Annotated in this window: 35 protein-coding genes and 2 pseudogenes; 3 read left to right on the top strand and 34 right to left on the bottom strand. The window is 44.3% G+C overall.

All coding sequences use genetic code 11. The features are described 5' to 3' along the window. Nucleotides 1-118 precede the first annotated feature (118 nt). From NDI45_RS24450 to hepC, 34 genes and pseudogenes are all read right to left on the bottom strand, one after another. Nucleotides 119-592, bottom strand: a pseudogene (locus NDI45_RS24450) (ABC transporter permease subunit); the annotation flags it as partial. A 333-nt stretch (nucleotides 593-925) separates the two neighbouring features. Continuing rightward, nucleotides 926-2,092, bottom strand: coding sequence for a hypothetical protein (locus NDI45_RS24445; RefSeq protein WP_348249232.1), 1,167 nt, complete (start codon nucleotides 2,090-2,092; stop codon nucleotides 926-928). 103 nt (nucleotides 2,093-2,195) lie between these two features. Continuing rightward, complete coding sequence (locus NDI45_RS24440; protein ID WP_348249231.1) at nucleotides 2,196-3,350, bottom strand: glycosyltransferase; 1,155 nt, start codon at nucleotides 3,348-3,350, stop codon at nucleotides 2,196-2,198. Between the two features lie 148 nt (nucleotides 3,351-3,498). Next, complete coding sequence (locus NDI45_RS24435) at nucleotides 3,499-4,635, bottom strand: radical SAM protein (RefSeq protein WP_348249230.1); 1,137 nt, start codon at nucleotides 4,633-4,635, stop codon at nucleotides 3,499-3,501. A gap of 186 nt (nucleotides 4,636-4,821) precedes the next feature. Then, entirely contained in the window at nucleotides 4,822-5,982 is a 1,161-nt protein-coding gene (locus NDI45_RS24430; RefSeq protein ID WP_348249229.1) for a glycosyltransferase family 4 protein, read from the bottom strand. Between the two features lie 94 nt (nucleotides 5,983-6,076). Further along, a complete protein-coding gene (locus NDI45_RS24425) occupies nucleotides 6,077-7,177 on the bottom strand; it encodes a glycosyltransferase (protein WP_348249228.1) in 1,101 nt (366 codons plus the stop codon). A gap of 24 nt (nucleotides 7,178-7,201) precedes the next feature. Further along, the gene (locus tag NDI45_RS24420; RefSeq protein ID WP_348249227.1) at nucleotides 7,202-8,458 is read right to left on the bottom strand and encodes a glycosyltransferase family 4 protein; all 1,257 of its coding nucleotides are present in this window, start codon (nucleotides 8,456-8,458) and stop codon (nucleotides 7,202-7,204) included. Between the two features lie 137 nt (nucleotides 8,459-8,595). Further along, the gene (locus tag NDI45_RS24415) at nucleotides 8,596-9,672 is read right to left on the bottom strand and encodes a glycosyltransferase family 1 protein (protein WP_348249226.1); all 1,077 of its coding nucleotides are present in this window, start codon (nucleotides 9,670-9,672) and stop codon (nucleotides 8,596-8,598) included. Between the two features lie 64 nt (nucleotides 9,673-9,736). Then, complete coding sequence (locus NDI45_RS24410; RefSeq protein ID WP_348249225.1) at nucleotides 9,737-10,852, bottom strand: glycosyltransferase family 4 protein; 1,116 nt, start codon at nucleotides 10,850-10,852, stop codon at nucleotides 9,737-9,739. 53 nt (nucleotides 10,853-10,905) lie between these two features. Further along, nucleotides 10,906-12,315 carry an O-antigen ligase family protein gene (locus NDI45_RS24405; protein ID WP_348249224.1) on the bottom strand — a complete coding sequence of 470 codons (1,410 nt, stop codon included), beginning with the start codon at nucleotides 12,313-12,315 and terminating at the stop codon, nucleotides 10,906-10,908. Then, nucleotides 12,312-13,298 carry a glycosyltransferase family 2 protein gene (locus NDI45_RS24400; protein ID WP_348249223.1) on the bottom strand — a complete coding sequence of 329 codons (987 nt, stop codon included), beginning with the start codon at nucleotides 13,296-13,298 and terminating at the stop codon, nucleotides 12,312-12,314. Before NDI45_RS24400 ends, NDI45_RS24405 begins: the two co-directional genes overlap by 4 nt. Next, nucleotides 13,295-14,419 (bottom strand): glycosyltransferase family 4 protein, encoded by a 1,125-nt coding sequence (locus tag NDI45_RS24395; RefSeq protein ID WP_190789588.1) that lies wholly within the window; start codon nucleotides 14,417-14,419, stop codon nucleotides 13,295-13,297. The genes NDI45_RS24400 and NDI45_RS24395 overlap by 4 nt, the downstream gene beginning before the upstream one ends. A 33-nt stretch (nucleotides 14,420-14,452) precedes the next feature. Next, on the bottom strand, nucleotides 14,453-15,418 hold the full coding sequence (locus NDI45_RS24390) for a beta-1,6-N-acetylglucosaminyltransferase (RefSeq protein WP_348249222.1): 966 nt from the start codon (nucleotides 15,416-15,418) through the stop codon (nucleotides 14,453-14,455). A gap of 30 nt (nucleotides 15,419-15,448) precedes the next feature. Then, entirely contained in the window at nucleotides 15,449-16,345 is an 897-nt protein-coding gene (locus NDI45_RS24385; protein ID WP_348249221.1) for a glycosyltransferase family 2 protein, read from the bottom strand. A 46-nt stretch (nucleotides 16,346-16,391) separates the two neighbouring features. Continuing rightward, nucleotides 16,392-17,615: a glycosyltransferase family 4 protein gene (locus tag NDI45_RS24380; protein WP_348249220.1), complete on the bottom strand. Its 1,224-nt coding sequence runs from the start codon at nucleotides 17,613-17,615 to the stop codon at nucleotides 16,392-16,394. A gap of 18 nt (nucleotides 17,616-17,633) precedes the next feature. Further along, complete coding sequence (locus NDI45_RS24375) at nucleotides 17,634-18,590, bottom strand: glycosyltransferase (RefSeq protein ID WP_348249219.1); 957 nt, start codon at nucleotides 18,588-18,590, stop codon at nucleotides 17,634-17,636. 11 nt (nucleotides 18,591-18,601) lie between these two features. Beyond that, nucleotides 18,602-20,446 carry a heterocyst formation ABC transporter subunit HepA gene (gene hepA, locus NDI45_RS24370; RefSeq protein WP_348249218.1) on the bottom strand — a complete coding sequence of 615 codons (1,845 nt, stop codon included), beginning with the start codon at nucleotides 20,444-20,446 and terminating at the stop codon, nucleotides 18,602-18,604. A 14-nt stretch (nucleotides 20,447-20,460) separates the two neighbouring features. Further along, nucleotides 20,461-21,402: an NAD-dependent epimerase/dehydratase family protein gene (locus tag NDI45_RS24365; RefSeq protein ID WP_348249217.1), complete on the bottom strand. Its 942-nt coding sequence runs from the start codon at nucleotides 21,400-21,402 to the stop codon at nucleotides 20,461-20,463. A gap of 79 nt (nucleotides 21,403-21,481) precedes the next feature. Then, complete coding sequence (locus tag NDI45_RS24360) at nucleotides 21,482-22,552, bottom strand: glycosyltransferase family 2 protein (RefSeq protein ID WP_348249216.1); 1,071 nt, start codon at nucleotides 22,550-22,552, stop codon at nucleotides 21,482-21,484. Next, entirely contained in the window at nucleotides 22,545-23,582 is a 1,038-nt protein-coding gene (locus NDI45_RS24355; protein ID WP_348249215.1) for a polysaccharide deacetylase family protein, read from the bottom strand. Before NDI45_RS24355 ends, NDI45_RS24360 begins: the two co-directional genes overlap by 8 nt. After that, nucleotides 23,579-24,340 (bottom strand): methyltransferase domain-containing protein, encoded by a 762-nt coding sequence (locus NDI45_RS24350; RefSeq protein WP_190794934.1) that lies wholly within the window; start codon nucleotides 24,338-24,340, stop codon nucleotides 23,579-23,581. The genes NDI45_RS24355 and NDI45_RS24350 overlap by 4 nt, the downstream gene beginning before the upstream one ends. Before the next feature lie 9 nt (nucleotides 24,341-24,349). Further along, nucleotides 24,350-25,294, bottom strand: a complete 945-nt coding sequence (locus tag NDI45_RS24345) for a glycosyltransferase family 2 protein (RefSeq protein ID WP_348249214.1) — start codon at nucleotides 25,292-25,294, stop codon at nucleotides 24,350-24,352. An 86-nt stretch (nucleotides 25,295-25,380) separates the two neighbouring features. Further along, entirely contained in the window at nucleotides 25,381-26,415 is a 1,035-nt protein-coding gene (locus NDI45_RS24340) for a glycosyltransferase (RefSeq protein ID WP_348249213.1), read from the bottom strand. A gap of 33 nt (nucleotides 26,416-26,448) precedes the next feature. Further along, nucleotides 26,449-27,972: a glycosyltransferase family 39 protein gene (locus NDI45_RS24335; RefSeq protein WP_348249212.1), complete on the bottom strand. Its 1,524-nt coding sequence runs from the start codon at nucleotides 27,970-27,972 to the stop codon at nucleotides 26,449-26,451. Between the two features lie 58 nt (nucleotides 27,973-28,030). After that, the gene (locus NDI45_RS24330; protein ID WP_348249211.1) at nucleotides 28,031-29,440 is read right to left on the bottom strand and encodes a glycosyltransferase family 4 protein; all 1,410 of its coding nucleotides are present in this window, start codon (nucleotides 29,438-29,440) and stop codon (nucleotides 28,031-28,033) included. Continuing rightward, a complete protein-coding gene (locus NDI45_RS24325) occupies nucleotides 29,430-30,479 on the bottom strand; it encodes a glycosyltransferase family A protein (protein ID WP_348249210.1) in 1,050 nt (349 codons plus the stop codon). The genes NDI45_RS24330 and NDI45_RS24325 overlap by 11 nt, the downstream gene beginning before the upstream one ends. A gap of 6 nt (nucleotides 30,480-30,485) precedes the next feature. Beyond that, on the bottom strand, nucleotides 30,486-32,204 hold the full coding sequence (locus tag NDI45_RS24320) for a glycosyltransferase family 39 protein (protein WP_190794928.1): 1,719 nt from the start codon (nucleotides 32,202-32,204) through the stop codon (nucleotides 30,486-30,488). 105 nt (nucleotides 32,205-32,309) lie between these two features. Next, entirely contained in the window at nucleotides 32,310-33,920 is a 1,611-nt protein-coding gene (locus tag NDI45_RS24315; protein WP_190794927.1) for a hypothetical protein, read from the bottom strand. A 40-nt stretch (nucleotides 33,921-33,960) separates the two neighbouring features. Beyond that, complete coding sequence (locus NDI45_RS24310) at nucleotides 33,961-35,478, bottom strand: glycosyltransferase (protein ID WP_348249209.1); 1,518 nt, start codon at nucleotides 35,476-35,478, stop codon at nucleotides 33,961-33,963. 65 nt (nucleotides 35,479-35,543) lie between these two features. Continuing rightward, nucleotides 35,544-37,199 (bottom strand): hypothetical protein, encoded by a 1,656-nt coding sequence (locus NDI45_RS24305; RefSeq protein WP_348249208.1) that lies wholly within the window; start codon nucleotides 37,197-37,199, stop codon nucleotides 35,544-35,546. 524 nt (nucleotides 37,200-37,723) lie between these two features. Next, nucleotides 37,724-38,812, bottom strand: a complete 1,089-nt coding sequence (locus tag NDI45_RS24300; RefSeq protein ID WP_348249207.1) for an NAD-dependent epimerase/dehydratase family protein — start codon at nucleotides 38,810-38,812, stop codon at nucleotides 37,724-37,726. Continuing rightward, nucleotides 38,809-40,113 carry an ABC transporter ATP-binding protein gene (locus tag NDI45_RS24295; protein ID WP_348249206.1) on the bottom strand — a complete coding sequence of 435 codons (1,305 nt, stop codon included), beginning with the start codon at nucleotides 40,111-40,113 and terminating at the stop codon, nucleotides 38,809-38,811. Before NDI45_RS24295 ends, NDI45_RS24300 begins: the two co-directional genes overlap by 4 nt. A gap of 56 nt (nucleotides 40,114-40,169) precedes the next feature. After that, nucleotides 40,170-41,036 carry an ABC transporter permease gene (locus NDI45_RS24290; protein ID WP_348249205.1) on the bottom strand — a complete coding sequence of 289 codons (867 nt, stop codon included), beginning with the start codon at nucleotides 41,034-41,036 and terminating at the stop codon, nucleotides 40,170-40,172. Nucleotides 41,037-41,282: 246 nt separating this feature from the next. Next, nucleotides 41,283-42,221, bottom strand: a complete 939-nt coding sequence (hepC, locus tag NDI45_RS24285; RefSeq protein WP_190794958.1) for a heterocyst development glycosyltransferase HepC — start codon at nucleotides 42,219-42,221, stop codon at nucleotides 41,283-41,285. Between the two features lie 753 nt (nucleotides 42,222-42,974). Here hepC and NDI45_RS24280 point away from each other — a divergent pair. The 3 genes and pseudogenes from NDI45_RS24280 to NDI45_RS24270 all read left to right on the top strand — a co-directional run. Next, entirely contained in the window at nucleotides 42,975-44,060 is a 1,086-nt protein-coding gene (locus tag NDI45_RS24280; protein WP_348249204.1) for a glycosyltransferase, read from the top strand. A 59-nt stretch (nucleotides 44,061-44,119) separates the two neighbouring features. Continuing rightward, nucleotides 44,120-46,246, top strand: coding sequence for a Wzz/FepE/Etk N-terminal domain-containing protein (locus tag NDI45_RS24275; protein WP_348249203.1), 2,127 nt, complete (start codon nucleotides 44,120-44,122; stop codon nucleotides 46,244-46,246). Nucleotides 46,247-46,365: 119 nt separating this feature from the next. Further along, nucleotides 46,366-46,680, top strand: a pseudogene (locus tag NDI45_RS24270) (hypothetical protein); the annotation flags it as partial.

The raw sequence follows: 46,680 nt of genomic DNA, 5'->3' as shown, positions 1-46,680 counted from the left end.
CGTTTGACTGCCTCGATTGCTTTAGTGCGGAGGTCGTAGCTGTAGGGGGCGGACATGAGCATTTCCCAACTCTCTTCTAGCCTCTATGTTACTGTCCTATCTCTGTTGCGTAGAGCTATACCAGATAAGGAAAACCCCCCGGTAGGATCAGCGTTTTCCACCGCTGCACTCGTGACAGTCGATAAACTTTAGCTGCTTCAAATAGCTCTGAAGGAATCGCCTGTGCCCCAGCAATGACATTAAACAGGATGACCACATCGTACCCAACAGCATCAGGACGATCGCACCAATCTGTAACCCGCCGCCCCAATGAACTAGGTAGAGCAGGAGAACGGGAAACAGGGCAGTTGCGGGCACCGAAGCGGCAATTTGAGTCACGGGCTGCAAAAGTTGAGCGAAACGGGGATTGCGACCAATCGCAACACCTACCGGAACTGTCCATAATAACGATATGAATCAGCGCAGTGATCACCCGTAATAGCGTTAGAAGCGCACCCAGCATTACCTGCGTCCATTCAGAGAGGCTCAGCACGCGCAGTAGTAAAACAGCTTCCCAGGTGCCTCAGAGGACAATAAAAGCGAAGCCACTGACAATTCGATGCTTGGGTTTAAAGCGATTAGGAGTGCGAAACGATTTTGTCAAGCGTTTGATGAAGTACAGCAATTTTTGCGGCCTAGAACAAGAATGGCAGAGTTCGCGTCTTTACCTAAGAGGCAGAGAACGTTTTATTGAACAAATTAGCGAATTACAAGAGATATTCTAAGCTATTTAATTGAAGACAGGAAAGAGAAAATCTGCAATGATAAAAATTGATGAAAAAGCGGTGATTTGAGTAGTTAAATCTGACAGCTTCCTGGAATGTTACAAATTATCTCACACTCTTTAAAGCACAATCTTTTTGCACCACAGTCATCTAAATTTCAGTCAATAATTCAAACGCTGTGCATCACAAACAAACATGCAAGATTGCATTAAAGTAAGAGAATATTGTGATTCTAAAGCCCCAATCGGTTTTATTAATATTGCAATAATACTATGTAAGCACTGCATTAAATGAAGCGACAAGAGTAAATGAATCAGGGATTTTTTTGAGAGACAGAATAGAAAACCTGGTGCAACAATAGAATACCAAAACTGCCCCCATCTCAACGACTTGGTAATAAGCCAAAACGAAGCAAAAGGGACCATAGAGATGCTCGTTCTAAATCTTCGTTTTTTCCAGGCAATTACACCCACAATAGTGGCTACGATAAGAGGAGCATAACTAAATAACGCATTCCATAAAATTAGCCATTGGGACATCCAAAGAAACAGTGTGGGATCAAATAGATTCCAGGCAAAAGGATTGTAGATTTTAGTTGAACCGCTAGTGATTGGTAGAAATAAAAGCCAAGGTGCATGAATATAAAAAATTAAAAATGGAATAAATCCTAGTACTAATCCTTGAGAGAATTTATGCAGAATTTTAGCCAATGATTGACTCTGTTCATTCTTGTTTTTCCAAATTTCAAATAGCATCCAAGGCAAAATTAATACTCCAAACTGTTTGACCTGAATCGACATTGCAAAATAAAAACCCGCAAGACGCCACTGCTGTTTTTTGATAGAAATTACATTTAGAATAATAAACAGAGTTTGTAGAATCTCAAATTGACCTTCATGAGAGGTATACCAGAGTGAGGCAGGTGCACAAAAAAATAGGAGTGCAGCGAACTTGGAGATGTGTTTATAAAAAAGATAAGTACAGCCGAAATCAATCAAAGTAAGAACTGCCTTGACCCAAAAGATACCTAGATGAAAGGCTGAAAATAAGTAAAAAAATATTAGGGTAACGGGTGGATAGATATAGGGCTGATCGCTCCAGTATCGAGTCCAAAGCTCAGGGATAAAATCTTCTGCTTTTGTAGTATAGAGAGCAAAATAATTGTCTAAAGCGTGGCTAGAATAACCTAGATGTCGTAGTACATCAGAAGTGACGACCGGAACTTGAAAACAGGCATAAACTTTGTAGACCAGAGCGATCGCAAAAAGAAGCCAAGCTACTTGTTCGGCTCTAGATAGTTTCTTCCTTACAGCGTTCGTTGCAGCCATATTTAACAAAGGATAATGGGTTTTGAGCTACGCAATTGAACCAAAACTTATCGCAGGTTTACTCGAAGTACAAGTCATTTCATGCTTCTGTCTGTTAGCTACACTAAACAACAGTTTTTAGCAATTGGGCAATGTGTTGATTCGTTTGTTCCCCATTGAATGCCTGCCTCGCCTGCAATTGCGCTGCCTTAGTGATTGCCTGCGTAGCATTTGGTTGATTTTGAGCAGTCCTGATGATTCCTGCTAGCTGGGTTACATCTCCTGGGGAGGAGAGCCATCCTGTTCTACCATCCTCAATCAATTCGACTGCTCCCCCTGCTGCTGCTGCTACCACAGGTTTTCCACACAACATTGCCTCCACGATTACACGTCCAAAGGGTTCTGGTGCAGTTGACGTGTGAGCAATTAAATCACAGGCTGACATCAAAGGCACAACATCGGTTCTAAACCCTAAAAAGCGTACTCGTTTCTCTAAGCCTAATGCTTCAGTTTGCTGGTAGAGGGATTTAGCATATTCCTGCTCACCGAATAAGGCATCACCTACAAATAAGGCTGCTACATTCTCAGGGCAATGTGCTAAAGCGTTCAATAACACATGCTGTCCTTTCCAAGGAGAGAGACGACTAAAGTGTCCCACAATAAAGCGATCGTTCCAGTTCAAATTTTGTTTGATTTGATTAATATCAAGCAAAATATCAGGAGATGAAAACCTGGAATAGTGTTTGAGATCAAAGCCGTTATAAACAATATGAACAATGTCACGGCGTCCGCCTGCTTCAACAAATGCAGCTTGGGTCGCTTTTGAGTTTGCAATTACTAACCTAGCGAACCAATTCGCAAGTGTCACGGCGATCCTACGATTTGTATAGCTAAAGTGATCGGTGGAGAGAATATCGTGCAGATGATAGACCAGTGGCCGATTGGAGTAAAGACTAGCTAGAGCACCGATGACCAAGGCTTTCTGCGTATTTGCATAAATCAGATCATACCCGCGCGCAAGATTCGCGACTTTAGTTACTAAAGGAATGAGAGAACGAATACTGCTAACTCCTTGAATCAAGGTGCTATCTTTGCGAATCGGAATGGATGTTTCTGTAAGAACCTGAACGGGAATGCAGTGGTGTTCCAACAATTTTCGGAAAGCACCATCGGAAAACAAAGCAACCAGGCAATCTCCTGAGTAGAGCTTTGCAATGTCTGCTAAGCACAGTTCAGCACCACCCAAATTACCGCTTTGATCTAAAAATAGAATTTTCATAGCTGCATCATCGCGTTGGGCTGTGCTCGTTGATCTTATTGTTCTCTAACGATTGTAACTTTACTAGCTTGTGGATAAATGTCCCTCTTTAGGAAACCCAGTAAATATCCTGCCTACAGGAGACTGACTGCCAATTAAATTGATATGCCTAACTCAATGAATCACTATTAGGTACTGTATTAGGTAATGTAGACAAGGAACTGAGGCTTTGAAGCTTATCTAGATTGGGACCTCCATGTTCTCGAGCAAAAAAAGAACAGTTATTGCAGGGAGATGGAAAATCACCATCTGGTACATTTCTTTTTTGAAAGAGCTGTCTTGCTCGTTGAACACTGGAATGATTGTAAAGAGAAAGGGCGGACTGGGTGTGAGGGCTACCGTATTCAGAAACATTCTGGTAGATTAGACAGCGAGCTATGTTTCCATTGGAATTGAGCACAAGCGATCGCCACAGGAAGTAACAGGGCCAGTTGTAGCAGGTTTCCCCAGGAGCTTTTCGACCTTCTTGCCATGCTGAAGTATTCGGCAACCAGTAGGCTTGAAGCTGAGTATCGTATTCCATCCCGCGTAATGGAGCAAACCGAATGGTGACACCAAGTTGTTCTGCTAATGAGCGAGCTTGCTCAATTTCAGCAACATTAAAGGCATTGACTAGAAATTGCCACTCAATAAACAGTGAGCTATTTTGACGCAGCCGTTCTTCGACGATGAGCCGCAGTCCTGCCAGTGCATCTTCTACTTTCCCTCCCATCCGGTATTTGCTGTAGCTATCTTGGGTAATGCCGTCGATTGCACAAACTAGGTGATCGAGACCCGAAGATACGATATCGCGGGCAATTTCAGGAGTCATTAGGGTACAGTTTGTGCTCAGGAGCGTGAAAATTCGGCGGTGGTGCGTTCGCTGCACAATTTCTTTGGTTAACTCCCAATCGAGCAAAGGCTCACCCTGTCCAAAAATCTGGCATTGAAATAGATAATCACTGATCTCATCCAAAATTTGATCGTACAGGTCAAGGGAGAGATAGCCTGCATCGCGTTTACGAGCTTCAGAAAAGATTTGACGATCGCAAAGTGGACAGTGAAGGTTGCAATAATATAGCGGTTCAAGAAAAAGAATATAGGGCGCAGAAGGAACGTAAGCCAAACGCCGCCGGTAAGCGTATTCGGTCCGAAGCGCATTCAGAATTTTTTTGGGGGTGCTGTAACGAAGGAGAGACTGAACGTATACTGATTGAAGACGACCAGAGTCTTTGTAATTCAACAGGGAATTAATCAGCTTTTTCATTTCATCCCGCTCCTATTCTCGCTTTCATTGTTTTCATCTCGTTCTGCTCCTACTCTCTCCTTAATCGATTAGTATAACGGTTAATTATTGAACAAATGAGCAATTCTAAATTAGCTCTTCAAAGCCCCTAAAAAATTTGCAAGATCTACACATCTAGAAGTATTCATCGTGTAACTGGGGAAATAGCTAATCTGCTTTTGGAGCTAGAAGAACTTGCTGTACTTGCTGGGAGATTTTAGACCAGTTAAACGAGGTGGACGCATACTCATAGCAGGTGTCGCGAGACGGGAGGGGAAGGTTTCCACTGAGGAGCGATCGCAAGCGAGCTTCAATTGCATGGGCATCTGCGGTATCCGTAATCAGATCAGGAGAAAAGCTGGTTAAAATTTCTGGCATTCCTCCCACTGGCGTGCAAAGTACAGGCGTACCGCAAGCTAAAGATTCTAGTAAAACTAAGCCAAACCCCTCTAGCGATTGACTTGGAATCACGGTTAAATCAGCTGCTTGATAAGCGATTGGTAAATGCTCATCCGGCAAATACCCCAGAAACTTAACGTAATTCTCTAATCCCAATTCTGATATCTTCTGCTCCAACATGTTCCTCTGAGGTCCTTTCCCAGCAACTGCTAACCAGATATCAGAATGCCGTGACTTTAATCCGGCTAAAGCATTAAACAGTACATCGAGTCCCATTCTTTGGACTAAACGACGGGGTGTGAACAAAATAAAGCGATCGCGTTCCCAGCCTAACTGCTGTCGTGCTTGCTGACGGGATAATGTGATTTGAAATCGCGCTGTATCGACTCCACCTGGAATGATATAGATCTTGCTCCAGGGAACGCTGTAATGATGATGCAGAATCGTGCCAAATGCTTTGCTAAGCACAATAAAGCGATCGCAGCGACGATAAACGTGCTTCTCAATCCAATACTTCAAGAAAACGTTGAGACTGCTCGCTCCTTCCCACTGGCTTTCTAAAGACCAGGGACCATGAAAGGTGAAGGTAATGGGCACATCTTCAGGCAGACTGTGCAGCAGCGGAAAACTATAGAGGGCAAAGTGTAAATTGATCGCGTCAGGTTGACAGGTATGTTTCAAGAAGTTAGAACGGAGCGATCGACACCGATGTAAGAATGGCTGGCTCGGCTCGGCTAAATTGGTTAGCTTTACAGGAGAATCAAGCGGTGTTTCCGGTAACCCAATGCCACATAGCTCGACTTGATGCCCTGCTGCTGCTAAATAATGGGTAAGTTCGTAGACATAGCGATCGAGCCCGCCAGGAGTTTTTGGGAACCAACCCGTGCCGATGCAAAGAACGGTAGAGCTACATTGGCTAGCAGTGAGCATTGTTGCCTTTAATCCATCGAGTGAAGGGGCAATTTGGATACTAATGATATCTTTTCAAACATTCTTCTGAAGCAATTTAAGGATGTGAGCTGGATTAGGCAGACACCAAATCCAAACAAATTTTCTCAATCCTTGTTGCTAGCATTGCGTAATCAAAATGCTCCTTAGCGACCTGTTTAGCCTTCTCAGAAATTTCTAAAAGGTAGGGTGCTGCAATAACTTTTTGCAATTGAGCAGCGAGCCGGGCAGGATGTTCATCATCTCGTACACCTGTATAGGGCAGTAAGCAGCCTACCTCCGGTAGAACACGGCTCGCTTCCCCGACATCGGTTGCAATCACGTACTTACCATAAGCTAGATAGAGAGGCAGCTTACCTGTAGTCCGTACTATCCCAACTCGATCGTTAGACTGGGTGGAAACACAAACGTCCATTGCTGCAAGGTAATGAGGTAATTCTTCATAAGGGACTTGCCCACTGAAAACTACCTGATCCCTGACCTCAAATCGCTCGGCAAGATGTTCTAGAATTGGACGACCGCTGCCATCGCCGACCAACAGAGCTTTCACCGGAAGCCCCTTCAGAAATTTGAGTGCTTCAATAATATCCCAGCCGTAGCACATTCGATGCCGCTCAGACCACTGCATACTTCCGATCAAGCCAACCACCAGATGATTCCCTAAACCCAACTTTGCTTTTGCGGTGATCGGGTCAATGTCTGAAATCGCCTGGGTATTAACTCCATCAGGGACGAATTCAACATTCTGAACGCCCTGCTCTCTTAAGAGCTGCTTGTGATAGCTGCCCCGTACAATCAGGCAATCCGAATTGGCGATCGCCATCTGCTCAATCCAGCGAATTAGAACAAGCTGACTTTTTGAATAGGTGCCAGTTGATTTAGCGAGTTCATAGGCAACATCGCCTGTGTCAGTAATTAATTTGCAGCCGATCAACTGCTGACTCAGGCACCCTGCTAGCACTCCTGTGTAAGCCGTATCCATCACATAAATAATATCAGGCTTGAAGTGTAAGGCAGATTGAATGAATGGAATAATACCTTGCCATTTTCGCCTCGGTCTATAGTTAAACTGCATGTCCCATTGAGGTGAGAGTTGCTGTGCAAACATTCGTGCACGAACACCCGCAGCACTGGTTTCAGTACCGTTAATAAAAAACATCAGCTTTGGGTTAGGCATAGGCTTGGTCAGGTGGGGTATTTGTTAGAGGGCTAGAGCTGCCTGAAGAATATCCTCAAGAGAGTCTACAACCCTAGGAATGCTGAAATTTTTCTCAGCAGTCTGCCTAGCTTCGACAGCCAGTTTTTCTCGATCCGCCTCGATCGCTTGAATTGCCTTTAGCATGGTCTGTTTCAGTGATTCGGGCTCATAGGAATCAAAGATGAAGGAAGAAGGGCTAATATAGTCTTTAGTTCCGTTTGTAGAACCCACAATCACTGGAAGACCATAACAAAGTGCTTCGGCAACGGAAGAGCCAAAATTTTCGCCCTCACTGGGCTGGATGAGAATATCGCACTGCGACATTAATTCCGGAACCTTCAAGCGATCGACGGAAGGCTGATATTCCAGATGACCAGGAAACTCAAATTGCTCGATGAGCTTTTTATATCCTTCCGCCCAGCCGAATCCACCGATAATTTTTAGGTGAACATCCTGCCGCTCCTTGAGAAGCAGCGCATAGGCTTCTAGCAACAGATCGAGTCTTTTTCTAGGCTCAGAGCGACCTAACCACAAAAGCACTTTAGTATCATCTACTCTTTGGACGGAAGAGGAATTCGTTCGTTGAAAATAATCTGTATCTATTGGATAAGGCAAAGCAAAGACAGCATGAGCTGGTACACCAAATGATACAAGCTGTTCTTTCGACCATTGACTACCAGCAATCAGAAACTCGCTGTTTCTAACTTCTGCCCTTGCCCGTAAATCCCTAATAAGATAGAAAACCATCAATTTAAGGTACAGGATGGGTCCACAAAGCGAAACTAGTTTTTCTTTTGACTTTTTAATGTAGAACCAGTTGGTCTTTGGAGGACCCTGAATCCAACTAATAACGGGTATATTCTCGAGTTTGAAGGGTGCATAGAGACCCAGGCAAAGAAATAAATCGTACTCCGTACTTTGATTTCTGGTTAAAATTTCGTGGTATAAAACTCGGTTATCCGCATGATAGACAAATAGCAGGTGAGCTAGGGGATAAATTGCTCTAAATAAAATTTTGCTTAAAGTATTAGGTAGAAGATTGAAAAATGCTCTTAGTTGGGACCTGTCTGGAATGGCAATATAGCGGTAGTTGCTATATTTATCGAGTTCTTCCGGTTCAACAAAGTCTTTCCATCCATAGAAATCAATTTGAAATCCTCTTTTCAATAACTCCTTAAGAATAAGAAAGTTTGCGGAAGCGACGCTCCCAGACTGCTTCCCAACCCAACCATGACAGGCAATTCTAAGCGGTTGATCCATAAAACCTATCCTTATGTAGTACGCAAATTTAGTACACAAGCGTTTCTGGTATTACAGCAGTTTTAATAGAAATAGGGTACGAGGATGTGAAGCATTCTTTGTGCAGCAGAACAGCCTCTGTCCTCTAGTTCTCCATATTATTTAGAGATATATGCTAATGAGTTTAACTGTTTAGCTATGTAGCTCCCAACAACAGCTTCAGAACATCTTGTTTCCCACCATTTCAAAGATTCTTGATGTTTTTCTTGCATGAGGTGTTTATTCTCTAACAATCTCGTCAATATTTCTTCTAGTTCGTCCCAGTCATTTATTTGAATGGCAGGAGATCCATCATAGAACCACCGGGTAGGTAAAGCCTCTGTTATGACAATACAGCCATATCGCATTGCCTCAAAAAATCGAAACGTCTCAAACGATGTACCTCTAGGGACAAGGCATATTTTGGTATTTATCATTCTTTGAGAATAACTCTCCTTATCAAGCACGTCCTTACTTGAGCCAAAAGAAGGCGTTACGGTGAGTTCAATCTTAAGCTCTGGATGTTTTGCATCAAATGTTTTGATACTCGACATCATTTTTCTCCGAGAGAAACTTTTGGGAGTATCAAATAAATGTTTTAATGACCACACTGAGTAAGTTCCATGCTCTATACTCCCAGCAAAAGAAACATCATATTCACGCTCTTCCAGATCCTTGACAGGCAACTCTAGCTGCCGATTGTAACCCAATGGTATGTCGTAAATAAGGCATATCTCACTAGATTTTCGTTGAAGGTATTTCAACTGAAGAAGAGCATGACTGAGCAAGCCAGGTAAGCGATAAAAACCAATTCTTAGAAACTGAATTAGAGCCAAAATGTTCAGATAGGAAGGGTGCAAAAAAGGATTACAGCCTAGTATTGGTTTTGTACCATAGCATTTGAATACTGCTAATACTTTGTCGCAATAGGTCGGTATACGACACCATTCATCTCCTGCCACAATCACAACCACATTTTTTCCATAGGACGGAAGTTCTTTGAGACTATTCCAGGTAAAGTAAAATATAAGACCGCCAACCTCAAGCTTTTCCTCCATTGCCTTGAATACATTGCCAAAGTAAGTATAGTCAACCCAATCCAGGGGATGGGGATCGGGTGGGTTCCAGGCAACAGGTTTTTGCCCTTGATGTAAGTAAAGATAATACTGATTTGCTGCTTTATTCATCATTTTCATAGCTGATAAACAGAAAATTAGATGCTCAGGGCTTTAAACGAACTGAATTTGTTAGACCGATTGCTTAGCTAACTAAACTCCGATAAACATCCACCGTCGCCTTAACCATTTTGTCTACACTAAACTGTTCAGCGGTAGCTCTCCCTCGATCGCTTAAGTTTTTAGCGAGATCTGGGCTCTTTAAAAGACTGATAATCGCTTCAGCAAGACTGTCACTGTCTGCTGTAGGCACAATCAATCCTGTTTCGCCATCTACAATCAATTCACACGGACCATCGGCTGCTGCTGCAATTACTGGTGTTTCCAAGCTCATCGCTTCCAGTAATACCAAACCAAAACCTTCCGTTATAGCAGGATGAATCAGGGCTGTTGCCTCATGGTGGAGAGAGACGAGATCTGGTTCGCTGACATATCCTAAAAATTTAACCTGCTGCTCAATTCCAAGACTGTTAGCTTGGGATAGGAGAGTTTGCATATAACGTTCTTGCTCGCTATCGCTGGGTTTACCAACAATTGCAAAGGTGACATTTGGATCAGATTGAACAACTTTGTGAATCGCATCGAGCAGATACCGATGCCCTTTGTGCTCCTGAATACGAGTAACTGTTAGGAAGAGGGAATTATGAGCTAAATTATATTTAATTCTGATATTATCTTGCGGAGTAAGACCACGTAAGTAAGCAGGATCAATACAGATCGGAGGAATAATCGAGTGAGGACGCTTTAGAAGATGAGGATATCCACTCCAAACTTTATGAGTTGTAAAAATAACATAGTCTGTCGGCAACCTGATTGACACTTGATCGACCCAATCCCAATGGTATGGGTAGTCATGTAAGTGCCAAATCTCCGGGACACTAGTAAATCGGGTTGCTAAACTGCTGTAGATATGGCTGGCATGATTAGCATGAACTAACTGGGCTTCAGTTTCTTGTATGATTTGAGCTAGCCACTGGATTCCCTGCCAAACAAGCGATAACTCACGATACCGATGGGCTTTGAAGGCATAAGCTTTGATCCCTGATTGCCTGGCTGCCTCTACTAAGGAACCCGGTCGCATACAAGCTAAAATAGGTTCTACTTGAAATTCTGGCAATCGTTCAATTAGGGAAAGGAATACTTTCTCCCCTCCCCCAATTTCTCCCACTGGCGAGACTAGAAGTACAGGTAAATTCTTCAAGAGCAGTCTCCTCCTCAGATTCGAATTTCATAATTTGAGGTTCATTGTTTCCTTCAGGGTTGATTAAGTTGGTGCTGATAGTATCTGTGGGATGCCATAACCATACCTGCAAAAAACCAAATCATAAAGGCAGGTAATGCAGAAAAGAAATTGCCGCTTGGTGAAATAATTAGGGGAACAGCAATTGCACGTGCCACAAACATAAACAAATCATTTTCCCTAGAAGCCTGGAACATTTGCCATACAAGCAAGATTAATGCGCCTAAGAAAGGCGTAGCTCCCAGCCAACCCATTTCAGCTATCACATTAATAATTCCGCTATCCGGATGGTTTACACTGGACAGACCGCGACCAATAGGATTAAGCAGACCATCTTCAAGGAATTCTGTATATTGCGCGCTTCTCCCCTGAAAGCTGCTGTCGTGCAAAACGTTAGATAGGGTTCCCAGGCGAGAGCTAATCATTCCAGAGAAAGGTTGTATGTTTGCTAGTGGAAGAACCAAAAGTCCTACTACTAAAGCAAAAAGAATTATTTTGATCTGAAGTTGCGATCGCAAATTTCCTATTACGATGAACAATGCGATCAACACTAAGATCCACGCGGTGCGTGAGTTAGTCAATAAAGATGCCAGACAGCCAATTACTGCCGCGAGAATAGACAGGGAACTTTGCCTAGTCAATAGCAGCAATATACCAGGCATCAGTAGCAAAGCCAAGGTTCCGTTCGTATTTGTTGTACCCCAGATAGCAGTGCCCGATTCACCGCCAATTGCGTTGACGTAACCCACTTCTTCAACTACTTTTTGCTGCCAGTAGGAGTCCCAAGGAGGCATTGCGATAAACTGCACTAAGCCGTAGGCTCCCATTACCAAAGTACCCCATAGGAAAATTCTCTGTGTATTTTTCCTGTATGTAGGATAATTCTGCCATTTAGAAGATACGAAAAACCCAAAGGCAACTGGACTAACCCATTCTGCAAAGGTACGTATTAATCTAAAACTAAACTCTAAGCTAACTAATCCAATAAGGAAGCTATAGCATATTGCCACAAAAGCTAGGACGAAAGGTAGGTTCGTCTGGCGATAAGGGTACGACTTGAGAATGTATCGGATGAAACCAGGTAGCGTGATTGCTGTCACTAAAAAGGGAGCTGCTAAGATTATCGCTTCAGTTTGAAAGCCTGCTCTATAGTCTATAAGTCGGCGCACCAGAGGGGTTAGAAAGTAAAGCCACCAAGTAAATCCTGTATAAAGTACGGGGTATCTCTGATACAGAAATATCCCAACTGAAAAAGATAATGCTAGAAAACCGATGCGGGAAAAACCAGCACCTGCCAAAATTCCTAGTATTGTAAAAATTACTAGTCCTAGTATCGCTGCCCATGCAGGTGTTTGTTGCAAACTCCAACGAGAATCAGTTCTGATAGTGTCTTGGGAACGATTAGTATCGAACGGTAAAGTCATCTTTGTTTGACCTCTCGATCAATCCAGCTCTGATTAGCAGGGGGTTGAGAACTCAGGGCTAGCGATTTCTGCCAAGTGTGCCAACCCAACCATCGCCCCCGTAACGATGCTGCCAATCTTCTGACTACAATTTTTCCTTCATCAGGAAGCAGGCGAAGTGCCTGTAAAAAACCTGGAGCTGGTCGAGTTCCAATCACAATTGCCCAAATTAGGAAAAAGTAGCGCTGTACGAAGGATAAATATTCTAGTAGGACCAGAGTTTCGTTATGAACCAGGTTGATTGTCGCGATATCGCTGTACTGGTTCCGTCCATCCTCATCAAATCGCTCTGCTGCCTTATGATCGACTTCAACTTTGGGATCGTAGATGAGTTTCCATCCCGCTCGCTTAACCGCCACACTAAATGCCATATCGTTATAAACCTGTGCGCCCGTTCCGCGTAGCCGCTCATCAAAGCGAAGATTGGCGATCGCCGCTCGTCGATAACTCATATTCGCACCCTTGAGCAGGTCTACTTCTCGAGGTTCCCCTGCCCCCAAATGATGATTGCCGACTACTCTACCGAACCACTGGATGCAACCAACTAAATCTTTTATACCGTCTTCGAGCCTTTCCCCAGCATAGACCCAGTCTCGCCCCCCCACGCCGCCAACTTGGGCATCTTCTGCAAAATGCGCCTCAATCTGCTCTAACCAATGGGGGCGCGGGACAGCATCATCATCTGTAATTGCAATAATGTCTCCGCCTACCTTTGCCAGCCCCGCATTAAGAGCTGCAACCTGTCCTGACAAAGTAATGTTCAAAAGTTGAAGGGATAATGGCGCAGCATCAAACTTTTCAAAAAATGACCATGTCTCCAGATCGATATCACGAATAACAACAACGATCTCATCGGCAGGCCGTGTCTGGTGTTTCAAGGCTTTCAAACAGCGTCCTAGCTCCTGAGGACGACGATAGGTTGGTACAAGAACACTGATTTTCATGACCCTGCTAGCGCCTCAAATAGGTCAACATAATCTCGTGCTTTGCTCACCCAGCTATGCTGTTCTGCGATCGCTCTTGCTGCCTGCCCCATTTGAGTTCTACGAGCAGAATCGTTGACTAATTCATTCAGCGATCGGATGAGAGTATGAACATCCTCTGAGTCGGACAAAACCACACCGCATTCTGGCGTGACAATTTCCGCGCCGCCTGCTGTTGCCGCTGTAATCACAGGGAGTCCACTAGCCATCGCCTCTAGAAGAACCAGAGTACAGGCTTCATAGCGTGAAGGAAACACAAACAAATCGACCGCTTTCATAATGGCTGCTACATCACGTCGGAAGTCTAGAAAATGAACCCGCTGATCCACAGCAAGCTTGGCAGCAAGATCTGGGTATGGACTTCCTTCAACCGCACCCACAACCACCAGATGCAAATTTGGCACCTCGCCCAGGGCACGTAAAACCGTATCTAAATTTTTACGATTTGTGCGAATGTCACCCACAAATAGAGCTAAAGGAACCCCTTCAGGTAAACCGAGAGATGAGCGTTCGGTAGAACCAGGGGTGAATTCCTCTAAATCCACGCCATTAAGGATAATTTGAATCTTATCGGGCAGTACACCAACATCAATCAAGTCCTGCTTAATCTTTTCAGAAACGGCTACAACGACCTTTGCCTGACGCAATGCTTTTCTTTCCCAGGAGGCATTGAGTGCAGTGTAGAGCCACTGATAAATCCCGTAACTGTCTCGGCGGGTGTGCGAGATATGCATTGGTGACTTAAACCAGGCAGTATGAACGAATTGGATAGTATTGATATCTGCTTCCACATCGGTAACCGCCCCGTAGACTTGTATGATGTCAAAATCATGGCGGTGTTTTTTCAACCACGCCTCACTACGCTGCGAAAACACGAGGCTACTCAAAAGCTGCGTAGGATATCCCTTCACTGGGATATGGATCCAAGTCACCTTACTATTTCGCTGTAGGTCTGGAGCAACATTTGTCGCTATCAAAGTGATTTCATAGCCACGTCGGATGGCTTCCCACACAACTTCATAGTTAGCCCGACCCTGGCCATCCCCTTTAATAACACTGCGAGTCACAATACAAATTTTCATAAGCCATCCTTAATAAAATTACAACAGATTAACTTAACTCAATAAGATTTCTCGATCGAGCAGATCTAGGATTTTCCTATCTTTTTCTACATCAAATTTACGACCAAAGTGTTTGTTAGAGGTAATCAATTGCTTAAAATGCTGACTTGTCAAAATAGCTGGGCTATTAGGATGAGAAACCTGCCAGGAAATGTAACGCTGGTTATTATTCAAAATTTTAAAATTGTTTTGATTCATAAGAATAGTATGAAAGAAAGATTCTTCAGGAATAATCGTTTTTTGATAATATCTAATAAAATCAGGATACTGATGGGCGTAATCATAGACGTAATGGATACACGAAAATGATAGGGTAAACCAATTAGATCCAACATAACAGCGAAATCTATTATCAAAGGGTGACGACAAAGCGCGAACCCCCCACAAAAGTCTGTCCTGAACGATAGCAGCCCTTACAAAAGGCTGCCATTGAGTAAGCCTATCTAGATGAAATGATATGCTCTTTAAAGCCCGAGGTGATTTTTTCAGATGATAATATTGATAGAAAAATCGTACTATGCCTGTATTTTTGTTCCACTGTAGCCCGCATTGGGACGGATTTTCTTGTATAGCCTCTGCTAAAAAATGCTCTATGAAACCATCATACTGAGTGTCCTCTAAAAATTTTTCAGTTTTTTGAATTGGCTGAATGGGATAGTCCTGTCCTGACAGCAAGACCAACCAATCAAACTTTAAATAATTCTCTATTGCCCAACTTATTCCACAAAGCACTGCCTGAACCCAGGAAATGTGCCCCCACTGCACTGGAACATAGTTTTTCAAAACATAGACTTCCTGAAATTGCTCAAAGAGCGAAGCAGATAAATAGTATTTAGAATTCGTATAATCATGATGGATCACAACTTGGGATTCAGGGCTCCCAGATTTAATTGCCTTTACTAACCTTAGAACCTGTTCTGGATTAGTGTATGTAATAATCAAGTAAAGAATTTTAGCCATATTCCTCTAGCACATTAGTTTTCCTTCAGACTATTTCTGAGAATTTTTAAAGTATCGGAAAATATAAGAATAAGCGGTTGAAATTGATTGACAAGCTCCCCACATATTTTTTAGATTTCCTGTCTTAGCCGCACTGCCAATAAGCTGAAATGGAGCTAACACAACATAAGCGAGTGCTTTAAAGATCGATCGGTCGTACTGCCAGTAGGATTTTGTTGTTGCATATAGTCGAGAAGCATGGACAAAACGCTGATATTGCTCTCGATTAATTGGCGAGGGATAGTGATTAACGTAGAGATTGTCTTGATAAACAATTTGATATCCCAATGCAGTAGCATGATGAGCCATGTCTATCTCTTCCGAACCGTAGCGCAAAAGCTCATCAAACAGTGCTTTTTCGAATACATCACGGGGAAAAATGGTTGAGTTGATGACAACTGCACGGCATCCATAACTAATAGGCAATCGTTGAAGCCCCCAAAAGTCAGCGTTGTGAGGCCTAACCTTATGAACCTTACCCTGCACATGCTTCATCTCATAACCGGTAATGATCCTTTTAGCGTCAGGCCCAGCACTACCCTGTCGCGCTAGTGTAAAAAAATCGGGCGGTACACATACATCATCGTCAATGAAGATTATATGAGTCCCTGTTGCTCTACGAATACAAGCGTTGCGATTAGGGCCCAAGCCACGATGAGGACCTTCCTGATAAATGACAGTAGAATACTCGCTTGTAACAGTTTGAGTTGGTTTACCATTCAGACTATCGTCACTCACGATAATTTCATCGGGCAGCTCTGTGCTTTCAAAGACACTTCTGAGGCAGTTGCTCAACTCATCAGGTCGATTCATTGTGCAAATGCACAAGCTGATTTTTATTGCGCTAATTTCTCTATCTGAAGTTTCGGGCTGGTTAAGTTCTAGCATCTGTCCTCCTTGGATAGTTATTCCACATCAGGCTGATTCAACATATCTAATTAGGGGCTTCAAAAATAGATTTCTGGTATGAAGGTAGAGATTCTTTACAGCGATAAAAAAGTTCTGTATAAGAAGGAATTAATACTTCCCAGCTAAAATTTTTGTATGCCGTTTGATGGCGGTTAAAGCGCTTAGATAAATGGTCAGGCTCCACTAAAACTTGAGCAATCAAACGGGTTAAACTACCTGATTGGGTAAAGTCCCCAAGATAACCTTCTTGACCCAGAACAAAAGAGGCAACTTCATAGTTATGAGCGATGCAGGGTAGCCCATGAGACAGTGCTTCTACAAAAACTAGCCCGAATCCCTCAATTAGGGAAGCCAGGACGAAAACATTGCTGACTTTGTAGTATCCACTAACTTCACTGTGGGGAACCGTTCTAAATTGAAAATTTTCTTCTCCCAATAGCTTTTTAGCAAGGGAAATAATTTCCGGTGTTTCCTCGGTCTGCTGCCCTAAGCAAAGAAAATAAGGACGAGGTTCCGGTAGAGCAGCAAGTTCTCGAATGATGTAATCAATTCGCTTACGTGATTGATCGATCGCGGCGACTGAAAGAACTATAGGACGCTTCTCAGGCAAATTGAGCTTACATCGTAAAGCATCTCGTTCGTGCGCTTCTAACGTTGTTAAACGAGACGGCAAATCAAAACCTGGAGGCAGTAAAGTTTGTCTATCTGGAGACAATCCAATATTTAGAGCAGACTGGAAGTGAACCGGAGCGATCTGCTGCACGTAGTCCCAGCGCACAATATTGTGCCAGTTCGATGTAGGTCCACCGTTCTTAAAAAGAAGCTTGTAGTTCGTTTTAGTTAATTTCCGCCAATGCCATAGCAAATCGCCAATACTCTCATCGCTGAAATAGATTACATCTGGTTTTTCCCAATAGATGTAAGGCAGTAAACTGATACAAAAAGATAGTTGCTCTGTAAAGTAAGAACTTGGATCTTTTTTTGTTAACCAGGCGATTACTTTGCTAATTTGCTTGTTAAGTGGCTTCTGGCGCGGCAAATTCCATAGCGGAATTTCATGTTTGGCAGATTTTCCTGCTCCTTTAAAGAGCCAGAGATCAATCGAATCAATTTGCTGAAAAGTATCAAAGCAGGCTCTAGCTTCCGTCTCATAGCCACGCCTGATATTGCCCAACCCTGAACAGGCAAGGAAAACCTTGATAGGCTTTTGATTTAAATCAGGCTTAACGATATTGGTCTTAATCTGCATTTGAAGTCCTGCCTCTCCTTATCGTGTCAGAGCTTCTCCAGACCGTATTTGCCTGGACAGCAGCATAGAATGATTCATCCAAAGCATTGCGATCGCTTTTAGTCTGGAGTGCAATCGTGGCTCCCACGGATTCTGAAGCATTAACTGACTCAATAACACTAAATCCTGCCTTTTTCCTAGTCTGTAGCTAATTTCCTGGTAAGGTAAATGGTGCTCAAGGCAAACGGTCGCATTAATTCCTTTATGCAGTAAAACTGAATTGAGTATCTTAGTTCTAACTTCCAGCTCTGTTAAATTTCGCTCATCGCGCCTCGCTGAATTACTCCAGTTATTTGCCCCGTGTAAGCGAAAATATGACAGGACTTGGTTCAACCCGACAATATTTCCAAAAAAGGGAGCCAGGTCAGCGGGATAAGCGTCCGCAAAAAAACGATATTCCTGCTCTGGAATATCCAGAACCTGCGTCAAAAATGTTCGAGTAAAGCTCAGCGCAGTTGAAGGGGGCCACGGCCACCATCCTCCGGTTTGAGCAACCTTATGGGAAATATCGCCTCTAATCACCGGATGGGGGGGCCAGGGCAGACCCATCAGACTGCCTTCTTTATCAATATTTTGAATCTTGTGATACACGACTGCCGCATTTGAAGCACTAACGATCGCTTTGACGACTTCTTCTACTTTTGTCGGTAACCAAACGTCATCTGCATCAAGAAAACAAATGATTTCTCCTTTAGACGTCGCAAAACCTGCATTGACTGCCGCTGCCTGTCCATGGTTCTCCTGCAATACAGGAATGATTCTGTCTTGATAGCTAGCAATTATTTCTCTTGAACGATCAGTCGAGCCGTCATCAACAACAATGACTTCCAGATTGGGATAAGTTTGGTTTAAAGCACTATCTATTGCTTCTCCTAAGTAAGAAGCATAGTTATAGTTTGTGATAAGAACGCTGACTAGGGGTTGAGTAGTGTTCATAGATTTTGGAATTATAGCTGCATAGAATGTTGAACCTGGTGATAGTGCCACAGCCTGCCTCGTCGATCGAGGAGCTCTTCATAGCTGCCCTCTTCAACAATTCGCCCTGCCTCCAAGACAACCACTTTGTCAGCTCGCATAATTGTCGATAAACGGTGAGCGATCGCAATTACCGTTCGACCCGTTGCTAGCTCTTCTAAAGACTCTTGAATTAACCGCTCGGACACAGAATCTAGGGCACTAGTTGCTTCATCCAAAATCAGGATTTCGGGATTACGCAGCAGAGCACGGGCGATCGCAATCCGCTGACGTTGACCTCCTGATAATCGAACACCCCGATCGCCCAAAGCAGTTTCAAATCCTTCAGGCATCTCTTTGATAAACTCTAAAGCATTTGCTAACTGTGCTGCCTTGATGACTTCTGACTCACTTACCCCATCTAATCCATAGGCGATATTATTGTAGACCGATGTATTGAAGATGAAGGTATCCTGACTAACGATCGCCATTCTGCGCCGGACTGAGCCAATTTCAAACTCAGATAAATCTACGCCATCGATTAAAATCATACCTTGAGCTGGATCGAAGAAACGGGGAATTAAGTCTACCAGCGTTGTCTTACCTGCACCTGAACTACCAACTAGCGCAGTCATTTTGTTTTGCTCGACAGTAAGGTTAATATCGCGTAGAACGAGGCGAGCAGGATCGTAGCCAAAATCGACAGAGACGAATTTTATAGCATTTTCTAAGCCTGAAAAGACTCGATCCCCATTGTGAAAGTAAGGCTTATCATCCGACTTTAAAAACGCCTTGACGTTTTCTACAGATCCAGCCAAGCTGCTAAGTTGTGCCCTCACATTATTGATTGATTGCAATAGAGGCACAAGACGGAACAGAACGAAAAAGAACGTAAGCAGCGAAGCAACTTCGATCAGGTTTCGGTTCACGAATACAGCAAACGCTAATACAAGCAGTCCAACTAAAACTGTAGTTGCCAATCCATCTGCTAAGGGTTTGACCAGACCCCAAAACAGAATTGTCTTTTTATAGGATTTAACGATATTAGAGCTGGCTTGATAAAAACGACGTCGCTCAAAATCTTGCGTTGCAAACGCTTGAACTGTACGAATGCCATTTAAAAATTCAAGGGCTATTGAAGTAAACTGTCCGCTGGCCCTGGTCGTATCAAAACTGGATTCTCGCACTTTTTTATTCAGCGTTGCTAAACCTACTGTTAACAGCGTAAATAGCATTACAGCTAGCAGTGTGAGTTGCCAGGACAGCAAAAATAGGGAAGTCGCATAAACTAAAATTGTGAGCGATGTCGCGAGCAGAAACGAAAACGCACTGAATGCCTGCTTTAGCCGTTCAATCTCAGTTGTAATGGTATTAATGAGTTCTCCTGAACGATTTTTAGAAAAGTAACTCAGGCTAAATGCTTGAAGCTGCTCAAAAACTCGCTTGCGAAGGCGATCGAGAAGCTGCTGCTGGGTGAGTTCTGTAAACACATAGGCTAGATAGTTGCAGCTAACCCGCAGCCAGGTTGTTAATAAAATTAGAGCTGCAATACGGTTAAACCGCTCAAGCGGTGGACGGTTGACTCCCAAAAAATGAAGGTCAAACCATTGAACTCCGGTGCGAATTGGTTCAGCATTCGGATCAGTTAAATTTTGCAGGAACGTCACCAGAAAACCGATGCCAAATCCATCAAATAGGGCACCAAACAAAGTGAAGGCGATCGCTAAAATTGCAGTTCTCTTGAAGTGCTTAAACTCTCTCAAGATCAGATAGTTGTCAGTCCAAAATCTTGCAGCTTTTAACTGCTTAAGAATCATGAGTAGAAGATGAGATCGCATTGGTATCCCTGCAATTAGTAAGAGACAATGTGAGCAATAGATTCAGCTAAAATGCGAAGACCTGATTGAACCGACCAGCGGGGGGTAAACTCTAGAAGCGCCATAATTCTGGAGATGTTTGCTTGAGAATGCTGAATGTCTCCAGGGCGGACATCAGCAAAGTGAATATTTGGCTTCCAGTTAGGAAAATAGTCTTTAAGAATATGAATCAACTCGATGAGAGAAGTCTTTTGACCAGTTCCTACGTTACAGCTCAAGGTTGATCCAGCCGGCAAAGGAACGGTTAAAGCCTGAACAAAGGCACGAGCAACATCTTTAACATAAATAAAATCACGGGTTTGCTGTCCATCTCCATAGATTGTAATCGGTGTGCCTTGCCGCATTGCCTCTGTAAAAATGGAAATTACGCCAGAGTAAGGAGAATCAGGAACCTGACGCGGACCAAATACATTAAACAAGCGCAGCGAAATACAGGATAGATTGAACTGCTTGGCAAAAAGGTTAATGTAATATTCACTGACTAATTTTTGTAGGCCATAAGGCGAAATAGGATTGGCTTCCTGCTCCTCGGAGATTGGCAGTTGAATATTGGTTCCATATACAGCCGCTGAACTAGCAAACACGAGTCGGGAAATCTTTAAAGCCTCACAGAGTTGAATGAGTGCAACAGTCGTAGACAGATTATTGCGATGAACGTCCAACGGGTTTAACCAGGATTGTGTGACTGATGGGGTGGCAGCAAGATGTACAATACCGTCGATCGGCTTGATAAAGTCATGGGGTTGACAGGCAAAGAGATCCCGCTGCAGAAATCGGAGTTGGGGATGACAAGGAAGATTGTATAGATTGCCCGTAAGCAGATTATCCACCACTGTAACGGCATGCCCTTCTGTCAGAAGCTGTTCTGTAACGTGAGAACCAATAAAACCTGCTCCACCCATAATGACAAAGTGCATCAGAGGTCACTTCCATTTAACGAAAGGGCTATTAAATCGATCGCTGTATCACCCGTTGCCTCTCAAAGCGCCTCCACGGTTATTCCTTTGTCGGCTGAAAGTTTGCCAGGCTGGAAACCTGTCTTGCTTTAGCAAGAGGAACTAACCTTTTTTCGACCTTCTTCAATAGATTCTTTGTTGTCTGTACAGGATGCCGGATCCGCTCTAGCTGCCGATGGAGTGTAGGATGCTGATGTGCCCATAGTTCCTTCTTGAGCGCCCTCCAAACTTTCGGATATTGAATATCCTGTTCATGCAGATATGATTTTAGCCAGAGTAGATAATTTAACCGGGCAATGTGATGGATTTTCTCGCCTTCTTTCTGCTTCACAGCAGTTCGCCAGTAACTTTCTGGATGGTACCGATACCGATCCCAGCATTGGCTGGACACATAAACGGGTCTCTTTAGAAAAACTTTCGAGTGAAATACAATGTCTTCGAGCGCATTGCGAAAATTTTCTTCAAAACCGCTAAACTCATCAAAGGTGGTGCGACGAATTAAAATACTACATGTACAGGGATAAATATGACGGTTTTCCAGAAACAGGACGATCTGTTCTGGGGGTTCAACGAGCGTGTCAAATTGTTTACTCGTCAAGGTTAAAAAATCACCGAGCTCCTCGTCCGGGTTGAGCTGCCAGATACAGGGATTGTTTTCCATCCAGCTAAACCAGTACTGCGTTCTGCCATAGAGCATTGCAGCCTCAGGATGAGCTTCCAGAAGTGGAACTTGCTCTTCTAGCTTGTGGGGCAACCAGACATCATCCGAATCCAGAAACGCAATGTATTCTCCCCTGGAATGGCGAATCCCCAGGTTTCGCGTTGCACTCATGCCGCGGTTTTTATGTCCATTATGTTCAACATAGAAAATTTTGTCTGGATATTGCTGGGCATAGTGCTGAGCGATCGCCGTACTCTCATCGGTTGAGCCATCGTCTGCCAGAATCAGTTCCCAATTGTCATAGGTCTGCGCCAGGATACTCTCAATCGCTTCCTCAAAAAAGTTCTCCTTTTTCGCATTCCAGAAGATAATGATGCAGGAAACTAAAGGTTTTTGATCAAATGATTGGATGGATGATTGGTTGGACGATTGATTTATTGTTTTAGTCATTAAACCACCTCTCTAACTGCTGCTTAAATTCTTCGCCGTTCCAGTTTTCCACCGCGATTCGAGGTAATTCAAAGCGATCGCTCCCCTGCCAGACGAAATCTGCGGCGGTAGAACAGGCACACTCAAAGCCTGCTTCCTGAGCAATCGTCACGGTTTCTGGAGCGTAGTTTCCGAATGGATAGGAAAAGCTCATTACAGGACGATTGAGGAGCGCTTCTAACCTTGCCTTACTTTGCTGAATCTCAAGCTGCTGGTGATTTATCGACTGAGCAGACAAAAAGGGATGGGTCAACGTATGAGCGCCGACTTCAATCAGGCTGCTGTGCGCTAATTCCATCAATTCAGTTTGAGAGAGAGGGCGATGCGTGGGGCGCGGCGTTGGTTTTGTTTGTGCCCATGCCCGAATTTGATCTAGTAAGGTCCGGCGATCGACTTCAGCAAGCGGAAGTAACTGTTGCCAGATCGTGTAATAAAAAAACAATCGTGAGCCGGGTTGAGACTTCCAGGCAGGTTGATGGCGAGCACGTTCAGCCTCTTCTACGCGATAGGATGCGGCTGCACCCAGTTCCCAGCAACAGGAGTGACCGTTAATATCGAGCAAAAGCATTTCCGGTAGTTGTCCGGGCTGGAGCAAGAGCTGCTCTAACTCATCCCACCAAAATTCCTGCTCGCACCCCACATATCCTGCGGTTACAAAAACCGTGACTGGAATGCCATACCGTTCCAGTAAGGGCTTCGCGTCATACAGGTTGTCGGCATAGCCATCATCAAACGTTAAAGCCACTGCTCTTTGCGGCAAATTTCCCTTCTGATACAGCTGGACCAGCGTTTGCAGACTCATAGGGTGAGCTTGGTGCTGCAATACTTCTAACTGCTCGGAAAAGTGTTGCGGCGTGACGCAGAGACTCCAGGGATCGACATTGACCTCAGAGATACGGTGATACATCAGAATCAGGGCTTTCTGTCGGGTCAAACGCTTCTGGAGCTTTTTAACAGCACGATTTAAGCGACTCACTTTCAAGCGGTTCATGACAGCACCTCAGGTTTGACTGCCCGAATCGTAATCGTGACTGGGTAGCCAGGATCACAGTAATCTAGTTCGTCAGTGTGAACCTCCTGAGTTGCCAGGCCCTGTAGAAATGCAGTGGCAATTAAGACATTCCCGAAGCTCTCAACCTCAACGTTTTCGGTAGGAAAAAGCTCTTCAAAGAGCCGCTGTGCCGATAGCGGAGTGAAGCTCCAACACCAGCATTTGTTCCACTCATGGTCATTTAGCGGCGTTATTCCAGGAATGGTTACGAGCAAAACGCCACCGGGCTTTAAAACTCGGTAAGCGGTCTTCAGCGCCAGCCGCACTTCGTAAATGAGCTGGAGGGTTTGCGTCAGAATAAGGCAATCGAAACTATCCGAGGGAATGTGCGGTGCGTCTGTTAAGTCACCCACGATCGTTGCCTCAGCATTTCCTTCTTCCACATGCAGAACATCGCTTTGCGTGACGCGATCCCCGCCATATTTGCGCGTGTAAAAGTGATCCCCGATCGCCAATACTCGTCCCCGAATATCCTCAGAATGACGAGTCATGAAGTTCTCGATGTAGTAGCGATCGATAGGCAGCCCGCGATCTAATCCCCAGTTTGAGCTGATTGGCTTTAAACGGCGTAAGTTCCCCCAGCGAGCCATGCCTAAAGGGGGGCTGTGCCTGTAGGTATGCCACTGCTGCTTCAACCATGAGTGAACGGGCTGAGGCAATACCCGTTGAGAGAGTTGTTTTAATAGCGCTGGATTCATAGACCAGTCTTATAGGAGGCGGAATGCTGCTTGCGGCATTAACTTACTGAACTTTTTGATTGCACCCTGAGTGCGAGAAGATAGATTTTTTAATTTGGATAGAACAGGATGGCGGTAAGGGAAGATTGCTTTGTTGAACGCTTCCCAAATTTGAGAATCCGTGATGCCCTGTTTTCTGAAATATCCCTCTAACCAGTTCAGGAAATAAGAACGCACCTGATGATACTGACCGGCTTGATTCACAATAGAACCACAGGAATCGGGATGAAGCCGATATTGATCCCAACATTCGTCAGCGACAAAAACTGGAAAATGAAGATACAGTTTGGTGAAAAATGCTTGGTCTTCGTAGAGCTGATACATTTTTTGAAATCCTTCCTCAAAACCTCCCAGATATTCGACCACATTGCGTCGCAGCATGATATCAGTAGGAGGAGGAGGAGTCGTCCTTCCTAGGGGGTAGGACAGGGTTAATAGTTCTGGTGGGTAATAGAGCCGATTCGCTGCGGCATAAGTCTCAGGAATCGCGTCTCGCTCACGGTCCTCAGAATTGCCAGTCCAGCTTTGCCAGTAAATACTTTTGCCATAAACCATTCCTGCCTCCGGATAAAGCTGCATGACCTTGATCTGCTGCTCTAGCTTGTGCGGCAGCCAAACATCATCGGCATCAAGAAACGCAATGTATTCGCCTTTAGCATAACGGATTCCTAGATTGCGAGTCGCGCTCATCCCCCGGTTTTGATGTCCTTCGTGTTCTAGATAGCGAATCTTTTCAGGAAACTGCCGAGCATAATTTAGAGCGATCGCCGTACTGCCATCGGTAGAGCCATCATCCGCCAACAGAAGTTCCCAGTTACCATAAGTCTGGGTCAGGACGCTTTCGATCGCCTCTGCAAAAAACTTCTCCGCGTTGAAGAAGATGATGATACTGGAAACTAGCGGTTGACTGCTCATAGCTGTCTTTCTATCTATCTTTTTTATCGATGTTCCTTGTGCATTGATTCCGGACGAGTGAAACAGCAATTGATCCCGTTAAACAGTTAGGAAGTTTCGTGCCCTACTTTATAGAATTGCGATCGCGAAACTACTCTATCTTTCAGCCAATATTTGCCCAGCCGCAGAACTAGAGGAATTACCTTTCGATAGACAGTTAGAGAATGGCTACAATTTAAAGATTCACGAATTTGCGTCACTGCTGCCTGAAAATCCCGTGAGCCGATGAGCTTGGGAACAGTATGGTAAAGTGCATCCAGTGCCCAGTTTTCTCTTGCTTTTGCAGCCAGCCAATCTGAATTTGCTATAGGTAGGTAGGATTGAAAAATCGCGATTGCCCGACGGATATCTCTCATATTTTCACCAGTTCGGGTATTGCGTTCGGTGCTGGAGTTTGAGTGCATCCGGTAAAGGGCTAAAGGTTCGGGTTCATACCAGATCGGATAATGTGCCGCAATTCGCACCCACATTTCCCAGTCTTCGCTCCAGGACAGACGACTGTCAAAGCCGCCCAGATGCTCGTAGACATCCCGCTGCACCACGATCGCGGGTGTTTGAATTCGCTGCTTAACTGCAATACGCTCCAGCCAACGATCCAGGATTCCGCTTTCAGATTGCTCCAGCTCAGAAAGGTACTGCCAGTGCCCCCGTTCGTCCATCATGATGTGGCGACAAAAAGCAGCCCCAATGTCGGGTCGCTGCTCAAAGGCACTTTGCAACTTGTGATAGAACCCAATACGGACGCGATCGTCGCCGTGTAGCAGGTGAATCAATTTTCCTCTAGCGCGCTCTAAGCAGGTTTGGAAGTTTTTGATATGCCCCACATTCTGTGGCTGGCGGTAAAATTCAACCCGACCTTGTCCCACTTCTTCAACTACAGCAGCCGGATCGTCTCGGGTTGAGCCATCATCAATCACTTCGATTTGCATCATTTCTACACCAGGGTCCTGCATCAGCACACTCGCTAAGGTTTCACGCAAATACTCAGCGCAGTTGTAGGTCGGGATCATCACTGACCAGAGCGGCTGAACTGCCTTAGGTATCTTTGGAATGGCTGCACGATACAAATGATTCTCGCTCATAGGTCGATACAAATTTAATAAAGCTGCAATTAATCAAGAAATGCGATAGATTAACCCTGCGTCACCGCTGTACTTCAATTCAAAATTCTGTTCGATATACTCAATAAATTTAGAGTTACTGGCTCGCAGCTTTTCATACTGAGAAGTCACGATACCAATCCAGTCCGATCCCTGGTTATGCAGTTCCTCCAATAATGAAATTAAATCCTGATCTTGTCCTGCGGCTAAGTCATCCCACCAGGGAATTTCTGACCATGCAGGTGGAAAAATCCATCCCCGCCTATGACTGTAATAGATCATTACAGGATTACCAATTTCATCGGCAATGCTAACTACGAGATCATCAGGCTCAGCTAACTTCTGCAATTCGATCCCCAGCCTGTAGCTAGGCTCTAGAACAGGGCGATACACGGAAGGCAATCGTCTATGGCCAAACAGACCGATGACCAGCAGAATAGTGAGTATGCAAGCCAGCACGACAGGAGTTTGTGAGCGTCGCCGGAACAGAGAGGCGATCGACAAAATTGCGTGCCCTGAAAGAGCTGCTGCTGCCGGATTCGCCAAATGAAAATTGTAGGGCTGGTCAACAAGATGTTTACACCCAATAAAGTAGTAGACTCCAACCCCAACAATCCACCAATGAAAAAACCAGGGAGCCTTGCCCCAGAAAGCTTCTGGATCAGGGTTTGAATTTGAAAGCTGCTGAGGGGGAGGTAACACCAACCCTAGACAAACAAGACCCAGTACAGGTTTTGTCCAGATCCAGCCATCGAAATGGCGATACAGTTTTGGCAGGTAGTATCTCTCGTTAATCCAGGTCATAAAGCCCTGATCCCAGAGCCAGCTTCCTGCACCCGCAAAGTGATGAGGCGGGTAATTCAGATAAAGATATCTTGCCCATAAGTAATAGGCAACCACGGGAATAAGCGTTAGCAAAGCTGCAATCGCGCTCGTTACAACCATTCTGTAATTCAGACGCTGCTTCTGTCTCAGGATCGTGAAGCTTGCATAGAGCATCGGAATTCCAACGACCAACCCAGTCAGCTTAGTTAGGAAGCCCCAGGCACTAATAACGATCGCAAGCCAGAGGTCAAAAAAACGTTCATGCTTACAGTAGCGAACTAGAAGCCAGCATCCTGTGGTGATAAGAGCAACCATAGCTGGATCGGGTAGGAATTCTCGGTCGGTAAAAATGCTGCCAGGAATCAGCGCCATTACGGCGGCTGCCATTAAGCCGTGCTTTTGATCCCACACTTGGCGTGTCAACTGATAGAGAGCAAAGATTCCCCATAAGCCGAATAAAACCGCAACAGATCGTCCAACCCAGTTATGTTGACCTACCATGCTGTAGAGCAGTGCTGCAATATAGCTGACCGTTTGAAATTCTCGCCCGTTGTAGCTTGGTCCAGGTCCATTCCAGCTAATTTCTGGATATAAGATATTCCAGTTTCTCCGCCAGAAATTGTCTGCCATCATGGCAGTGCTGGTTTCTCGCCAGCCATACTGATCAACAAACGGCTGATCAATTAACTGAAGACGCAAAGTTGCAGCACCCATAATAATGGCAGCAAGTAAGAGCTGAGTTCGAGAAATCCTTATCTTCATAGATCCAATTTCATTCCCCTAATCTTTCAATACAGCGTTCTTTACAGCGTTCTCCGCTGAATAACTGCTGCGTTGAGAAGAACTTGAGAAACTGTTGACCGACTGCTTCCAGGGAAAAAGCTGCTTCGACACGACGACGGGCGAGTTTGCCTAGCTCAGATGCCCAGCCCGGTTGATCGAGTAGGCGATCGAGCGCAGATTGAAACGCGACCACGTCGCCGCAGGGTACCAGCAAGCCCCCGGATGCTTCTCCCTGGTTCAGGATGTCGGGCACCCCGGATGCTGCCGCTGCAACCAAAGGCAATCCGCAAGCCATCGCCTCGATCGGGGCAACCGGAAACCCTTCAAACACTGATGGAAAGGCATACACATCCCCAGCAGAAAGCACACGACGAATTTCACTGCGGTCTGTGATGTACTGATTTATCCAGGTCACATTTTGGATTGGAAGTGCATCAATTCGCTGCTGCAACACGTCGGCATCCTGCCCCGTTCCCAGGAGAAGCAGCCGTAGTTCCTGTTTGGGTCGCTCTGCACAAATGTTTGCCCAGGCATCCAGCAGAATATCTAGCCGTTTGGTGCTCATCTCAATCCGCCCGTGCCAGACGACTACCTGCGCTTCAAGCGGCAGCCCTAGAGCAGCTCTCGCCTCATCTCGGCTCATTGCAGTCCACTGTTTTAAATCGATCGGGTTAAAGATTTGAGCGACTTTGTGGCAGGGCAAATGGTAGCGATCGCTCACTCGTTGAATCTCGGTTTGAGGTGCGATCAGCAGTCCATCGCAAGCATTGATAGTGAAAGGTCGTAGCGATCGTCCGATCCGGTTTAGCTCGAAGCAGCCACTCTGAAAACTGCCGAAAACAGGCAATCTCATCCATTTACCTAGCAGAGTGCAGACATCGAAGCGCGGCGATTCATAATCCTGACATAAAATGGCACGACATCCGTGACGACGAATCTCCTGAAATACGCCCCTGAGAGGAGTTGCCAGATAGGGAGCTACCAGATTCAACCCTTTTAAGAAGCGGCGACGGTTTCCTTTGACGTTCCCTGCCATTTCCTCAAAGCTTTTCGCCAAGTAGGGATTAGGGTTCACCATCTGACGACGAATCGCTTGATAAGTTTTCGGTGCAGGCAAAACGCTAATGGTTGTACCCGTTGAAATATGCTGAAGTCGCAGCGGCTCAGTCACTTGTGCAGAGACCAAAATTAGGACAGTGCGGATGCCCACGAGTCGCAGAGCCTCGATGTAGCCTAGCAGCCATCCCCCCGGACCATCGGTACAGAAAGCTTCGAGGGTAACGTCGATGCTCTCTAAAAAGTCATCCCACAGGTCGCCCCAGGGCAGCAGCGCAATGCTAAATTGAGGCTGTCTTTCTGCAATCGTCACTTCAATTTGAGTCTGCTGTTCAATGACCATCTTGACACTGCACCTCCCTTAATTTATGAGGTAATCGCAGGGCACGCCATTCCTGCAAAAACTGCTGCTGAATCACCTTGAGTATCAGTCGAACTCCAGCTTTGATTATTTGCCAGGAGCGGCTACAGATTAACGCTTCTCGAAGCTGAATCAGCGCAGCTCTTGTATTTCCTTTGGTAGCCATTTGTTGAGCAAATGAGACTGCCCAGAGTGCCCAATTCTTGAGGGCAGATCGCGTCACCGAATCTGCAACAGATTCAGGTAGATAGGCGTGAATAATGGCAGTCGCGTTGCGGACATCCCGGATATTTTGCCCACTCAAAACCGATCGCTTGGTTAAGGAATTGGATCGATCGCGGTACAAAGCCAACGGCTCTGGTTCATACCCCACGGGATAATAGGCTGCAATCCGACACCACATTTCCCAGTCTTCGCCACAGCTCAACATCCGTGAATCAAAGCCACCGAGCTGCTCGTAAACCTCACGTCGAACGACCATTGCAGGAGGCTGTAGGGTTAACTCTGTCGCAATCCGTTCTAACCAGTTCGACAATATCCCTCGCTCAGTTTGCTCCACAATGGAAAAATACTTCCAGTGCCCGCACTCATCCATCAAAATCTGACGGCAGAATCCGGCTCCGATTTCCGAATATTGCTCAAACAGCAATTGCATTTTTGGATAAAAGCCATCGAGGATAGCATCATCTCCATGGAGCAGATGAATTAGACAACCCCGCGATCGCTGCAAGCACGTTTCAAAATTCTTGATATAACCAACATTCTCAAGCTGCTGATAGAACTGCACTCGCCCTTTGCCTAGTTCTTGAACCACCGCTGCTGGATCATCTTGAGTTGAGCAATCATCAACAACTTCAATCTGCATTAGCTCAGGTCCAGGGTCTTGAGCAAGCACACTATTTAACGTTTCTCGTAAGTAGCTAGCGCAGTTATAGGTCGGTATCATAACGGACCACAATGGACGCGATAGTCCGTTTTGAACAGGTCGTATTACTGCTTGATGAAGAGGTAATTCATTCATCTTAATTTATTTTCGCTGCTCCAGAACATATAGCGTACCGTCGCCCAGCAGCCATCTTCTGAACGAATACTGCTGTTTCACCATCCATCCAGACTCAGTAATGAATCTAAGTTTATATAAATACTTGAATCTACCTGTATTTTCTCCCCAAAGACAGGTAAAGCTGCTCCAATCTACCTTAACTCGTCTGTCAATATTGCTTTGTTGCGGCTCACAGGTTTCAAGCCGATTTGCAAAATGCCAGCCATTGAATTCAAATCCGCCATAAATTTGTTCAGGTAAAACTTTGGAATCTTCAATTAAACTATTGAGAGCTTGCCACCGTACTCGATTCCACAGCAGGTAGTCATGAGTTGCAGCAACAGTAAAGCTACCGTACACCAGCAGCAGGGCTGAAGCAGTAAAAGCCATTCCTGAGGGCAGCTTTTCTCCTAAAGAATCCTTGCTCAAAACAATGATAAGCATCATCAAAATAGGCATTAGAAAAAGCAAATAGCGATCGAACCAATACTGCTTATCCAGTCCTCCAATCACTACAAAATAAATAAAAGCGGCAGAAATAGCTAAAATAGGTAGCCATCCTTGATCTGAAGTATCTTCTTTCCAACGAGTCGTAAGATCTAAAAAGGCTGGAATGAGATATAAAATAATCACTGCCGCTCCAATAAATCCTATCAAGGTCAAAAGTTCCCAAGTTCTGTTCCATATTGCTTCTCCACCGGCATTGAGGCTAGAAGAGTAGCCGTCAAAGGCTTCGGGTCCTACACCAAAAGTTTCTAGGGTATTTCCAACAAAAGGCATTTGCCTGCCCTGAAGAACAAGGACAGTACCTGATGCTAGAAATAGCAAAATCACTAACAGATCTAAACGTCTATTTCTGAAAGATAAGCTTTTAAAGCGATCGGCAAGGCAAACTATTAAAAAGGGAAATAAAAACAATCCCAAGTAAACCAATATGATAATTGCATTTTCAAGATAGGTTAAAGCGACAGTCACTAACCCTTTGGAAAAGGTTTCTAACAAATTTTTAATCTGAAAACCATACAGGGCTGGCGTCTCGTTAACAGAGTTTAGCCAATGGGAATAACCTGCCTGCAATAATAAGCCTGTTATAGTTGGCAAAAAAGCTACAGTAAAATTTTTTATCTTTAATCCTTTTTTAGCCAGATAAGCCAAGCCGAAACTAGCAGTAATAACAATGCTGGATTGGCGATTTAAAATAGCAATGAATGAAATTAAAATGCCAGCTAGAACTTCTAAATTTGAGTTTAGCCTAAGTCCGCGAACGATGAAATAGAGCGATAAAATTGCAAAGGAAAATGAAGGAACATCACTATTAAAAGAATTTGATGAGCTAAAGTAGACAGGATTGAGAGCAATAACTGAAGCCCCAAGCAGAGCAAGCTGGAAATTCCCTGTCAATTCTCTTAACAGTCCATAAGATGCCAGCACGCCCAATAACCCCAGTACTAGCGTAGAGACACGAAGTACTGTGAACGAAAAACCAAAAGGTAAACAGAAGATAGCTCCCCAAACAACCTGTGATAGCAGATTGGTTGCAGTCCAGTCAGAGAGCTGATACTCTCCTGTTTCTAGAAGCATTTTGACGGTCCAGCCGTAAGCCCAATCATCATTAAGCGGAAAATTGCCGATCGGGTTAATCAGCACGAGCATCGCCATCCAGACAATAGTGACTAGCAGGATGCTGACAAAATCAGGATTCAACCTAGAGATCCTGAGGGGCGATCGTAACGAGTTAGCTTTCATACTTGTTCCGCACCACGAGATAAAATTAATTTGGCTAAATGCTTATTCCTTATTGACAGTTTCCTATTCCTTACGCCTTACAAAAAACATGGTAAGCAAGTCATTAGCTCCTTGTTCCGTTCCTAGCTCTTGAATTTGGTAATCTGGATTGTTCTGTACTCTTTCCTCAAACCACTTTTGGTCTGCTTCGTTTAATACTAAAAACTGATCATGTTCCTCAAGAAAATTGCTGCTTTGAACGCTTTGAATAAAGGAATAGTGTGTGCTAATTGCATTTAAGTGAACGTAATCGCCCGTTGCGTAAGCACTGGTCACGTTCTTAGTTGCAGTTTCCCAATCCAAAATATGGAAGTAGCGGCTTGGCTTAGAAGAGTAGTAGAAGCGCGGGAGAAAGTCATGCCCTGCTTCCATCGCAATCGGCAGTTCTGGATATCCGTAGCTCAAATCATTTGCTCCCGGTTTCTGTGAATACTCAGGAAATTTTCTGGCATAGTAAAGTGGGTAAAGGATTATCGTTAATGTGAGTGCCAGAAGCGCGATCGAGCGTAGAGTCGAATACGAAAATCGGTTTCGTTCTCTATTTCTCTCTCTACTGCTCAATGCTTCAGGGGCAGAAATCATTTTAGAAATCAGGTAGGTTAATAAAATAGACCAACTGACCGTAATCGTTGGCAGAATATAGCGATCGTTTAATAGCGGTTTTACAGTAACAGTAATTATCCATGCTCCTAGCGGAACCAGCAGAAAGAAGATGGAAAGTATTAAAAGTGAAATTTCTCCGTGATCGAGCTGACTCACGAAGGAAGGCTTCGATATTATTTTTTCAGTTGATTTTAAGATACTTAGCAATGCTGAGATGGTTAACAAACCCAATATAAACCAGACAAACTTCGGAAAGGGAGTAAGCAAGTCAATTGCTTCCGATAAGCTGTAGGTATAAAACCATTTTGCCCCATTATTAGATTGATTAATGATTAAAGGGACTAGGGGTAACAGAATCATCCAGCCTGCTAACACTGATAAATAAAGCTTTTTTCTAAAAGTGCCAATATATTTATCGTAAGTTAAAAATGAAGCGAGAACCGCTGTGCTATATAAAATGCCGTACAGATGAGTCAAGACAATGGCAGCGTGAGCCAAAGTGTTGATTAAAAGAGAAGTGAAGGTGTATTCCCGTTTTCTATTTAGCGAGTCGTATTGAAGACATCCAAATGCACAAACTGCGGCAAATAAACCGTACATTCGCAGTTCTGCATTGTGATATAAAACAAGTTCGGACAGGCAAAAAATGCTAGTTGTGCCAACAGTAACCGACCAGAAATTATAGGTTCGCCGTAGTACCGTCCATATCATGATGTAAGCAATCGTGATCGTTACGCCGGAGAAAAGCCGCAGCGATAGTTCGATTGAGCCAAAGGATGAGCCAAAGATTTTGTCCCAAACCCAACCTATGATGAAGTAAAGCGGGGGAGCTTGATTAAACTTGTCGCTCCAGGCAACCAGCATGTGTGGTAGGGAAGGATCGTTTAATAAGTAGAACGACAGAAGCTCATCATTCCAGAAAAACTTTCTAGAAGAGACAACGGCGCATGAAATCAACAGCGATGCAACTGCAAGCGCAGGAATAAAATATTCCCAATACCGCTCATTAAAAGTAATCTTTCTGATATCCATTCAGTACGCTGCCCTTCAAACTAAACTTTTTGCAGCAATATTAATGCTTGCTTTTTAACATTCTTTTCAGCCAAAGCCGACGTAGGACTTCCCAGTAACCGCCGCCTACTTTAATTAGGCGAAATGAAGAAACGCCCATGTCCGGAGTCCGGTTAATCCAGGAGATTGGAACTTCATGCACGGAATAACCCATCAGCATCGGCTGTAGACCTGTTTCAGCATTGATTGCAAATCCGGGCTGTGTGATTTGAAGATTCTCAACAACCTCCCGGCGCATTAGCTTGAGATTATTTGTTAAATCCCGAATATCACCGCGCAAGAATAGAATACGAGCCAGAAAGTGAAAGCCACGATTAGCAATAATTTTCTGAATGGGATAGTTTAGCAAAACGCTATGGCGGGAGAAGCGGCTCCCCACAACGACATCGTATCCCTCTGCTGCTGCATCAAAGAGATCCCTAAGTTCAGGCAAAAGATGCTGAAAATCGCAGTCCATCGACAGAATATATCTACCCGTTGCAGTTCGATAACCATCTGCGATCGCCCTACCTACCCCATTGGGAGGCGTACGAAAAACAGGCTTAATCCTCGGATCTTCTTCTGCTAGCTGCCGTAAAATTATTCCTGTGCGATCTTGACTGTTGTCATCCACAGGAATGATTTCATGAATATAATCGCCGTATAGCTCTTTTAAGCGGGTCACCAATGGCTTCACGTTCATTTCCTCGTTGTGGCAGGGGATAACCACTGATATCGAGTTGTAAAGCGATACATGTTCACAAAGAGAAGCATCCGGGCATTCCACCCCGCGCGGCGGCTTCTGAGCATGAACGAGAATAGAACCTGCTAGGGTTTGAAGGACAGGCATATTTTCGAGGAGGATCGAGAGATTCCGTAAAAGCCAAATTAGTGGACGGTTGAGAGGCGAATAGACAAAATCATTAAAAATGGCAAATACTCTAATAAAACCTAATTCAGAAATCAATTCATACAATTTAGGACGGCTGAGCAAGTGACGGGGATCTTTCTGTCCAAGCCATCCTGCCAGAAGCCGTCGCAACCTGAGAACTATATTCCAGGGATTGCTTTCATAGAATAGAATCTGTCCACCAGGCTTCAGAAGTTCGTAAACGTTTTGCAAGAACCAGGCACAGTTTCCAGCGTCCAACAAATCCATTGCAATGATGAAATCAAACTGCTCCGCTCCTAATTTGTCAGACTGAAGCGTTGCATTGATAAACCGGATCGAAGCGGGAAGATGATCAGGGCGATCGCCAGTTGGGTTGAACGTGACGGCAGTAATAGGATTCTCCCCGCGAGAAACACGCACTAACTGCTGAGTAAATAGTCCTCGACCACAGCCCAGTTCTAAAATCGTTTGCCCTGGTAATAGATGAACCATGTGGCGAAAGGATTGTGCTCGCCACAGGAGACGATCGCGGTAAATGGGATCTCGTTTCAGCCAGTAGCGATCGCGGTATTGCTCACGAATACCGAGTTTCTGTACCGCTGGGTCTATTGTTTCCTGAACAGTAGTCGATGGGCTTAATAAACTCATAATTTTTCTCTAAAGGTGCATTTGACTTGTTAACTGCTGAAGAATGAATAGAGTTTTCAGAATAATTAACTCACCTTCTCTACCAGCAGAACTGTTTCCCAATCTGTTGTAACTAAAGGCTTAACTCGATAAGCAGGATTAGCTAAAATCCTCATCTCTAACCATTGGGGGCACTGAATATATTCCCAATCTTTATCAACACTCTTCAGTGGACACTTCCTCCTATAATCCCGTTCATCTATAACAAGAAAGCGATCATAATTTTGAAGAAAATCATCACTTTGAATAATATTATTTCTGAACCTTTCCGGGTAAACACGTTTTAACGCATCTAAATGCTTGTATTCTTGTGGAGTAAACGAGCCACTATTTTCATTTACAGCAGCTTCCCAATCTAAAATAAAAAAGTGTCGGTATCTTTCAGAAGAATAATGAAAAATCTGCGTAAACCATGATGAGAACTGTATTGCAACCGGAAGATTTCTGTAATCAAGCTCAGATAAATCAACTTTCTGCAAAATAGTTCCGTGAAGCTCCTGCCTTGTAAAGCTTCTAGCAAATTTAATAGGTTGCGAGAGAAAATATGTAATTAAAATTGTGCACAATATCAAACTGGCAAGCTTCTTTAGAATATTGATTAAATTACTTCTTCTGACATTTTCTAAACCAAATTTAGTTTGGAATTCTAAAACAAAATGGGAGCTTGCAAAAGCAATTAAAATGATCCAACTTAAACAGCTAGGAATTAAATATCTTTCTATAAAAATAGGTTTAACTGTCCGTGAAATAAGCCAAACAAAAATAGGAACCAAAAGAAAACTAAGTGCAAATAGTAACAGGGGAAGCTCTAAATTTCTTTGAGTTCTTTGAGTTCTTTGCTGATTTTGGAAGCTTTCATGGTTGAAATGAGAATCATTTTGTCTGAATGATTTGAGCAGCAATAAACTACTAGCAGTTAGAATGATCCAACCTAGAGCACGAGCTTGGAAGAAGGATGATGAACTCAAATTCATCAAACTGGTCAGATTATTGAGAGCGGGAATGGGAATCCATGTACGAGGTCTACCCGCATCTGCCTGAATGAGGAGAGTAGGGATATAGAAAATCAGCGAAAGGCAACCAAGAATAATAGATAGATAAATTCTTGTCTTAAAAACCTTACAGTAGGCATCCCAAACTAACTGTGTTAGGAAGATAGCCCCGCTGTAAAAGATACCAAATAGATGAGTATGAACAATCGCCGCGTGTATGAAAGTATTACACAACAAACCCCATCGGTTTAGTTTGTCAGATCGATTTAATATATCAAACTGCAATAGACCCAGTGAGCAGACTGCCAAAAACAACCCATACATTCGAGCCTCTGCATTTTGGTCCAGGATAATTCCTGACGTACAAAATACAGTTAACAGTCCAAGCGCAGAGGGTAGAAAGCGATAGGTTCGACGAAGGGTTATCCAAGTAATAATGGCAGCAACACAAAGTCCTAAGCAAGAAAACAGGCGCAGCGATAGTTCTCCTATACCAAAGAATCTAGCCCAGACCCACCCAAATAAGAAATAGAGGATGGGAGTGTTGTTTATTTTGTCGTTAAAAGCGGCCAACATGTGGCTGAACGACGGGTCTGAGAGAAAATAATAGGAATAAAGCTCATCATTCCAATAATATTTTTTGAATGAAACGATGACACAAGCGACTATTAGGGTGATCGAAATAAGCAAAGGAATAATATAACTCCAATCCCATACCTCTTTAAATTTCGTGTTGCTCCTAAACATTGAACACCTGATTTACTTGTTCTTAAATACCACTCGATCGCTGATAGCATAGTTCATTGCCGACCCTATCACGATTCCAATCAAGCTATTAACGGCGTAGTTAATGCCCATCTAATCTAGAAGGAGAAACAAAATGAAATCTCTTGCCGCAATCGATGCGCTACAAGACAAGTGATACAAAGGAATCTCTTGCCTAAAAATTTTGCGTATTGGCCAGTTATGGCTCGACCAAACCCAAAGCCGATAAATGGCAAAGCTAAAAAGTACTAAGATTTCGATCGAAATAAAGTTTGCTAGGTTACGCCAAGCCGGTTGCCCCAAGCTGAAAGATTTAACCGGAATCGCTAGGAGTAGGGTATTAAAGGCGGCTGAAATGATACCGCAGATGAGAAACCGAACAATACGATGCTTGAACAGCTTTCCTAAGCTACTTAAACTCTTAGTGAAGAAGATAGAAAACATGATCTTTAATGGCTAAGCACCATATCTTGGCACCATCGCCCAATGTTTGTAGTGAAAATCTCCTCCAGGATGTCTTTGACTGTATAGGTTAAATTCCAATCTGGATAGTGATCTTTGAACTTTTGAACATCGCTGATCCACCAGATATGATCGCCAATGCGGTTAGGCTCTGCATAGCTCCAGTTCAATTTCTTGTCTGCGATCGCTTCACAGTACTGGATTGCTTCCAGCATCGAGCAATTGCTGAAGCGACTGCCCCCAATGTTATAGACTTCTCCCCTACACGGATTCTGGTAGAAGTGATAGAACGCATTCACCAGGTCAAAGCTATGAATGTTGTCTCGCACCTGCTTTCCTTTGTAGCCAAACACTTGGTAAGGTTGACCCGTCATGGTGCATCCCATCAGGTACGATAAAAAGTCATGTAGTTTCATTCCAGAGTGACTGGGATCCGTTAAACACCCTCCCCGAAATACGGCAGTCCTCATCCCAAAGTAGCGACCATATTCTTGAACCAGTATGTCTGCTGCCACCTTTGAAGCTCCAAATAGCGAGTGCTTGAACTGGTCGATACTCATGGACTCATCAATGCCGCGATCGTAGTAGGAGTGGGTTTCAGCAATTTCCCATCGCAGTTCCTGTTCAACGAGCGGTAGATTATTGGGTGTGTCTCCATATACTTTATTCGTTGAACAAAAAGTGAATACCGCATTGGGACAGCTCTGGCGCGTATTCTCCAGTAAAACCAGCGTGCCGTTTGCATTGACGCTGAAATCTATGGAGGGATCTTTCGCTGCCCAGTCATGTGATGGTTGAGCCGCTGTGTGAATAATGAGACGAATATCCTGGTTATAGGTCTTGAAGATATTGGAGATAACTTCTTGATCCCGAATGTCAGCGTTGTGATGAATGTATCGATCGCCATAGCACTGTAAAAGACGATCGCGGTTCCATTTGGTTGAGGCATCTGCACTAAAAAAGACTTGGCGCATATTGTTATCGATGCCAACCACAGTGTAGCCTTTGTCACAAAAAAACTGTACTGCTTCAGAGCCAATTAGTCCAGCCGATCCGGTCACAATGATGATGTTCATACTGGTTGCTGTACTTGCTCTTTCGTCAAAATTTTGAATGGGCAAACAACAGCTCCATCAAAATCAGGTCTGGTACCAAGCTGTTCAGCCCCCACATCAATTACTTCAATTTCAAAGGCAGACTCAATGTGGTCAAACACCACCCCCCGCTCAGGGTTTGCTAACCACAGACCAAATACATAGATTCCCGGATTGAGATAAAGGTGTTCAATCTGAAGATGCACCACATTTCGTCCCCTTTTCAGAAAGATAGTCTGTCCTAATGAAAGGGTGTCCGCATTGACTAACTTCGTTCCGCTCTGGTCAAACAAAATTACAGCTAGGCTATTAATCGATCGCTCTGCGTCTGAGACGATTTGTAAAAGAAAATGAATAGGCCCACCCGAATAAGGCTGCGATCGAACCGATTCCTGCAAGCTGCCGTATTTAACCGCTGTAAAACGAGCTTCTCCGGTTCCGCTGCGAATCGTATTGGCCATGCTGATCCATTCTAGAGGCGAAACCTGGGTATCACCGGAAGACATATAGCGAGCAACCAAACGGGTTGTATTGCCGAAGTCAACGAGTCTGCCCTGCTCAAATATTAAGCTCTGAGGGCAGAGCCGTTGCACTGCGTTCATATTGTGGCTAACAAACAGCACCGTCCTGCCCTCGTTCTCCGCCACGTCCTGCATCTTACCCAAGCATTTTTTTTGAAATGACACGTCTCCTACTGCCAAAACTTCATCGACGATCAAAATTTCTGGCTCTAAGTGAGCCGCAACAGCAAAAGCAAGACGAACATACATGCCTGAAGAGTAGCGTTTGATGGGCGTATTAAGGAATCGTTCAACTTCGGCAAACGCAACAATTTCGTCAAACTTTCGTTTGATCTCAACTTTACTCATGCCTAAAATTGCGCCGTTGAGAAAGATATTTTCCCTTCCTGTAAGTTCTGGGTGAAATCCTGTGCCCACCTCTAAAAGGCTCGCAACTCTGCCCCTAATAGAAACTCTGCCGCGAGTCGGTTCCGTAATTCGGCTGAGAATTTTTAGCAGCGTTGACTTTCCAGCTCCGTTACGACCGATAATTCCAATACGATCGCCCTGTTTAATTTCAAACGAAACATCTTTCAGTGCCCAAAATTCTTCACGAGCTGGATTCAGATGATGTAGCTTGTCAGGCTTCAATAGCGTTCGGGTAAGCGATTTGGCACCATCGCTCAATACATCACGTAGAGTCTTGTAGCTGCGCCCCTTTTCCTGATGTCTGATAATATATTTCTTGCTCAGGTTTTCAACTCGAATCACCCTACTGGACATCTGCTACACTCCCTGGATTTCCATCGCTTTTCATGAAAACAGCAGCTTTGGATAGGTCAAATTACATCAGCAAACGTCCGTTCAACTTTGCGAAAATACCAGATCCCAGTTACCAGCATTAGTAAAACTAGTGCGATCGAAAGCAAAAAACTAGATAGGTCAATAAACGTCTCCTTTCCCAGAATTGCCCACCGAAATCCATCAATCACACTCACCATGGGATTGAGTGAATAAACGAGACGCCACTGTGGTGGTACAATGCTGCTGCTAAAGCCAACTGGAGAAATATATAAACCTAACTGGACGATAAACGGAACGATGTAGCGAAAATCCCGATATTCAACATTTAATGCTGCCAGCCATAAACCGACTCCCATGGCTGCTGCAAAGGCAACCAGGATGAATATCGGTAATGTCAGAATCTTCCAGGTTGGGATAAAGTCGTACCATACCATCAGTCCAACCAGGATCATGCCGGAGATCATGAAATCGACAAAGCTGACGATCACTGCACTGGTTGGCACAATTAAGCGCGGAAAGTAAACCTTTGAAAGCAGATTGGCATTACTGATTAAGCTATTACTGCACTCACTTAACGCACTTGAGAAAAATTGCCAGGGTAACATCGCTGAAAAGACGAGGATAGGGTAAGGAATACCCTCAGACGGCAAGTTTGCAAGATTACCAAAAACAACGGTAAATACAACCATGGTCAGGAATGGTCGGATCAATGCCCAAGTTACACCAATGACGGTTTGCTTATAGCGCACCAAAACATCACGCCACGCCAGGAAGTAGAACAGTTCCCGATAATTCCAGAGATCCTTCCAGTATTGGCGTTCAGCTTGGCCCTCCTCAATTACTAGTTCGTAGGGTTCCCAGTCATTGCGGCTATTTGTATTGTGCCTGTGGTGCTTCAGCATAGGAAGAATGGTGTCCCAAACCAGGAGTTAAAGAAAATCGCACACTGTTCCGGCAGTCCTTTCAAAACGAGGCGTTGCTGAATAAGCATATGATACGCCCCCCTAGCCCCCCAACTTTGGGGGGAACCAGAATTCAAAGTCCCCTAGCATTGGGGGATTTAGGGGGCGATGCAGAAGCTAAATTTACACCGTTCATATCCCGATTCAGCAACGCCCAAAACGACACTCAAGCAAGAACCTGTAAACCTAATACGCACCGAAACCAGTAAGAACTTTTGGAATCGTCATCAGCAAAATTTGAAAGTCTTTCCAGAGCGACCAGGACTTTAGATATTCCAGGTCAAGCTGGCTGACCGTGTCCAGGTCAACTAGATGCGATCGCCCTAAAACCTGCCATAAGCCTGTGATCCCCGGTAATGCTCTAAGTCGATGCAGATCTTCGTGCTTGATCCGAATTGCATCATAAATCGTCCAGGGCTGTGGACCTACCAGGCTCATCTCACCGCGCAACACGTTAATTAGCTGAGGTAATTCATCCAGACTATATTTCCGCATAAAACGCCCGATCGGTGTTACTCTCGGGTCATCTTTGTGCTTATGCAAGCCTTGCTGAGATCCCATGATGGTATGGTGAGTCTCCTCAGCATTAACAACCATCGTACGAAACTTCCAAATCTTAAATAGTCTTCCCCGACCCCCAACACGCCATTGCCTAAAAAAGATAGGACCTGGCGATGAAAGCTTAACCAGGACCATTAAGAACGCCATAAGCGGGCTTAGGACAAGAAGCATCAGTGCCGACAGGAACCAATCGATGAATCGCTTCGTTCGCCAGCCGAGTGAAGAACACTGGTTACGAAATTCCGCAGAAGGCAGCACAGTCAAAAAAACAGGTCTATTTGCATCATGACAAGCATCTGCCCAAGACTGCAATGCTGTTTCGCTTAACTTAATATTAAGGCAAACTGCTGCAACGCTAGAGAGCCGCAAGCAATCCTTAAGCCACTGTTCGCTTCTTAATGCCGGGATACCAGCATCGGAAGCATTCGCAGCATTTACAAATAAAAAATTGCTTCTCCAACATAAGGTTACGTTGGAGAATGTAGGAATATCAAGCTCTACCCAAGAGCTATTCTCTAGCCTTAACACCTTGATGTTAGTGAGGCGAATTCGTGTTGCAGTCATATAAATAGATTTGAAAGGCTTGAACAGGTCACACGAAACCCAACCTTGATTTAGTATTTGTAGAACCCTTATAAATTCCGCTATGGGACTAGTAGTAACTTTAACTACGTTCTACGACTGCTGCATTAACTTGAATTTATCGCTTACGAACTGACACCGCAATTGCCTCGCTATTTAACGCTTTAGCAGCCTAATGTTTGGTTGGATAGTTTAATTCAAGAACATATACGGTCTTTTTGAAAAAGCAAATCTACCTTTGGGATGAGTTACCCTCACAACACCCTGTACCAGCCTTAACAGAGCAGAGAGCAAAAATGATGTAAAAGAGTATGAACCCGAAGCAGATTTTCCCCGATAATAAAAGCTAATACAAATGCTGGTAGAGTCATGAAAATGCATCATCTTATCATAGCAGTCTAGTATTTTTGGTACTGATGAGCTGTTACAGGGTATCAGTCGGCATAAGCAGGCTGGCTTAGGTAATCAAGGAGCCATTTTGAACTGTGTTGAGCAACACTCACGAGTATCTATTTTTAAATTAGCTAAGTGTAAATTAGCTAAGTTCAATAAAGTCACGAAGGATTGGACAATTTAGGGTTAATGCCTTAGAGTTTAGGGCTCTTGTTCAGTCCTTAATTAAAATTACTAGCTTGCCTGATTCAATTTCTACGTATTTCGCACAGGAGTTTTTACTACTCCACGTATAAATTGTTCGTTAGTCCTGCAATAATAATGAGCTGAGAAAAGTAAGCTATGAAGGTCGCACTAATACATGACTATCTGACGCAGCGAGGTGGTGCTGAACGAGTCTTTGAACTGCTCTGCCAGCATTTTCCAGACGCTGATGTTTTTGCGTCTTTATATAGCCCAGACACAACGATCGACTTAGGGGATCGTCCAGTTCAAACAACTTATCTACAAAATATTCCGGGATCAACTCACTTCTTCAGGCTACTTGCCCCTCTGTACTTTCAAGCATTTAAAGCACTTGATCTACAGGAGTACGACCTAATTATTAGCAGCACCAGTGGCTTTGCTAAAGCTGTCCGCAAGCGACCTGATGCAAAACACATCTGCTTCTGCCACAACGTGACTCGCTTTCTCTGGGATACTAAAACCTATCTAAGGGAATATAGACAGTACAAAAGGTTCTACCCGTTGCTGGAAAAGATTTTTCAGCGGATGCGGAAGGCTGACTTAGACGCTTCTAGCAGTCCTGATTTATACATTGCCAACTCTACAACGGTCGCAAACCGCATTCAGCGCATCTATAATAAGCCTGCGCTCGTAGCACACTATCCGATCGACATCACCAAATTTATTTTTTCTAGCCAGAAGGACAATTTTTTTCTCGTTTCTTCCCGGTTACTGAGCTACAAGCGGATTGATGCTATTGTAGAAGCCTTCAACTGGTTGGGGTTGCCCCTGCTTATTACTGGAGAAGGTCCACAGCAAGGACAGTTGAAAGCTAAAGCGTTAGAAAATGTGCAGTTTTTGGGATATGTGAGTGATGTAGAGCGCAGTTATCTTATGTCTAAAGCCAGTTCCGTAATTGTTGCAGCACTGGAAGATTATGGTTTGGTACCGATCGAAGCAAATGCTAGCGGTACACCCGTACTTGCCTTTGGTGCAGGTGGCGTTCTAGATACTCAAATTCCAGGAGTTACGGGTCTTTTTTTTAATCGGCAGACCCCCGATGCGATTCAGGCGACTGTTCTTGCATCTAAAACAGTGCAATGGAGCTATGAAGCCATTCGCGCTCATGTCCTTACCCAGTTTACGGATAAAGCTTTCTTTCAACAAGTCGATAAGATTTTAAATAAAGTGCTAGATTGCTAGTACTCTAAGTTGGATTTTTTACGTTTCTACAGAGCCATATTTCGGTAGTCGTAACGACGATGACCAATAAGGACAAGATCAATTCAGCAGTAGAAGAGAGCGATCTAGGCTACGGTGACCTATTTGCTGTTCTTTTACGTCGTCGCTTCTGGATACTCGGCTCTATGAGTATTGCGATCGCGATCGCAGCGCTATTAGCCGTACGGGAAAAGCCTGTTTATCAAAGCTCAATGCGGCTTCTGGTTGAACCTAACTATCCAAGCTCACAGGCACAATCGAATGTAGTCAATAATCCACTAGCTCCTAACGGTGAGGAGGACTACGCGACTCAAATTAACTTGATGCGTAGCGGCCAATTTCTACGGCGAGCAGTTGATGCTTTAAGGAATGAGTATCCAGATTTAGGTGTTAACGAAGTTTCAAAATCGCTTAAGCTCTCTCAAGTCGTAGAGAATGAAACTCAGACTAAAATTTTTGAAGCGGTATATACCAGTGACGAGCCGATAAAGGCACAGAAGATTTTAGAAACCCTTCAAAAAGTATATCAAGACTATAACTTACAGCAGCAGGAACTCCGTTTGAACCGTGGTCTTGCAACAATTAATAAACAGCTTCAGGAGTCACGTAAGAACTTGATTGATGCTCAAGCAGAGTTAGAACAGTTTTTAGGAAAATCTAGATTAGTTCAACCTCAGGAGCAGGCATCCTCCGCTTTAGGAGCACTCAGCCAGATTCAGCAAACGGAGCAAACGACCCGTACAGAATATGATGAAGCGCGTGCTCGTTATCTAACTATTCAGCGGCAGCTTGCCCTATCGCCTCAGGCGGCGCTCATTACTGCTCGGCTCAGTCAGTCGGAACGCTATCAATTTCTACTTGGGGAATTACAAAAAACTGATTTTGGGCTGGCAGGACTACGAGTCACCTATTCAGATGCTGCTCCTCCAGTGCAATCCCTACTAGCACAACGACAAAGCCAGATTCGTTTATTACAGGAAGAGGTTACGCGAATTGTCGGTTCCGTCGCCGCTCAGAATGGACTTGATCCGAGTCGTTTTCTTAGAAATGGGCAGTTGAGCGAAACGGATATTAATCTTGTGAATCAATTAGTTGAACTACAGTCAACCCTCTCTGGCTTGGCTGCTCGAAGTCAAAGCCTAGAGGCTGCCAAACAAAAAATCCAGGTAGAATCAAGCCGCTTTCCTGCCCTGATCGCAGAATATGAACGGCTACAGCCTCAGGTTGAGAGCGAACGTGCTAATTTACAAAGATTACTGCAGCTAAGGCAGGAATTGAGTGCAAGACTGATACAGGGTGGGTTTAACTGGCAGGTCGTAGAACCGCCTGAACTGGGATATCGAATTGGACCGCAACCGATGAGAACTATCCTGTTAGGCATTGTAGTCGGGTTGTTTCTAGGCGGGATCGCTGCTTTTCTGCGTGAAGCAACCGATACGGTCATTCACTCTGCCGACGATTTGAAGAGGTTGTCTAAGCTTCCGCTGCTGGGAACATTACCCAAACTAGGTTCATTACAGCGATCACCTGTTCATCTTAAGGGCTCAAAGCCTGCATCATCTGCGTCTAGTCTATTGGAAAACTTGGTATTATTGCAAGAATCTCTAGATTTTACCTATAAAAACATCTTTATTTCAGGGTCACACTTCAATTCACTGGTAATCACATCGGCATTATTGGGTGAGGGTAAATCAACTGTTGCAATAGGGTTAGCTCTCAGTGCAGCTCGCCTGCATCAGCGAGTTTTGCTAATTGATGCAGCGTTAAAAAATCCAACCTTACATCATTACTTCCAAGTTGCGAATGACAAAGGACTTTTTACCGTACTCTCAGATGAAGCGATCGGGTTACAGCCCTTAAAGCTTTCAATTCTGGGGTCAGATGTTGATTTTATACCTGCGGGACCAACGCCTGCTGATCCACTACAACTCCTCAGCTCTCGCTCCATGAAGGAGCTACTGCTGGATTACGAATCCCAATACGATTTAGTTTTGATTGATACGTCGTCTGCAATTGAAACAGTAGCAACGCTCCAAACTGCCTCTATTTGTAAAAGTACGCTACTAGTGAGTAGCCTTGACCAGGTTACTAAACTTGAATTGCTGCGAACTATTTCAATGCTGAACAAACTAAATCTAGTTGGCATTGTAGTGAACAATTGTCGGTAAAGTTTCACATGTGTTGATAGGGTATCGTCAACTTAGCCGCTTATGTTCAAAATTAGGTTGTGTCGCAAAAACAGCCGCTGGTAAGGTAGACAAGCCCCGTTATGCCTTCTCGCCCTCCGATGGCTACTGCTGCTCTGTTCAAGTGGCGGCATTTCTTGCCTGAAATTATCCTGCTCAATGTTCGTTGGTACTGCCCTTCGGGTTCGCCAGTTCCCTACGGCGGGAGACCCGCCTGCAGGACTGGACTTACCGTTACTCCCTCAGCTACCGAGATTTAGAGGAGATGATGCAGGAGCGGGGTGTGGAAGTAGACCATTCGATGATCAACCGATGGGTGTTGAGGTACGCCCCAGAACTGGACAAACGCATTCGACCCCACTTGAAGCCGACCAACGATTCGTGGAGAGTTGACGAGACTTATATCAAAAGTAAGG

This window comes from Leptolyngbya sp. GB1-A1, assembly GCF_039962475.1.
Lineage (GTDB): Bacteria > Cyanobacteriota > Cyanobacteriia > Elainellales > Elainellaceae > Leptolyngbya_A.
The sequence above is the reverse complement of the archived record's forward strand: the minus strand, read 5'-3'. Positions and strand labels throughout refer to the sequence as shown.

Bases quoted from the DNA above. Each gene is read 5' to 3' on its own strand.
- NDI45_RS24280 (WP_348249204.1), top strand. From the start codon at position 42,975: ATGAAGGTCGCACTAATACATGACTATCTGACGCAGCGAGGTGGTGCT.
- hepC (WP_190794958.1), bottom strand. From the start codon at position 42,221: ATGACTGCAACACGAATTCGCCTCACTAACATCAAGGTGTTAAGGCTA.
- NDI45_RS24355 (WP_348249215.1), bottom strand. From the start codon at position 23,582: ATGAACCGCTTGAAAGTGAGTCGCTTAAATCGTGCTGTTAAAAAGCTC.
- NDI45_RS24415 (WP_348249226.1), bottom strand. From the start codon at position 9,672: ATGAAAATGATGAATAAAGCAGCAAATCAGTATTATCTTTACTTACAT.
- NDI45_RS24350 (WP_190794934.1), bottom strand. From the start codon at position 24,340: ATGAATCCAGCGCTATTAAAACAACTCTCTCAACGGGTATTGCCTCAG.
- NDI45_RS24345 (WP_348249214.1), bottom strand. From the start codon at position 25,294: ATGAGCAGTCAACCGCTAGTTTCCAGTATCATCATCTTCTTCAACGCG.
- hepA (WP_348249218.1), bottom strand. From the start codon at position 20,446: ATGCGATCTCATCTTCTACTCATGATTCTTAAGCAGTTAAAAGCTGCA.
- NDI45_RS24435 (WP_348249230.1), bottom strand. From the start codon at position 4,635: ATGAAAAAGCTGATTAATTCCCTGTTGAATTACAAAGACTCTGGTCGT.
- NDI45_RS24395 (WP_190789588.1), bottom strand. From the start codon at position 14,419: ATGAAAATTTGTATTGTGACTCGCAGTGTTATTAAAGGGGATGGCCAG.
- NDI45_RS24290 (WP_348249205.1), bottom strand. From the start codon at position 41,036: ATGCTGAAGCACCACAGGCACAATACAAATAGCCGCAATGACTGGGAA.
- NDI45_RS24330 (WP_348249211.1), bottom strand. From the start codon at position 29,440: ATGGTCATTGAACAGCAGACTCAAATTGAAGTGACGATTGCAGAAAGA.
- NDI45_RS24360 (WP_348249216.1), bottom strand. From the start codon at position 22,552: ATGACTAAAACAATAAATCAATCGTCCAACCAATCATCCATCCAATCA.
- NDI45_RS24300 (WP_348249207.1), bottom strand. From the start codon at position 38,812: ATGAACATCATCATTGTGACCGGATCGGCTGGACTAATTGGCTCTGAA.
- NDI45_RS24405 (WP_348249224.1), bottom strand. From the start codon at position 12,315: ATGACTTTACCGTTCGATACTAATCGTTCCCAAGACACTATCAGAACT.
- NDI45_RS24340 (WP_348249213.1), bottom strand. From the start codon at position 26,415: ATGAGCGAGAATCATTTGTATCGTGCAGCCATTCCAAAGATACCTAAG.
- NDI45_RS24440 (WP_348249231.1), bottom strand. From the start codon at position 3,350: ATGAAAATTCTATTTTTAGATCAAAGCGGTAATTTGGGTGGTGCTGAA.
- NDI45_RS24420 (WP_348249227.1), bottom strand. From the start codon at position 8,458: ATGGATCAACCGCTTAGAATTGCCTGTCATGGTTGGGTTGGGAAGCAG.
- NDI45_RS24425 (WP_348249228.1), bottom strand. From the start codon at position 7,177: ATGCCTAACCCAAAGCTGATGTTTTTTATTAACGGTACTGAAACCAGT.
- NDI45_RS24295 (WP_348249206.1), bottom strand. From the start codon at position 40,113: ATGTCCAGTAGGGTGATTCGAGTTGAAAACCTGAGCAAGAAATATATT.
- NDI45_RS24380 (WP_348249220.1), bottom strand. From the start codon at position 17,615: ATGCAGATTAAGACCAATATCGTTAAGCCTGATTTAAATCAAAAGCCT.
- NDI45_RS24335 (WP_348249212.1), bottom strand. From the start codon at position 27,972: ATGGGTGCTGCAACTTTGCGTCTTCAGTTAATTGATCAGCCGTTTGTT.
- NDI45_RS24365 (WP_348249217.1), bottom strand. From the start codon at position 21,402: ATGCACTTTGTCATTATGGGTGGAGCAGGTTTTATTGGTTCTCACGTT.
- NDI45_RS24310 (WP_348249209.1), bottom strand. From the start codon at position 35,478: ATGAGTTTATTAAGCCCATCGACTACTGTTCAGGAAACAATAGACCCA.
- NDI45_RS24430 (WP_348249229.1), bottom strand. From the start codon at position 5,982: ATGCTCACTGCTAGCCAATGTAGCTCTACCGTTCTTTGCATCGGCACG.
- NDI45_RS24385 (WP_348249221.1), bottom strand. From the start codon at position 16,345: ATGCTAGAACTTAACCAGCCCGAAACTTCAGATAGAGAAATTAGCGCA.
- NDI45_RS24275 (WP_348249203.1), top strand. From the start codon at position 44,120: ATGACCAATAAGGACAAGATCAATTCAGCAGTAGAAGAGAGCGATCTA.
- NDI45_RS24315 (WP_190794927.1), bottom strand. From the start codon at position 33,920: ATGGATATCAGAAAGATTACTTTTAATGAGCGGTATTGGGAATATTTT.
- NDI45_RS24325 (WP_348249210.1), bottom strand. From the start codon at position 30,479: ATGAATGAATTACCTCTTCATCAAGCAGTAATACGACCTGTTCAAAAC.
- NDI45_RS24445 (WP_348249232.1), bottom strand. From the start codon at position 2,092: ATGGCTGCAACGAACGCTGTAAGGAAGAAACTATCTAGAGCCGAACAA.
- NDI45_RS24390 (WP_348249222.1), bottom strand. From the start codon at position 15,418: ATGGCTAAAATTCTTTACTTGATTATTACATACACTAATCCAGAACAG.
- NDI45_RS24400 (WP_348249223.1), bottom strand. From the start codon at position 13,298: ATGAAAATCAGTGTTCTTGTACCAACCTATCGTCGTCCTCAGGAGCTA.
- NDI45_RS24375 (WP_348249219.1), bottom strand. From the start codon at position 18,590: ATGAACACTACTCAACCCCTAGTCAGCGTTCTTATCACAAACTATAAC.